The organism is Bradyrhizobium sp. SZCCHNGR1005 (assembly GCF_032489995.1).
GTDB lineage: Bacteria > Pseudomonadota > Alphaproteobacteria > Rhizobiales > Xanthobacteraceae > Bradyrhizobium.
This window is the reverse complement of sequence record NZ_JAUEZC010000015.1, coordinates 1-55,061: the sequence shown is the minus strand read 5'-3', so window position 1 is coordinate 55,061 and position 55,061 is coordinate 1. Positions and strand designations below refer to the sequence as shown.

General features: G+C 62.7%; 53 protein-coding genes and 2 pseudogenes (1 of these 55 running past the window's edge). 34 read left to right on the top strand and 21 right to left on the bottom strand.

Features of this window, described 5'->3' with window-relative positions; all coding sequences use genetic code 11:
• Positions 1 to 488, bottom strand: partial view of an MFS transporter gene (locus tag QXZ85_RS32690; protein ID WP_315766076.1) — the 5' portion only. The gene continues 664 nt to the left of window position 1, outside the view; only the first 488 of its 1,152 coding nucleotides appear in the window; the start codon lies at positions 486 to 488; its stop codon lies off the left edge, out of view.
• A gap of 195 nt (positions 489 to 683) precedes the next feature.
• On the opposite strand from QXZ85_RS32690, the gene QXZ85_RS32685 reads away from it, so the two are divergent.
• Positions 684 to 1,604, top strand: a complete 921-nt coding sequence (locus QXZ85_RS32685; protein WP_315769622.1) for a LysR family transcriptional regulator — start codon at positions 684 to 686, stop codon at positions 1,602 to 1,604.
• Between the two features lie 297 nt (positions 1,605 to 1,901).
• Here QXZ85_RS32685 and QXZ85_RS32680 read toward each other — a convergent pair whose 3' ends face one another.
• Together QXZ85_RS32680 and QXZ85_RS32675 are read right to left on the bottom strand one after the other, a co-directional pair.
• Entirely contained in the window at positions 1,902 to 2,111 is a 210-nt protein-coding gene (locus tag QXZ85_RS32680; protein ID WP_315769641.1) for a hypothetical protein, read from the bottom strand.
• Positions 2,112 to 2,155: 44 nt separating this feature from the next.
• Positions 2,156 to 2,440, bottom strand: a complete 285-nt coding sequence (locus tag QXZ85_RS32675) for a DUF3892 domain-containing protein (RefSeq protein WP_315769620.1) — start codon at positions 2,438 to 2,440, stop codon at positions 2,156 to 2,158.
• A gap of 158 nt (positions 2,441 to 2,598) precedes the next feature.
• Between QXZ85_RS32675 and QXZ85_RS32670 the strand changes: the two genes are divergently transcribed.
• From QXZ85_RS32670 to QXZ85_RS32660, 3 genes are read left to right on the top strand one after another with little or no spacing between them, the layout of a single operon-like run.
• Positions 2,599 to 3,159, top strand: a complete 561-nt coding sequence (locus tag QXZ85_RS32670) for a hypothetical protein (protein ID WP_315769618.1) — start codon at positions 2,599 to 2,601, stop codon at positions 3,157 to 3,159.
• Positions 3,156 to 3,593, top strand: coding sequence for a hypothetical protein (locus QXZ85_RS32665; RefSeq protein ID WP_315769616.1), 438 nt, complete (start codon positions 3,156 to 3,158; stop codon positions 3,591 to 3,593). Before QXZ85_RS32670 ends, QXZ85_RS32665 begins: the two co-directional genes overlap by 4 nt.
• The gene (locus QXZ85_RS32660) at positions 3,593 to 4,357 is read left to right on the top strand and encodes an ImmA/IrrE family metallo-endopeptidase (RefSeq protein WP_315769640.1); all 765 of its coding nucleotides are present in this window, start codon (positions 3,593 to 3,595) and stop codon (positions 4,355 to 4,357) included. Before QXZ85_RS32665 ends, QXZ85_RS32660 begins: the two co-directional genes overlap by 1 nt.
• Positions 4,358 to 4,515: 158 nt before the next feature.
• On the opposite strand, the gene QXZ85_RS32655 is transcribed toward QXZ85_RS32660, so the two are convergent.
• The 3 genes from QXZ85_RS32655 to QXZ85_RS32645 all read right to left on the bottom strand — a co-directional run bounded on the left by QXZ85_RS32655 (position 4,516) and on the right by QXZ85_RS32645 (position 7,053).
• Positions 4,516 to 4,731: a hypothetical protein gene (locus tag QXZ85_RS32655; protein WP_315769612.1), complete on the bottom strand. Its 216-nt coding sequence runs from the start codon at positions 4,729 to 4,731 to the stop codon at positions 4,516 to 4,518.
• Positions 4,732 to 4,815: 84 nt separating this feature from the next.
• Positions 4,816 to 5,853 (bottom strand): aldo/keto reductase, encoded by a 1,038-nt coding sequence (locus tag QXZ85_RS32650; RefSeq protein ID WP_315769610.1) that lies wholly within the window; start codon positions 5,851 to 5,853, stop codon positions 4,816 to 4,818.
• A gap of 36 nt (positions 5,854 to 5,889) precedes the next feature.
• Positions 5,890 to 7,053, bottom strand: a complete 1,164-nt coding sequence (locus QXZ85_RS32645; RefSeq protein ID WP_315769607.1) for an MFS transporter — start codon at positions 7,051 to 7,053, stop codon at positions 5,890 to 5,892.
• A 100-nt stretch (positions 7,054 to 7,153) separates the two neighbouring features.
• Here QXZ85_RS32645 and QXZ85_RS32640 point away from each other — a divergent pair, with 100 nt between their 5' ends.
• The 4 genes from QXZ85_RS32640 (at position 7,154) to QXZ85_RS32625 (ending at position 9,498) form a co-directional block, all read left to right on the top strand.
• Complete coding sequence (locus QXZ85_RS32640) at positions 7,154 to 8,059, top strand: LysR family transcriptional regulator (RefSeq protein WP_315705422.1); 906 nt, start codon at positions 7,154 to 7,156, stop codon at positions 8,057 to 8,059.
• 92 nt (positions 8,060 to 8,151) lie between these two features.
• Entirely contained in the window at positions 8,152 to 8,466 is a 315-nt protein-coding gene (locus QXZ85_RS32635) for a metalloregulator ArsR/SmtB family transcription factor (RefSeq protein ID WP_315747837.1), read from the top strand.
• Positions 8,463 to 8,822, top strand: a complete 360-nt coding sequence (locus QXZ85_RS32630) for a hypothetical protein (RefSeq protein WP_315769605.1) — start codon at positions 8,463 to 8,465, stop codon at positions 8,820 to 8,822. The genes QXZ85_RS32635 and QXZ85_RS32630 overlap by 4 nt, the downstream gene beginning before the upstream one ends.
• Before the next feature lie 43 nt (positions 8,823 to 8,865).
• Positions 8,866 to 9,498 carry an ATP-dependent Clp protease proteolytic subunit gene (locus tag QXZ85_RS32625; protein WP_315745264.1) on the top strand — a complete coding sequence of 211 codons (633 nt, stop codon included), beginning with the start codon at positions 8,866 to 8,868 and terminating at the stop codon, positions 9,496 to 9,498.
• A gap of 47 nt (positions 9,499 to 9,545) precedes the next feature.
• On the opposite strand, the gene QXZ85_RS32620 is transcribed toward QXZ85_RS32625, so the two are convergent.
• Positions 9,546 to 10,199, bottom strand: a complete 654-nt coding sequence (locus QXZ85_RS32620; protein WP_315769602.1) for a TetR/AcrR family transcriptional regulator — start codon at positions 10,197 to 10,199, stop codon at positions 9,546 to 9,548.
• On the opposite strand from QXZ85_RS32620, the gene QXZ85_RS32615 reads away from it, so the two are divergent.
• Entirely contained in the window at positions 10,170 to 11,450 is a 1,281-nt protein-coding gene (locus tag QXZ85_RS32615; protein WP_315705427.1) for an MFS transporter, read from the top strand. The two genes, QXZ85_RS32620 and QXZ85_RS32615, sit on opposite strands and share 30 nt — an antisense overlap.
• On the opposite strand, the gene QXZ85_RS32610 is transcribed toward QXZ85_RS32615, so the two are convergent.
• Positions 11,443 to 11,808, bottom strand: a complete 366-nt coding sequence (locus tag QXZ85_RS32610) for a MerR family transcriptional regulator (protein ID WP_315705428.1) — start codon at positions 11,806 to 11,808, stop codon at positions 11,443 to 11,445. The genes QXZ85_RS32615 and QXZ85_RS32610 overlap by 8 nt on opposite strands.
• Positions 11,809 to 11,876: 68 nt before the next feature.
• Here QXZ85_RS32610 and QXZ85_RS32605 point away from each other — a divergent pair.
• Together QXZ85_RS32605 and QXZ85_RS32600 are read left to right on the top strand one after the other, a co-directional pair.
• Positions 11,877 to 11,975 (top strand): annotated as a pseudogene (locus tag QXZ85_RS32605) (ethyl tert-butyl ether degradation protein EthD); the annotation flags it as partial.
• Positions 11,942 to 12,469, top strand: coding sequence for an NADH-quinone oxidoreductase subunit B family protein (locus tag QXZ85_RS32600; protein WP_315769638.1), 528 nt, complete (start codon positions 11,942 to 11,944; stop codon positions 12,467 to 12,469). The pseudogene QXZ85_RS32605 and the gene QXZ85_RS32600, both read left to right, overlap by 34 nt.
• Positions 12,470 to 12,519: 50 nt before the next feature.
• On the opposite strand, the gene QXZ85_RS32595 is transcribed toward QXZ85_RS32600, so the two are convergent.
• Positions 12,520 to 13,371, bottom strand: a complete 852-nt coding sequence (locus QXZ85_RS32595; protein WP_315769600.1) for a LysR family transcriptional regulator — start codon at positions 13,369 to 13,371, stop codon at positions 12,520 to 12,522.
• Positions 13,372 to 13,562: 191 nt separating this feature from the next.
• Here QXZ85_RS32595 and QXZ85_RS32590 point away from each other — a divergent pair, with 191 nt between their 5' ends.
• Positions 13,563 to 15,083, top strand: a complete 1,521-nt coding sequence (locus QXZ85_RS32590; protein WP_315769597.1) for an MFS transporter — start codon at positions 13,563 to 13,565, stop codon at positions 15,081 to 15,083.
• A 39-nt stretch (positions 15,084 to 15,122) separates the two neighbouring features.
• Here QXZ85_RS32590 and QXZ85_RS32585 read toward each other — a convergent pair whose 3' ends face one another.
• Entirely contained in the window at positions 15,123 to 16,001 is an 879-nt protein-coding gene (locus tag QXZ85_RS32585) for a LysR family transcriptional regulator (protein WP_315769594.1), read from the bottom strand.
• 100 nt (positions 16,002 to 16,101) lie between these two features.
• Between QXZ85_RS32585 and gstA the strand changes: the two genes are divergently transcribed.
• Positions 16,102 to 16,719, top strand: coding sequence for a glutathione transferase GstA (gene gstA / locus QXZ85_RS32580; RefSeq protein ID WP_315745255.1), 618 nt, complete (start codon positions 16,102 to 16,104; stop codon positions 16,717 to 16,719).
• Positions 16,720 to 17,012: 293 nt separating this feature from the next.
• The gene (locus QXZ85_RS32575; protein WP_315705433.1) at positions 17,013 to 17,399 is read left to right on the top strand and encodes an SgcJ/EcaC family oxidoreductase; all 387 of its coding nucleotides are present in this window, start codon (positions 17,013 to 17,015) and stop codon (positions 17,397 to 17,399) included.
• A gap of 108 nt (positions 17,400 to 17,507) precedes the next feature.
• Here the strand turns inward: QXZ85_RS32575 and QXZ85_RS32570 are convergent, their stop codons facing one another.
• The gene (locus QXZ85_RS32570) at positions 17,508 to 17,975 is read right to left on the bottom strand and encodes a carboxymuconolactone decarboxylase family protein (protein WP_315705484.1); all 468 of its coding nucleotides are present in this window, start codon (positions 17,973 to 17,975) and stop codon (positions 17,508 to 17,510) included.
• 94 nt (positions 17,976 to 18,069) lie between these two features.
• On the opposite strand from QXZ85_RS32570, the gene QXZ85_RS32565 reads away from it, so the two are divergent.
• Complete coding sequence (locus QXZ85_RS32565; protein ID WP_315705434.1) at positions 18,070 to 18,564, top strand: Rrf2 family transcriptional regulator; 495 nt, start codon at positions 18,070 to 18,072, stop codon at positions 18,562 to 18,564.
• A 971-nt stretch (positions 18,565 to 19,535) separates the two neighbouring features.
• Here QXZ85_RS32565 and QXZ85_RS32560 read toward each other — a convergent pair.
• A complete protein-coding gene (locus tag QXZ85_RS32560; RefSeq protein WP_315705435.1) occupies positions 19,536 to 20,258 on the bottom strand; it encodes a Crp/Fnr family transcriptional regulator in 723 nt (240 codons plus the stop codon).
• Positions 20,259 to 20,513: 255 nt separating this feature from the next.
• On the opposite strand from QXZ85_RS32560, the gene QXZ85_RS32555 reads away from it, so the two are divergent.
• From QXZ85_RS32555 to QXZ85_RS32535, 5 genes are read left to right on the top strand one after another with little or no spacing between them, the layout of a single operon-like run.
• Positions 20,514 to 21,854 carry a hypothetical protein gene (locus tag QXZ85_RS32555; protein ID WP_315745249.1) on the top strand — a complete coding sequence of 447 codons (1,341 nt, stop codon included), beginning with the start codon at positions 20,514 to 20,516 and terminating at the stop codon, positions 21,852 to 21,854.
• Between the two features lie 12 nt (positions 21,855 to 21,866).
• Complete coding sequence (locus tag QXZ85_RS32550) at positions 21,867 to 22,373, top strand: DUF2249 domain-containing protein (RefSeq protein ID WP_315705436.1); 507 nt, start codon at positions 21,867 to 21,869, stop codon at positions 22,371 to 22,373.
• On the top strand, positions 22,373 to 22,687 hold the full coding sequence (locus QXZ85_RS32545; protein ID WP_315705437.1) for a metal-sulfur cluster assembly factor: 315 nt from the start codon (positions 22,373 to 22,375) through the stop codon (positions 22,685 to 22,687). Before QXZ85_RS32550 ends, QXZ85_RS32545 begins: the two co-directional genes overlap by 1 nt.
• A gap of 9 nt (positions 22,688 to 22,696) precedes the next feature.
• On the top strand, positions 22,697 to 24,124 hold the full coding sequence (gene ccoG, locus QXZ85_RS32540; RefSeq protein WP_315745247.1) for a cytochrome c oxidase accessory protein CcoG: 1,428 nt from the start codon (positions 22,697 to 22,699) through the stop codon (positions 24,122 to 24,124).
• A 35-nt stretch (positions 24,125 to 24,159) separates the two neighbouring features.
• On the top strand, positions 24,160 to 24,594 hold the full coding sequence (locus QXZ85_RS32535) for a PAS domain S-box protein (RefSeq protein ID WP_315769592.1): 435 nt from the start codon (positions 24,160 to 24,162) through the stop codon (positions 24,592 to 24,594).
• A gap of 14 nt (positions 24,595 to 24,608) precedes the next feature.
• On the opposite strand, the gene QXZ85_RS32530 is transcribed toward QXZ85_RS32535, so the two are convergent.
• The gene (locus QXZ85_RS32530) at positions 24,609 to 25,502 is read right to left on the bottom strand and encodes a ferritin family protein (RefSeq protein ID WP_315705440.1); all 894 of its coding nucleotides are present in this window, start codon (positions 25,500 to 25,502) and stop codon (positions 24,609 to 24,611) included.
• Between the two features lie 206 nt (positions 25,503 to 25,708).
• Here QXZ85_RS32530 and QXZ85_RS32525 point away from each other — a divergent pair, with 206 nt between their 5' ends.
• The 7 genes from QXZ85_RS32525 to QXZ85_RS32495 are packed head-to-tail and all read left to right on the top strand — an operon-like array spanning position 25,709 to position 34,653.
• Positions 25,709 to 28,024 (top strand): 4Fe-4S binding protein, encoded by a 2,316-nt coding sequence (locus tag QXZ85_RS32525; protein ID WP_315705441.1) that lies wholly within the window; start codon positions 25,709 to 25,711, stop codon positions 28,022 to 28,024.
• Positions 28,025 to 28,041: 17 nt separating this feature from the next.
• Positions 28,042 to 29,973, top strand: a complete 1,932-nt coding sequence (gene nosZ, locus QXZ85_RS32520; RefSeq protein WP_315705442.1) for a TAT-dependent nitrous-oxide reductase — start codon at positions 28,042 to 28,044, stop codon at positions 29,971 to 29,973.
• 2 nt (positions 29,974 to 29,975) lie between these two features.
• Positions 29,976 to 31,358 (top strand): nitrous oxide reductase family maturation protein NosD, encoded by a 1,383-nt coding sequence (locus QXZ85_RS32515; protein ID WP_315766067.1) that lies wholly within the window; start codon positions 29,976 to 29,978, stop codon positions 31,356 to 31,358.
• The gene (locus QXZ85_RS32510; protein ID WP_315769590.1) at positions 31,355 to 32,275 is read left to right on the top strand and encodes an ABC transporter ATP-binding protein; all 921 of its coding nucleotides are present in this window, start codon (positions 31,355 to 31,357) and stop codon (positions 32,273 to 32,275) included. The genes QXZ85_RS32515 and QXZ85_RS32510 overlap by 4 nt, the downstream gene beginning before the upstream one ends.
• Complete coding sequence (locus tag QXZ85_RS32505; RefSeq protein ID WP_315769587.1) at positions 32,272 to 33,099, top strand: ABC transporter permease; 828 nt, start codon at positions 32,272 to 32,274, stop codon at positions 33,097 to 33,099. Before QXZ85_RS32510 ends, QXZ85_RS32505 begins: the two co-directional genes overlap by 4 nt.
• Positions 33,096 to 33,647 (top strand): nitrous oxide reductase accessory protein NosL, encoded by a 552-nt coding sequence (locus QXZ85_RS32500; protein WP_315769584.1) that lies wholly within the window; start codon positions 33,096 to 33,098, stop codon positions 33,645 to 33,647. Before QXZ85_RS32505 ends, QXZ85_RS32500 begins: the two co-directional genes overlap by 4 nt.
• A 10-nt stretch (positions 33,648 to 33,657) precedes the next feature.
• A complete protein-coding gene (locus tag QXZ85_RS32495; protein WP_315769581.1) occupies positions 33,658 to 34,653 on the top strand; it encodes an FAD:protein FMN transferase in 996 nt (331 codons plus the stop codon).
• 70 nt (positions 34,654 to 34,723) lie between these two features.
• On the opposite strand, the gene QXZ85_RS32490 is transcribed toward QXZ85_RS32495, so the two are convergent.
• The 4 genes from QXZ85_RS32490 to QXZ85_RS32475 all read right to left on the bottom strand — a co-directional run bounded on the left by QXZ85_RS32490 (position 34,724) and on the right by QXZ85_RS32475 (position 39,738).
• Positions 34,724 to 35,083: a carboxymuconolactone decarboxylase family protein gene (locus QXZ85_RS32490; RefSeq protein WP_315705448.1), complete on the bottom strand. Its 360-nt coding sequence runs from the start codon at positions 35,081 to 35,083 to the stop codon at positions 34,724 to 34,726.
• A 2-nt stretch (positions 35,084 to 35,085) separates the two neighbouring features.
• The gene (locus QXZ85_RS32485) at positions 35,086 to 38,328 is read right to left on the bottom strand and encodes an efflux RND transporter permease subunit (RefSeq protein ID WP_315705449.1); all 3,243 of its coding nucleotides are present in this window, start codon (positions 38,326 to 38,328) and stop codon (positions 35,086 to 35,088) included.
• The gene (locus QXZ85_RS32480; protein ID WP_315705450.1) at positions 38,325 to 39,314 is read right to left on the bottom strand and encodes an efflux RND transporter periplasmic adaptor subunit; all 990 of its coding nucleotides are present in this window, start codon (positions 39,312 to 39,314) and stop codon (positions 38,325 to 38,327) included. The genes QXZ85_RS32485 and QXZ85_RS32480 overlap by 4 nt, the downstream gene beginning before the upstream one ends.
• A gap of 76 nt (positions 39,315 to 39,390) precedes the next feature.
• Positions 39,391 to 39,738, bottom strand: coding sequence for a metalloregulator ArsR/SmtB family transcription factor (locus tag QXZ85_RS32475; RefSeq protein WP_315705451.1), 348 nt, complete (start codon positions 39,736 to 39,738; stop codon positions 39,391 to 39,393).
• A 131-nt stretch (positions 39,739 to 39,869) separates the two neighbouring features.
• On the opposite strand from QXZ85_RS32475, the gene QXZ85_RS32470 reads away from it, so the two are divergent.
• Genes QXZ85_RS32470 through ccoG (QXZ85_RS32455) form a run of 4 tightly spaced genes read left to right on the top strand, consistent with a single transcriptional unit; the run spans position 39,870 to position 43,344 of the window.
• On the top strand, positions 39,870 to 41,156 hold the full coding sequence (locus QXZ85_RS32470) for an FAD/NAD(P)-binding oxidoreductase (RefSeq protein WP_315705452.1): 1,287 nt from the start codon (positions 39,870 to 39,872) through the stop codon (positions 41,154 to 41,156).
• Positions 41,153 to 41,611, top strand: coding sequence for a thioredoxin TrxC (gene trxC, locus QXZ85_RS32465; RefSeq protein WP_315705453.1), 459 nt, complete (start codon positions 41,153 to 41,155; stop codon positions 41,609 to 41,611). The genes QXZ85_RS32470 and trxC overlap by 4 nt, the downstream gene beginning before the upstream one ends.
• 33 nt (positions 41,612 to 41,644) lie before the next feature.
• Entirely contained in the window at positions 41,645 to 41,848 is a 204-nt protein-coding gene (locus QXZ85_RS32460) for a DUF2892 domain-containing protein (RefSeq protein ID WP_315705454.1), read from the top strand.
• Positions 41,849 to 41,898: 50 nt separating this feature from the next.
• On the top strand, positions 41,899 to 43,344 hold the full coding sequence (gene ccoG / locus QXZ85_RS32455) for a cytochrome c oxidase accessory protein CcoG (protein WP_315705455.1): 1,446 nt from the start codon (positions 41,899 to 41,901) through the stop codon (positions 43,342 to 43,344).
• 21 nt (positions 43,345 to 43,365) lie between these two features.
• Here ccoG (QXZ85_RS32455) and QXZ85_RS32450 read toward each other — a convergent pair whose 3' ends face one another.
• The 4 genes and pseudogenes from QXZ85_RS32450 to QXZ85_RS32435 all read right to left on the bottom strand — a co-directional run bounded on the left by QXZ85_RS32450 (position 43,366) and on the right by QXZ85_RS32435 (position 45,606).
• Positions 43,366 to 43,629 (bottom strand): hypothetical protein, encoded by a 264-nt coding sequence (locus QXZ85_RS32450; RefSeq protein WP_410052724.1) that lies wholly within the window; start codon positions 43,627 to 43,629, stop codon positions 43,366 to 43,368.
• Between the two features lie 124 nt (positions 43,630 to 43,753).
• Positions 43,754 to 44,242 (bottom strand): annotated as a pseudogene (locus QXZ85_RS32445) (MFS transporter); the annotation flags it as partial.
• The gene (locus QXZ85_RS32440) at positions 44,212 to 44,508 is read right to left on the bottom strand and encodes a hypothetical protein (RefSeq protein WP_315705489.1); all 297 of its coding nucleotides are present in this window, start codon (positions 44,506 to 44,508) and stop codon (positions 44,212 to 44,214) included. The pseudogene QXZ85_RS32445 and the gene QXZ85_RS32440, both read right to left, overlap by 31 nt.
• A 345-nt stretch (positions 44,509 to 44,853) precedes the next feature.
• Positions 44,854 to 45,606 carry a thioesterase II family protein gene (locus QXZ85_RS32435; RefSeq protein WP_315705456.1) on the bottom strand — a complete coding sequence of 251 codons (753 nt, stop codon included), beginning with the start codon at positions 45,604 to 45,606 and terminating at the stop codon, positions 44,854 to 44,856.
• 328 nt (positions 45,607 to 45,934) lie between these two features.
• Here QXZ85_RS32435 and QXZ85_RS32430 point away from each other — a divergent pair, with 328 nt between their 5' ends.
• From QXZ85_RS32430 to QXZ85_RS32420, 3 genes are all read left to right on the top strand, one after another.
• Positions 45,935 to 46,150 carry an MbtH family protein gene (locus QXZ85_RS32430; RefSeq protein ID WP_315705457.1) on the top strand — a complete coding sequence of 72 codons (216 nt, stop codon included), beginning with the start codon at positions 45,935 to 45,937 and terminating at the stop codon, positions 46,148 to 46,150.
• Positions 46,151 to 46,637: 487 nt separating this feature from the next.
• A complete protein-coding gene (locus QXZ85_RS32425) occupies positions 46,638 to 48,803 on the top strand; it encodes an AMP-binding protein (protein ID WP_315769635.1) in 2,166 nt (721 codons plus the stop codon).
• Positions 48,804 to 49,002: 199 nt separating this feature from the next.
• Positions 49,003 to 55,061 (top strand): non-ribosomal peptide synthetase (locus QXZ85_RS32420; RefSeq protein ID WP_315769579.1); only part of this gene is annotated, 6,059 nt, incomplete at its 3' end.

Here is a 55,061-nt window from a genome sequence, read left to right as displayed (position 1 = left end):
CCGACCAGCGCGACCAGGACGGCTGCGATCTCGTAGATCGCCTGCCAACCGAGGAGATCGCCGATGGCACCGCCGACGGTGCGCGACAGCAGGATGCCGCAGAGCAGGCCAGTGGTCACGAGGCCGATCGTGCGTCCGCGTGTCTCCGCACTGGCAAGATGTGCTGACACGGGGATGAAGTCCTGGCCGACGCTGCCGAGCACGCCAAGCGCGACGCTCGCGGCAATGAGAACGGCAAGGTGCGAAGCCGCAGCGGTCGTCAACAGCGCCAGCACGAGCAGGACGGATTTGGCGAGGATGAGCCGCTTGCGATCGACCAGATCGCCGAGCGGGGCCAACAGCGCCATTCCCGCCGCATAGCCTGCCTGAGATATTGCCGGGATGAGACTTGCCTGTTCGGGCGCAAGGCCGAACGCAGCCTGAACCTCCGGGACGATCGGCTGGATGAAGTAGACATTGGCAACCCCGACGCCGGCGCCGATGGCCATCAGCCAGATGAGAGCGGGCGTGATTGTTTGCCCTGGCTCCTTGCGTCTTTCGCTTCGGGCCGGCTCTGGCATGGCAATAACGCTCTCTCTCCGGGCGGTCAGTCGCGTCCGGGACAGCTCTATTGACGATCCGGATGGAGAAAAACTGGGCGATATGGCAATCTCAGTTGACCAGATTTCGTCAATTGAGCTGCGATGATCTCGACCGAGCATTTCAAGGGCATCACGGCATTCGTGCAGGCCGCCGACGCCGGCGGCTTCACGCTGGCGGCCGAAAGGCTCGGCCTTTCCAAATCCGGGATTGCCAAGAGCGTGGCGCGGCTCGAGGAGCGGCTTGGTGTCCGGTTGTTCAACCGGACCACGCGACGTTTCGCCCTGACGGTCGAAGGCCAGGCCTTCTACGAGACCTGTGTACGCGTGCTGGCCGAGCTGGACGACGCGCAGGCGGCCATGACCGCCCATCGCCTGCGACCGCGCGGGCGCCTGCGTGTCGATCTGCCGGTCGTGTTCGGTGGGCGCTGGGTCGTGCCCGTTCTCATCGACATCGGGGCGCGCTATCCTGAACTTTCACTCGAAGTCTCACTCACCGATCGCAGGATCGATCCGTTTGAGGAGGGCATCGATCTGGTGATCCGGATCGGCGATCTCGAAGACAGCGCGACGCTCGTCGCGAGGCGGCTCGGCGTCCAGCAATCCGTGCTCTGCGCGAGCCCTGTCTATCTCGAGGCGCACGGATATCCGGCGTCGCTCGACGATCTCGATGCGCATTCCTGCATCGTCTTCGGCCGCGGCGGGCAGACCTTGCCGTGGTGGTTTCTGAACGGACGGGGCGAGCCCTTGGCGAAGACGGTCGCCGGACGGCTCTCCTTCAATCATAGCGATGCGATCTGCGATGCCGCTCTGGCGGGCCAGGGCATCGCGCTGCTTTCGACCTGGCTGATTGCCGACCATCTCCGGGATGGCCGACTGGTCCACGTGCTTCCGGAGATCGCGACACGCGGCTTTCCGATTCATGCGCTTTGGCCGCACACACGCCAGATGAGCCCGAAAGTCCGCGTCGTCGTCGATGAACTGGTAGAGCGCTTCCTGCCGGAGCCGCCCTGGGATCGCCGCTGAGTTCCCAGATGGCATCGCAGTTCGAAAAATGGCGGATTTTGCTTCCGCTGAAGGCGAACATTTATGTCGCTTCAATCGCAGCTGATCAATCCAAAAGACTCTGTATCTGTTGCATCTAGTACGATCCGCTGCGCCAATTTTGGCGTGATGCGATCTTCCAGAAATTCCCCTTCTTCAATGGCTACAAATCCGTCCCGGCGATTCCGCGCGACATGGAGGCGACATGAGAAGGGACACCTCACGCTGCAATCCGGCCGCAGCAACGACCAGTCTCGCAGTCTCTCACGAGCGGAAAAGCTAGCGGTTCTTCAGATACTGGCTCAAAGATTCAAAGCCCGTCCGATCAAGCAACGTGTCGAGCTTCATGTCGCTGCGCATGCCGGCGGCGAAGTTCTCGCCGTAGGTATCTCGTAATGTTCCGACCAGCGTTGAGCCGTTCTTGTGGCGGATCTCGCCGTTGTTGTCCCGGCATCGGTTATCAAGCCCCGACTGGCACTTCTTCGACATCATGATCTCCAATGGTTGGGCCGAGCCTTATGCTCGGCCCTCGGCTACAAGGGGCACTGATTGAGCGACAGCAGATTGTCGGTCCAGATCCCGTCGGCATAGGTGCGCAGATACGGCACGCGCCCGGTCGCTCGCACGACCCCGACATTCGCGCGCTTGCCAGTCCGCGGATCGATCACGAAGAAGGTATTGGTCTTCTCGTCAATGCTCTGGATGACCTTCTCGCGCGGCCACGTCCACCCTGCCTTTGGATTTCCGAGGTGGGTGATGTGCTCATGAGGGCTGTCGGGATGCGGTTTGGTGATGCAAGTTACCTGTACGTCGGCCATGATGGCTCCTTTCCAAGGCCGGCACGAAGGCGTGCCTGATATCCTATGCGGAAGACAGGTCCCGATGCGGACATTTCTGGGCACCAAAAAATTCTCGCGGAAATGTCCGAGACGGGCCGTCGCCGCCGCATTAGTCTTGGAGGAGGCGGGAGAGAGGATTGAAGGCAGACGTTTCCGTTCGCTCAAGGGCCGAAATCGAGGCGGCAATCCCATTGCTGTCCGATGCCGAATGGATTCGGCTGCGCAAAGCGTCACGATATTTTGGCTGGGCGTATGGGCTTGGGGCGGACGATCTGCTTCAGGAGGCCTTCTGCCGCTTGCTTGCCGGAAGCCGAAAATGCCCAAGCCATGTCGACATTGTAAAGTTCTTGGTTCAAGCGATGCGCAGTATTGCCAATGGAGAGGTCGAGAAGGTCGAGAACTCGGTCGACAGCGTCCCGATCGACGATCCAGAAACGCTTGATACGCTTCAGGATGGACTGCCGCTGCAAGATGATAGCATGATTGCGGCCGAGGGCGAGGAGGCCATACGGAAGTCGATTCTGGATCTTTTTCCAGATGATGGGCAGGCTCGAGACATCGCTGACGGGATTCTTGCCGGATATGAAGGGCAGGAGCTACGCCAGCTCACTGACCTCGATGAAACCGGTTACGCGAGCAAGAGGAGATATATGCGCCGGACAATCGACAGGCACATATCGGGCGGAAAGAAAAAATGAACAGCCCGGATAACAAGAAGCGCGAGACGCTTTCTCGTCTGGTGGACGAGCTTGTGGAAGACCTGTTCGCCACGCCGGATCAGGAATTGCTCTCAGAATTCACCGACGTACCAGGTGGCGCGGCCAAGAATGCTGAGGAAATGCGTGCGCTCTTCGGAGGGAGCGTTCTCAAGGCCAACAAGGAACGGCTCAAGGCAGCCAAGGCTGGCGCAGCCGCCAGTCGCACGAGCCGCAGTGCTGCGCCCCTTAGCGATCTGACAGATATCCGTCAGAGGTTCAGGCGGACCCTTGCCGCTTGTCCGCCGGAGGTGAAGCTCACGCTCGCGGCGCGCAATGAGAATGAATTGTCCGATGCTGATATGCTGGGCATGCTGCAGGACCTGGAAGAGCTTGGGATATTTGGTCCCGAGGACCGCGACGGTAAATCATCGTGATGCGTCTCACCGCGGCCGAACGTCTGCTCAAGGAGCTTGGCATTACCGAGCCGCGCGAGATCGATCTTGAAGCGATCGCCTTTCACGCCGGGGCTCGTGTTCGTTATCGCAAGCTTGATGGTTGTGAAGCACGCATTATCGGATGCTCCGACAGCGCCATCATCACGATCGGGAAGGATTGCTCTGACAGGCGCAAGAGGTTCTCCCTGGCCCATGAGCTCGGTCACTGGACCCATCATAGAGGACAGACCCTAGTCTGCCGCGTTGAGGACACAACACCACAGTCCAAGATGTCGCCGGAACGGGTCGCTAACAGTTTTGCGGCAGATCTTCTGATGCCGCGCTACCTCTTCGATCCTGCCGCACGGTCGTTCGGCAAACTCAATTTCAAGACAATCATCGATCTTGCCGATCTCTTTGAAACCAGTCGCCATGCGACCGCCATCCGGCTCGTGGAGGGCGGCCACTCGCCCGCTCTCCTCGTTTGTCACGGCCTGAAAGGGCGCAAATGGTTCGTTCGTGGGCCCGACGTCCCAAGCCGCTGGTTTCCGCGCGATGAGCTTGATGCTGAAAGTTTTGCTTTTGGTGTTCTGTTCGGCAGAGCCGCGGACGATTCCGTGCCCCACAAAATTGGCGCTGATGCCTGGTTCGATCGAAGCGAGGCCGATCGGTATGTAGTCCACGAGCAGACTATTCGCAGTGGCGACGGTGAAATACTCTCGTTGATCCTTATTTCCAATCCAAGCATGCTTGAAGAACGGTAGACAATAACGCTTTCCAAAAATCGCTTGTCCAGATTAGTGAATGCGACCTGTTTCAGCTAATCGAAGACAGGGCCGCTGAAAGCAAGACGATCGAATACAAGCGCGACCTCGTTGCCTCAAGCGAATCCGAAGAGAAGGAATTCCTCTATGACGCCTCTTCATTTGCCGATACGCAAGGAGGGCACATCGTGTTCGAAATGGCTGAAGCCGCTGGTGTCCCGACGAAGCTTGAGAGCCTCGCCGGAATCGATCCAGACAAAGAGATTCAGAGCCTTGAGCAAATCTTGAGATGAGAGGTGGCGTGCGGCCGAGTTTGGCGATCGAAACCAAGATAATTCGTCTAGCCAGCGGAAACGTGCGCTTGTGATGCGCATTCTTGAATCGACCTAGGCGGTGTTTTCTGCGATTCTTCCAATGCACCTTGAAGTCGTTGGATAATCAAACTGATTTTGCCTCCGTCAGCCGACGATGGGCGGATTGAGGCGGGCGAAGCCCTCCTGCGTCCGATAAGGGAAATAGGGATACGGCGGCATGACCGCGCTCGCCGCATCGAGCCGGGCGATTTGGTCGGGCGACAGCTTCCAGCCGACCGCGCCTAGATTCTGTCGGAGCTGGGCTTCGTTGCGTGCGCCGATGACGATCGACGAAACCGTCGGGCGCTGGATCAGCCAATTGAGTGCAATCTGCGGCACGGCTTTGCCGGTCTCTCCGGCCAGTTCATCGAGAACTTCAATGACGCGATAGAGGCGCTCGTCATCGACCGGCGGCCCGAAGCGAGCCGTTTCGTGCAACCGGCTTTCCGGCGGCAGTGGTGTGCCGCGCCTGATCTTGCCCGTAAGCCGACCCCAGCCGAGCGGACTCCAGACCAGCGCACCCAGTCCCTGATCGGCGCCGAGCGGCATCAGGTCCCATTCGTAATCGCGGCCGACCAGCGAGTAATAGACCTGATGGGCGACATAACGCGGCCAGCCTTGGGCCTCGGCGAGGGCCAGCGACTTCATGATTTGCCAGCCCGGGAAATTCGAGACGCCGACATAGCGGACCTTGCCCGCGCGAACGAGCGCGTCGAGCGTTGCCAGCACCTCCGCCGGCGGCGTGGCGGCGTCGAAGGCATGGAGTTGCAGCAGGTCGATATAGTCGGTGCCGAGCCGCTTCAGCGCATCGTCGACCGAACGAACCAGACGGAGCCGCGACGTACCGGCATCGTTGGGCCCGTCGCACATCGGCAACCCGGTCTTGGTGGAGATCAGGACCGCGTTGCGCCGTCCCTTGATCGCGGCCCCGAGCACTTCTTCGGACGCGCCATTGGAATAGACATCAGCCGTGTCGAACAGATTGACGCCGGCCTCGAGGCAGATATCGACGAGGCGGCGCGCTTCTGCGGCATCGCTCGTGCCCCAATTGCTGAACAATGGTCCGGTGCCCGCAAACGTGCCCGTGCCGAAGCTCAGAACCGGGACCTTGAGCCCGGAGTGACCGAGGACGCGATAGTCCATGGCGATTCCTTTCATGGATTGGGGATGTGCGCGATTTCAGCAGGTCACGCGCTTGGCGGAGCGTTCGCCGCTCACCGCGACCCAGGCGATGACGATTGCGACGAGCGGAAACAGCGACGCCCACAGCGGCACGGCAGAAAGATTGCCTTGGTCGATGACGACACCACCCGCCCAGGCGCCCACGGCATTGCCGAGATTGAAGGCGGCGATGTTGAACGAGGAGGCGAGGCTCTGGCCCGCGCCTTTGGCCTTCGACAACACCCACATCTGCAACGGCGCGACGGTTGCGAATGCAGCGGCGCCCAACAGGCCGGTGAGGGCAACGGCGGCCGCGGGCGAACGCAGGCCTGGCGCCATCAGCACCAGCACGGCAGCGAGTGCCGCGAGAGTCGCGAAGACAGTCGGAACGAGGCTGCGGTCCGCCAGCCGGCCGCCGGCAAGGTTGCCGATGACGAGCCCACCGCCGAACACCAGGAGGATCGGCGACACCGCGTTTTCGGAGAATCCGCTGATCCGCGTCAGCATCGGCGCGATATAGGTGAAGACCGCGAAGACGCCGGCGTAACCGAGAACGGTCGTCGCAAGCCCGAGGACCACGGGCAGGCGCAGGATCGCGGCGAGATCCGCGCGCCAGTCGCCCGCATCCGCAGGCCGCTCATCCTTGGGCACGAGCAGGGCGATGATCGCGAAGGCCACCAGCCCGACCAGGGCCACGGCCCAGAACGTCGCGCGCCAACCGAGATGCTGGCCGATCCAGGTGCCGAGCGGCACGCCGAGGATGGTGGCGATGGTCAGGCCGGTGAACATCACTGCTATGGCGGAGGCCTTGCGATCTTCTGACACGAGCCCGGTCGCCACGACCGATCCGACGCCGAAGAACGTGCCGTGCGCGAATGCGGTCAGGACGCGCGCCGCCATGAGGACACCGTAGCTCGGCGCGAGGGCGCAAGCCGCGTTGCCGACAACGAAGATCGCCATCAGGGCGAGCAGCACGGTCTTGCGCGGCCAGCGAGCCGTGACAACGGTCAGCACCGGGGCGCCGACGACGACACCGAGCGCATAGCCGGAGATGAGCAGGCCGGCCGCGGCGATCGTGACGCCGAAATCGGCGCTGACCTCCAACAGCAGTCCCATGATGACGAATTCGGTGACGCCGATGCCGAAGGCTCCGGCCGTGAGGGCATAAAGAGCCAACGGCATGATCTGTCCTGCGATGGTGAATGTCGAAGCAGGACATAGATGTTGGACGCGTCATGATATAGAATGCCGAAAGGCATATCATTTGTGAATTGAACGACCAGTGGCGCGCTCAGAAGTCAATCGCTCCGGTGAAATGGAGGTGTTCGTCCGGGTGGTCGAACAGGGCGGCTTCTCGGCCGCCGCGCGTGCCTGCCGCATGACGCCATCGGCGGTGAGCAAGCTTGTCGCCCGGTTGGAGACGCGGCTCGGCGCTCGCCTCGTCAACCGCTCCACGCGCGCCTTCCAGCTCACGCCGGAAGGCTGCGCCTTCTATGAGCGGGCGAGCCGTATTCTGGCTGATATTGAGGACGCCGAGCGGAGCGCGGGCGCGGGCGAGCAGCCGGTCGGCCGCATCCGTCTCAACACCAGTGCGTCCTATGCCGCCTACATCCTCGCGCCCATCCTGCCGGCATTCCTGGAGCGCTATCCGGACGTCACGCTCGATCTCGTCGAGACCGATCTGGTTGTCGACCTCCTGGCGGAGCGGACGGACGTGGCGGTCCGCGCCGGTCCGCTGAAGAGCTCGCGCCTGGTCGCCCGCAAGCTCGGCGACACCGCGATGATGATCGTCGGCACTCCCACCTATCTCGGGCGTTTCGGCGAGCCGAAGACGATCGAGGATCTCGACGCACACAACCGTCTTGGCTTCGGCTATGTCCGCAGCGTCGACGGCTGGCCGTTGCGGAAGAACGGCGAAACGATCGTCGTGCCCGTTGTGGGGCGCGTGCAGGCCAGCGATGGTGAAGCCTTGCATCGGTTGGTCCTCGGCGGCAGCGGGCTGGCCCGTCTTGCCGCTTTCACCGTGCGCGACGACATCGCGGCCGGCCGGCTCGTGCCCGTGCTGGAGCATCTCAACCCCGGCGACCGCGAAATCTTCCACGCCATCCATATCGGCCAGGGTGGGCCGCTGCCCTCGCGCGTCCGGGCGCTGCTCGATTTCCTCGCGGAGCGGGGCAGGGTCTCGTAGATCGGCTCTTGTCGGGTCACGCAATCGCGGACGCTCTTCGGGCCTGCAGATCATCACTTGCTAATTACATAAGTATATGCTTATGTATTGGCATGATCGAGAATGACATCTTCCGAGCTCTGGCCGATCCGACCCGCCGCGCGATCTTCGAGAAGCTGGCTGCCGGAAGTATGAACGCCAGCGCCTTGCGCGAAGGGATGGAGATCAGCCAACCGGCGATGTCTCAGCATCTCTCGGTCCTTCGCAATGCCAGGCTCGTCAGGGAACAGCGCCAGGGGCGTTTCGTGAACTATGAAGTCGATCCCGATGGACTGTCTCTCATCGCGCAATGGCTGGCGAAATATCGCGCCTACTGGCCCGCACGCATCGAAGCTCTCAAGGTCTTGCTGAAGGATATGGACCAATGACCGACGGAAAGGCTGACGAGCAGACGAATGGCTTCGAGTTCGAATATCAGCTCGACGCGCCAACGGAAAAGGTGTGGCGCGCGATCAGCCTCGCGGAATTTCGCGACAACTGGTTGCCCCGAGAGGCACTCGCCGATCCCGAGGCAACCTCGGTGACGCCAGGCGAGGAAGTCAGTTATCGGATGCGCGACGACGCGCCGCCGTTTCTGGAAAGCACGGTGACATTTCGGATCGCCCCGAACGGGAACGGCGGAACGTGCCTGCGCATCATCCATGAACTCGATCACGCCCGGCGCGAGCGGATGACAAGGGCGGCAGCAAACAACAACAGCCCGATGCTCATGCTCGCCGCCTGAACCGGCGAGATTCCCGACACATTCCAAAAAGCGGAGTTCGCCGATGCGCGAAGCGATGCAACTCGTCCCCATGGTCGTCGAGCAGTCCAGCAGAGGGGAGCGGTCGTTCGACATCTATTCGCGTCTGCTGCGCGAACGGATCATCTTCCTGAATGGGGAGGTGAATGACACCGTCTCCGCTCTGGTCTGCGCCCAGTTGTTGTTCCTGGAAGCCGAAAATCCCAAGAGGCCGATCAACCTCTATATCAATTCGCCGGGCGGCGTCGTGACCAGCGGCTTCGCGATGTATGACACCATGCGTTACATCCGCGCGCCCGTGCACACGCTCTGCATGGGGACGGCCCGTTCGATGGGATCATTTCTCCTGATGGCCGGCGAGCCCGGCGAGCGAGCGGCCCTGCCCAACGCCAGCATCCTGATCCACCAGCCGTCGGGCGGCTTCCAGGGACAGGCGTCGGACATCCTCATCCATGCCGAAGAAACCGAAAAGACGAAGCGCCGCATGACACGGCTCTATTCGGAGCACTGCAAGCGCTCCTACGAAGAGTTCGAGCGTGCGATGGATCGCGACTGCTTCATGACGGCCGAAGAAGCCCTGGCGTGGGGCCTCATCGATCGCATCCTGGAGTTTCGGGCCGACGAGCCGGGCGCATTCGGCTCTGTATGGACGCCGTAGCGGGATCACGATCATGCCTCGTCTTGCAGGCAAAGCGCCGGTTCAGGTCATTTCAAAACGGCGAGCGCCGGCTCGATCAGGGCTTGTAGCTCCGCCCGCGTCGCGCCATCCCGCGCCTGGAAGGAGATGGCCTGCAGAATGCCGTGATAGAATGCTGCGAGCTGCGCGACATCCGTATCCACCGGCAGCTCTCCTTCGCGCAGACCCCGTTCGAGGCGGGTCGCGATCAACTTGACCGTCTTGCGGCGAGCGCGGAACAGATGCTTGCGCGCCGCCCGGTTGTCCGGAAGGCAATTGACGACACCGAGGATCAGCAGACATCCTCCTGGCTTGGTGGATAGGGCGACGTCGATGCTGCGCGCCAGCATGGATCGAATACCGTTGCGGACGGTGGCTGCGTCTTCGAGCGCTCGCATGGGCACCGAACCCACTGTTGCGACGTAGAGATCAACGGCTTCTCGAAACGCCATCTCCTTGGTGCCGAAGGCTGCATAGAAGCTTGGCGGCGTTATGCCGATCGCGGCGGTCAGGTCCGTGAGTTGTGCCCCATCGTAGCCCTTGATCCAAAACACCTCCATCGCCCTTTCGAGGGCGAGATCGCGATCGAAGCTGCGGGGACGGCCACGCGGTGCCATCAAAATCCTTTCTGTAGTGACATTTATATAAATCAATTGACCCTCTCGGGCAAGCACGATAGCCATTTCCATAATTATGACTATAGAAATGGATGCCGAGCCGTGAACGGGGTGAGAGATCGTAATCCAGATTCGAGCCGGGATCGTTTGCCGGAACCTGCGGGAATGCCACTGGTCGTCTATCTCCTCGGGCTGACGATCTTCGCGCTCACTACCTCGGAGTTCATGGTTGCAGGTATGTCGCCGGCCCTGTCGGCGGCTTTTGCCGCTTCTGTGGCCGAGATCGGCTATCTGGTCTCGCTCTATGCGCTCAGTATGGCAATCGGCGGTCCGCTCGTGATAGCGTTGCTGCTCCGCCTCAAGGCGCCGAACAAGCCGGCACTTCTGCTTCTGCTCGGTCTCTATGTCGCGGGCGGGGTCGTCGCGGCGCTCGCACCGGATTACGGCGTCATGGCAATCGCGCGGATCGTGACCGGTGCGGCCAGTTCCGCCTGCTTCGGCGTGGCACTGGCGATTGCCGCGGAGTTGGTCGCCCCTCAGGCGCGAGGCCGCGCTGCATCCATCGTGCTGGGCGGGCTCATGCTCGCGCCCGTGCTCGGTCTGCCCGCGACTACGGCGATCGAGCAGGGGCTCGGATGGCGGGCGAGCTTTTGGAGCATCGCGGTCCTCGCCATGTTGTCGACCGTCCTTGTCGCCGCCTTCGTGCCGGACTTGAAGAGCCGCGCGGAAGTTGGTCTCAGCGTGGAGCTCGACGCGTTGAGGAAGACACGCCTATGGGCGGCCTATACGACGAGCGGCCTGATCATCGGCGCGACCTTCGCCGCTTTCAGCTACGCCGTACCGCTCTTCATCGACAAAGCGAGACTCTCACCGGCAACCATGCCGGTGCTGCTGGCAGCCTACGGCGGAGCGAACGTCTTCGGCAATCTTGTCGTTGGGCGTTTCGCTGACCGGTATACGATCCCGATCCTGTTCGGTGGATTGATTGCGCTCGCGCTGGCCCTTCTTGTCTTCGCCGTCTTTGCCACCAACAGCTACGTCGCTGTCCTGGCGTTTCTGGCTGTTGGCGTTGCCGGGGTGCCGATGAATCCTGCGATGGTCGCTCGTGTGATGCGGATCGCGCATCCGGGTCCACTGGTGAACACAGTCCATACTTCGGCCATCACCGCCGGCCTCGCCTTCGGCGCATGGGCGGGGGGCGTCGGGATCGATGCAGGCTATGGCCTCACCGCGCCGCTATGGGTCGGCCTTGCGCTCGCCCTGTTGGGTCTGTTGAGCCTTGCTCCCTCGCGCATGATCGACGGACGCATCAAGTGAGATCTGTGACGGAACGTTGACGTGGCGCAATCATCGATGCGAGCAGCTTCCGGCTCTCGCTCAATTCTACGATCTGGCGGTCCAGTTCGCCAATTTTCTCGGCGATTTTGTCCCTGAGAGTTTGGCAAGGTTCTCTGCCTTCTTCGGGCAAGGCGCAAGGCAATAGCTGGCCGATTGTCTTGAGCTTGAAACCTGCGCCATTCAGCACAACGATCCGCCTGACCTTCGAAACATCGTTCTCCGAATAGTCGCGATAGCCGGCTGCCGTCCGTCCTGGGCGCAGCAGACCTTCGCTCTCGTAGTAGCGCAGCATTCGCTCGCTCACGTCGGCTCTGGATGCGAGTTGCCCGATCTTCATGACTCCTCCTTGACTCTGACAGTACTGTCAAGGTGTAGCGTGCCGGTCACCAGAGAGGAAGGTGTCCGATGTTGAAACTGATCGGCTGTGTGAAGCGTCGCCCGGAACTGAGCCGCGAGGAGTTCGATCGCCACTGGCGCGTGAACCACGCGGCGCTCATCCGCCAATATCAGGGTGTGCTCGGCATCCGGCGCTATGTGCAAACCATCCCCTTGGACAATCCCGCGGCGCAATCGGCCATCCAAAGCGATCACGAACTGGTTCGATCTATTGGGTGACCTTCGGGCTTGCTTGCTGTGCAATCGAGATGATGCAGGTCATGATGCCGCGCTACGATCTTGAGCGGTTCGGTTGTTTCCCGCGCGCTTCGCCCCGGCAAAGCGATCTGATGATCGTCGCCGGCACGCTTACGAACAAGATGGCGCCAGCACTGCGCAAGGTCTACGACCAGATGCCCGAACCGCGCTATGTGATCTCGATGGGCTCATGCGCCAATGGCGGCGGCTACTATCATTATTCGTACTCCGTGGTGCGGGGCTGCGACCGTATTGTGCCCATCGACATCTACGTGCCCGGTTGTCCGCCGACGGCGGAAGCGCTGCTCTATGGGGTGATGCTGCTCCAGAAAAAGATTCGGCGTGCCGGCACGATCGAGCGTTGAGTGTTCGCCTGCCGAATTCACACCGCACCGGCGCTGCAATCCGGCTTCTGCTATGCGCGGCCTGCGTCGAACGCGGCGGCCAGCGTACGCAGTGCGGCGCGCGATTTGGGGTCGGTAAGCGTCGAGTGCAGCACGATCTCGGACGAAGGAAGGCGCGGCAGCTTCAAGCGCTCGCCGACTTCGACGGTACCGGGCGGGGCAAGGCGCCAGGAGAAGACAGCCATGGCGAGCCCGGCGGAGACGGCCGCCGTGACCGCCGAGGAGCCGCCGCCGAGAAACACTTCGGTCCAGGCGATGCCGGCTTCGTCCAGGGCGCGGGTCGCGACATCGCGCACGCCACACGACGGCGACAGCGCCGCAAGCCGCAGCGGCTCGCCCTGCCGATGCTCGAAATTCGGCGTGGCGAACCAGCCGAAATGCTCCGGCCCGAGCACCTTGCCGTCACGCCGGTCGTCTTCGCGCCGGATGATGCAGGCGTCCAGCTCTCCGCGGTCGAAGGCATCGAGAAGCGTGCGCGAATTTTCGAGACGGACCTCGATGCGCAGCCCTGGATCATGCGCGTTGAGGTGCGCCAGCAGCGTCGGAAGCTCGGGACCTGCGACATGCGCGGCAATGCCGAGCCCGAAACGGCGCGGAGACGTGGCCGACAGCGCCGACAGCGCGGCTTCATGCGCGGCAAGGAAGTCGCGAGCCCGAGCGAGGAATGCGGCGCCTTGTGCCGATAGGCGGACGTGGCGCGGGGTGCGCTCGATCAGCCGTTGGCCGATGCGCTCTTCCAGACGCCGCAATTTGACGCTGATCGCGCCCTGCGTGGTGCCCAGGGATTCCGCCGCTCGCGTGAAGCTCTGAAGGTCGGCAATCGCCACGAAGGCCTGGACGGAATCGACATCGAGGGAGGTCATCTCCATCATCCGATTTTGTTGTCTCTGAAATATCCAGCCATATCATTTTTATATCGTCAAGCTTCGCCTACGATCAGGCCCATCAACAACAGTTCACTCGCAGGACTGCCCCGACACTCCGGCCTCTGTCGCCGCGCGTGATCGGCAGTTCATGGCGCGCCGAATAGTCGCGGCGCTGAAAGGCCTGATCGATGACCTATGCCTCGTCTCGGCGAGATAACCTTGCCTTGGCCGCCGTTTGCCTCTCGTCCATGATGTTCGGGCTCGAGATATCGAGCGTTCCGGCCATCCTGCCGACGCTGGAGAAAGTCTTCCGCGCCGATTTTCCGCAGCTCCAATGGACGATGAACGCCTACACCATCGCCGTGGCGACGGTGCTGATGGCGGCCGGTACTCTGGCCGATCGATACGGCCGCAAGCGTCTGCTCGTCCTGACCATTGTTGTCTTCGGCGCGACCTCGCTGCTCTGTGGCGTTGCGCCCGACATGACGGTTCTCATCGTCGGCCGGGCGCTGCAGGGGGCGAGCGGCGGCGCAATGCTGATCTGCCAGGTCGCGGTGCTGTCGGAGCAGTTCAATGGGGCCAAGGAGCGCGCCTGGGCTTTTGGATGGTGGGGCATCGTGTTCGGCTCGGGTCTCGGCTTCGGACCGGTGATCGGAAGCGGGATTGCGGCGCTGATGGGCTGGGCCTGGGTGTTCCTGCTTCACGGCCTGCTCGCCGCGCTGACGGCCGCTCTGGCGCTGGCCGGAGTTCGGGAATCGAAGGATCCGGACGCCCAGCGCCTCGATCTCGCCGGCATCGTGACCCTGTCAGTCGCCGTCTTCTGCCTGGCTTACTTCATCACCGAGGGAGGAGAACTCGGTTTCACCAGCCCGATGGCACTCGCAATCATCGGCACCGCCGGCGTGAGCCTGATCGCATTCATCGTCGCCGAGCGCATCACGCCGCATCCGATGTTCGATTTCTCGGTATTCCGGGTCCGGCCCTTTTCCGGAGCCCTGTTCGGATCGATGGGCATGAACTTCAGCTTCTGGCCGTTCATGATCTATCTGCCGATCTGGTTTCAGGCGGGGCTCGGACTGGATGGCCTGACGGCCGGCCTTGCGCTGCTCGCCTACACCTTGCCGACGCTGGTGGTGCCGCCCTTTGCCGAACGCCTTTCGCTTCGTCACGGCCCGGGCATCGTCATCCCCGCAGGGCTGTTCGCGATCGGGCTCGGCTTTCTCATCATGCGGATCGGAACAGGTGGTGGTGTGGCGGCCTTGCCGATCACGCTGATCGGCGCGCTGGCGGCCGGAATCGGTCTCGGCGCGACCAACACGCCCGTCACCAACACGACCACCGGATCGGTGTCGAGCGACAGGGCCGGCATGGCCTCAGGGATCGATATGAGCGCGCGGATGATCTCGCTCGCCATCAACATCGCGCTGATGGGCTTCGTGCTGGTCGATGGTGTCCTTTACAGCCTGAAAGGCGCCGCATCGGGCTCGTTCGAGGCAGCACAGCTCCGGCACCTTGCCGAACAGATTGCCGCCGGGACTGCGGCCGGTTTTCACGATGCAGTCCCGGGTTTGCCGGATGCGATCAGCCGTACCGCGATGGCTGCGGGCTTCGGCGATGTGATGCTCTACGGCGCCATCGGCGTCTGGGTGCTGGCCGCACTCAGCTTCCTGACCTTCGGAAGGAGGAGGGAGGTCTATGATCCGGTATGAAGCTGGAGACCATACAAGGGCCCGGCAATCCGGCTTCTACTATGCGCGTGCCGTCTCACTCATGCGACGACAGACTTCGACGAACAAGCTGCTTGCCCGCGACAGCGGCCGGGCCGGCGATGCGACGAGATCGAAATCGCGGTGCAGGGCTGGAACGAGCTTGCCGATCCGCAGGCCTTGCCGTCGTTCCGGCAGGGTCGATTCCGGCACCAGGCTGACGCCGGCGCCCTCGCGCACCAGCGCAATCGCACTCGCCCAGTCGCGCACCTCGATCCGCACATCCTTGAGCGACAGGCCGGCCGCCGCGGCGAGCGAGCGGGCGTTGGTATGGCACCCGCCGGTGGCGAGGACGAACGGCGCGGCGGCCAGCTCGGCGAGCGACAACGACGATCGTCGCGCCAAGGGATGGGCCGCCGGCAGAATCGGGATCCATGCGTCCCGCCCGAGCGGAACGGCATTCCTGTCTGGAGACGGATTGAGAACGACGCCGAGATCGACCGCCCCCGTCGCCAACCAGCTTTCCACTTCGGTATCATCGGTTTCGAGCGATACCAATTCGATGCCGGGATGGAGCGCGCGGAAGCGCCGAAGCAGCGGCGGAAGCACAGTCGCGAAGACGCTGGGAAATCCGGCCAGGCGTATGGCGCCGCTGTCCTCATCGGTCAGGGCCATCGCCTCCTTTTCGATCGCTTCCAGATGGCTGAGCGCGGCGCGCGCGTGCTCGAGTGTGCGCTCTCCGAAGGCGGTCAATTCAACGCCCCGCGGCCGGCGGACGAGGAGTTTGACGCCGAGACTTTCTTCCAGCGCGGCAAGCGCCTGGCTCATCCCCGATTGGGTGACGCCCAGCCTGTCGGCGGCCGCTGTGAAGCTGCCGGCTTCGGCGACGGCGATCAGGCTCTGGAGCTGGGTCAGATTCATAGTAGCTCTGCTTATACCAGAAAAATATCCGAGTAATTTTCATTATTCCATAGTGGCTGCCAAAAGGGGGCCGATGCATCCGCTCAACGAGGCCCACACGATGAAGCTCTATTTCGCGCCCGACACCTGCTCGCTCTCGCCGCACATCGTGCTCCAGGAGCTCGGCTTGCCTTACGATCTCGTGCGCGTGAACAACCGGACAAAACGCACCTCGGAAGGAGGGGACTTCCTCGCCATCAATCCGAAGGGCTATGTCGCGGCGCTCGAACTCGATACCGGCGAGGTGCTGACCGAAGGACCGGCGATCGTCCAATATCTGGCGGATTTGAAGCCAAAGGCGGGACTTGCGCCGGCTGCCGGCACGCTGGCGCGGGTTCGGCTCCAGGAATGGCTCAACTTCATCACCAGCGAAATCCACGCCGGATCGAGCCCGTTGTTCAACCGGGTGTTGCCCGAGGAGGTGCAGGCGATCTTCCGGCAGCGGCTGTTCCGTCGCTTCGATTTGATCGAGGCGGACCTCGCGTCACGAGACTATCTGATGGGGGAGCGCTTCACGGTCGCCGATGCCTATCTCTTCACGGTGCTTGGCTGGATGCAGGGCTTTTCGATCGATCTCGCGTCTTGGCCGGCGATCGCAGGCTACATGCAGCGGATCGGCGCGCGGGCATCCGTCCGGGAAGCGATCGCGCGGGAAGCTCGTATTGCGCCGGTCGAATGACCAGCGCATCACCCGGTTTCGAAGTTGCATCATGTCGCGGCGCATTCGTTCGCGAATTTCGGAATCGAAGCGCCCGAATCCGTATCCGCCTTGGAATCTGACGCGGGCAGAGGATTGAGTTGCCGGCGTTGTCATGTTAGTGGGAGAAAATGGACAGCCGTTGTGCACCCTATCTGTCGATTATTCCCACCAATCACTGATTGGTGGGTGCGCGCTTCATTTGTCCTTTGCAAGCAACCCGCCCTAGAGGCGGGTTTTCTGTATTCCGTCTCCGGGCAATTAAGGAGACGACGATGTCAGATCATCCACTGAAGCAACTGATCAAGGCCGCCGACAAGGCTATCACGGCAAAGGACTTCGACAGCTTGATGGAGTTCTATGCCGATGATGCGACGCTGGTCGTGAAGCCCGGCCTGAATGCTTCAGGCAAGGATCAGATACGGAAAGCATTCGTGGCCATTGCTGCCCATTTCAAGAACCAATTGAAGGTCAGGCAGGGCCGGATGGAGGTCATCGAAGGCGCGGATACCGCCCTCGTCATCATGGAGACTCTCCTCGATACGGGAGACGGGAATGAGCCGATCGTTCGGCGCGCAACTTATATCTTCCGCAAGTCGGAGACTGGCGGGTGGCTGTGTGCCGTAGACAACTCATATGGCACATCGATACTTGACGCCTGAAGGCTCGGGCGCGGGCGTTGCGCCGAAGGTCGACGTCAATGGCGTCACGTCGGCGCGAGCATGAATTCTACCCTCTGACATCGATGTCAGGGGGGGAAGGCCGTCCGATCAATGTGAACCTGCTCGGGCCCCAGTGCCAACCGGATGCTGCGTCCGGGAGCTGACGGCAATGCGGTTCCAGACATTGATGGTTCCGATGGCGATCGTCAGCTTGGCAATGTCGGTTTCCGGGAAGACCGCGCGAACGGCTTCATAGGCGGCGTCGGGAATGCCCGACTGTGCGGCCAGGGTCACGCTCTCGGTCCATTCGAGAACCGCCCGGTCGCGCGTGTCGAAGAACGGCGACTCGCGCCAGACGGCGACCAGATGCAACAGTTGCGAATCCATCCCGTCGGCCAGGGCGTCCTTTACATGAAGATCGACGCAATAGGCGCAGCCGTTGATCTGGGAGGCGCGGAGCTTGAGAAGGTGCAAAGCGCGCTTGTCGAGCCCGGACTTGCTCACGGCGCCGTCGAGCGCGCGGACGGCCTGATAGAGATCGGGTGTCAATGCTGCGATGTTCATTCTGGGATGCATGGAAGCCTCCGGCGCGGGAAGGGGTTGGCGATGAATCATAGATAATATATATCCATGATTAGAGCGCGATCCAAGCGCGTTTTGGGAGGTGGCGATGCGGCGCATGAGCGACGGCGTGGAGGCGGCGCTGCACTGTGCCCTGGTGCTGGCCGGATTGCCGGAAGGGAAGGTGCTACCGGGCAAGAGCCTCGCCGAGTTGCACGGTGTTTCGGAAACCTATCTTCTCAAGCACTTGCGGGCGCTCACCGCCGCCGCGGTCATCGATGCCCTGCCGGGCCCGCGCGGCGGCTATCGGCTGGCGCGCGATCCCAAGCGCATCACCTTGCTCGACATCGTCGAAGCGATCGATGGGCGCGAGCCTGCCTTCGTCTGTCGGGAGATCCGGCGACGCGGTCCCGGCAAGGCGAAGGACCCCTGCGTCTACAAGGCGGACTGCTTCATCAAGACCCGGATGATCGCGGCCGAGGAGGCGTGGCGGGGTGCCTTGCACCGGCAAACCCTCGCCGATCTCGTCGCCGACGGAAGCCGATTGATCGACGCGCACAACAAGAAGGCGGTGGCGACCTATGTCGAAAAGGCGCAGCGCTGAGCGATGACGATGGCGCCAATGGTGGCGCCGTCAGGTCGATGACGATAGGGCAGGGACGCTGGAGACGGTTAGAAGAATGGGCCAGCGATTGCTGCGCCCTTGCCGGTCAGGGCCATGGGCGTGACATCAAAGCTAGCGGGGACGATTGAATCGGAATAGGGGGACATTTGTCCGAGCCTAGGCTCGCGCGCAATCGCGCGTGTCTGGCCCGTCGGCCTGCGGCCACCTCGATACGTGGCTGCCTGCGCGCAGTGACCTCGACCGAGAGCACGAGGGCGGACCTCCATCCCTTCGAGACGAAGGTTTGCGGCCTTGCCATTGACGTGAATAGCTCGCAGAGGACGAATACGAAGACCGGTCGTCTGCACGACGGGCAATCCGCGTATATGCTCCATACCCGAACGGCCCGTCGTGCCAGTTTGCCGCACGCCGCTCGGCTTGTGTCGTCGGGCAAATCAAGTTCACATTCTCCGGCGTCTCGGCCCGCAAGAGGGGCGCTTCGCGATCGTCACGAACGTTGGGCCTGAGATGCGATGGGCGCGTCGATTTGCAGCGTGATCTTTCTCATGCGGACGAACAAATCGATGCGACGGCGAAGTCGTGTGGTCCTGGCATCCCGGAGCTGATGCCCAGCGCAACGCGCGTAGCGCGTTGTCGCGACACGGGGACAATCAAGCCGGTCCCCGGGGAGATCACGTATAAGCCGCTCAAACTATCGCGCAGGGAAGGCCGGGATGTCTTGGCCGAACCTGTGGTTCCTACCCCGTGCATTCTTTACTGCACGGGGGCCATGGGGGCGGCAAGCTCCCGGCCTTCCCTGCGTCCTCTTCTTCGGCAGAAGAGGGGACAGCCGATCAAAGCTCGGGCGCAAGCCGCCGCGAGATCGCGAGCCCATGCCTGCCACGCTGTTTGACACGTCAAGCGAACAACACTTGTCGCAATCGCGACGATACGCCTCGGACGAACGCAGCCTAGGGCCCGCGCTTGCGGACCTGCATGGCTTCTTCGCCCTCGGCGAAGCCGCGAAGCCTTTGGATGTCGCACAGCACGATCCGCTGCCGGCCACCCTCGACCAGGCCTTCGCCTTCCCAGGCGCTGAGGATGCGGCTGACGGTGTGCAGCGTCGTCCCGGTCATCTCGGCGATGTCCTGACGGCTGATCGGAAAGTCGACCTCGATCCCGTTCTCGACCTTTCGTCCGGCCTGCTTGGCGAGACGGAGCAGGGCGTGCGCCACGCGTTGCTCGACCTGCTCGTTCGAGATCTCCATCACCCGCGCCTGGGTGTCCTGCAGGCGGTTGCCGACTGTCTGCAGCGCGCTCGAGGCAAGGCTCGGATATTTGGCGATCAGCCTTGCCCATGAGGCCGATGGCCAGGCGAGCGCGATGCTGTCCACGGCGGCGACCGCCGTCGCAGGATAGCGCAAGAGACTCATCGCCTGGGCGACGCCGAACAACTCGCCGGCGGAGACGTAACGCACCACGGATTGCTGTCCTTGCGAGGTCGTCTTCTCGACCCGAAGATGCCCGTGCAGCAGCAGGAAGAAGCGCGAGGCCTCCGTCCCCTGGTCGAAGACGGCCGTGCCCTTGGCGTAGCGGATCGAACGCGCTTCGCCCAGCAACTCATCCTGCTCGGCGGGCGAGAGCCCCGCGAACATCGGGAGGTTCGCGACCAGCGAACGGTCGACAGCAGCCATCGGTAGCCTCGTTTCAAATTGCGGTGGAGAGTAGCCGGACCGGGCGCAGGCCTCAATGCCCCCGCCGGCTCTTACCTCGCGGAACTTGCAGGAAGCTTGCGCTGGCGCAACGTTCGGCGTGCGCGACGCGCCTGGATTGGCGGAGTGGTCAACGGCTCGGTAATTTGTGCTCCGACAAAGAGATGCCGGTCGCCACGGCTTACGGTCGCTTATCTACGCTCTACATTCGTGCCGCGCACGAACTCCGAGGCCAACATGGTCGGCGCCAGCATATCACGATGGACAATGAGCTATTTCGCAATGGCGCTCGCGTGGCTGTTCGTCGCCTTGCTCCTGATGGTGCTCGGTATCGGCTATCCGGCCGTGGATCTCGCAGCCCCGGATACGCTGGTTCTGGTGCATGCGGTCGGCATCGGTTGGCTGAGCCTTGCGATGTGCGGCGCGCTGTTCCAGTTCGTGCCCGTGCTGGTCGCCAAGCCCCTGTTCGCGGACAACTGGGCCTTGCCGGCCCTGGGCTTGCTGACCGCCGGCCTCGTCTTGCTGCTCGCGGGGTTCCTGGCCTTGGGCGGCCGACTTCCACCCGCATTGTGGCTGCTTCCGCTCGGCGCGGTCCTGCTCGTGGCGGGCTTCGCTTTGGTCGTGGTCGATCTGGGCCTCACGGCGTGCTTGCGTCCGACGGGGCCGGCCCGCTTCGTTCTCGTCGGCCTCGCCTCGCTCAGCGCGACAGCAGCATTCGGCTCGGTCTTCGCATTCGCCCTTGCCGGCCGGGCAGGCTCGGTGGGCGATGTGCTTCTGGCGTCCGGCATTCCGCTGCATGCGATCGCCGGTCTCGGGGGCTGGCTGACCTTGACGGCCATGGGCGTGAGCTACCGGCTGCTGGCCATGTTCATGCTGGCGCCGGACATCGATGAACGGCAGAGCATGACCACGCTGACCGCCGGTGCCGTCGCCGTCGTCGTCGCCGTCGCCGGCGGGCTCCTCGCGATCGGATTCGGGTCTGGATTGCGCATCGTGCTTGCGACCGCCGCCATGCTTGCGCTCGCCTCCGGCGCCTTGTACGGGCGCGACATCGCCGGCATTTACCGTGCCCGCAAGCGGCGGCAGCTCGAGCTCAACATGCGGATGGCGACGTTGTCCTTCGCCAGCCTGGCTGGGACCGCGGTGCTCGGCATTGCACTTGCGATGGCTGGCGCCTTCACCGCGCACGTCGGCGCCTTCGCCTTCCTCGCCGTTTTCGGTTGGCTGTCGGGCCTGGTGCTCGCCAAGCTCTACAAGATCGTCGCCTTCCTGACCTGGCTCGAGACCTACGGCCCGGTGATGGGACGCGCTCCCACGCCGCGCGTCCAGGATCTCGTCGCGGAGGGCAGGGCGACGAAATGGTTCGTCATCTACTACGCCGCGGTCTGGGCCGGAACCCTGACGCTGCTGATGGGCGCGCCCGCCGCTTCGTTCCGGATCACTGTCGCGGTGATGGCCATTGGAGCAGCCGGCATTGCGCACGAAGTGATCCGGATCCGGCGGCTGGCGGATGTCGCAAGTCCGCTGCGGCTTCCGGGCGGCGCGATCGCGCCACACTTGTTATTCGCCAGGAATTGAGAGAGGAAACCCATGACCGATTATATCGATGTCGACGTCCGTCCGATCCTGCGCGCTGGAGGCGAACCCTTCTCGGTCATCATGGCCGCGCTGCAGCGGCTTGCGCCGGGGCAGGGCCTTCGCCTCTACGCGACCTTCAAGCCTGTTCCGCTGTTCGCCGTCATGGCGGACAAAGGCTATGCCTATGCGGATCGCCCGCTCGAGCACGGCGAGTGGGAAGTTCTGTTCACGCCGGTGGAGACGGAACTGGAGCAGGCGTCGAGTGCAACGGCCGGCGCCGGTTTCGACGATTGGCCTGAACCCGCCGTTAAGCTGGACAACCGCGACCTCGAGCCGCCGGAACCGATGGTCCGGATTCTTGCGGCGGCCGACCAACTCGGACCCGGCGAGACCTTGTCGGCGCTGCTGCGGCGCGAACCGGTGTTCCTGTTCCCGCAACTCGAAAAGCGCGGCTTCCGCTGGCTCGGCGGGTTCACACCTGACGGCGCGACGTATGAACTAACGGTGAGGGCTCCGTGATGACCGACGAACGCGAAGGTCTCATCCGCGATGCCATGCGTGTTGTGATCGATCCGGAGCTTGGCGAGAACGTGGTCGATCTCGGCTTCGTCTACGACATCTCAATCGCTGGCGACGCCGTTCATGTGACGATGACCGCGACCACGCCGGGATGTCCGGCGACCAGCTTCCTCAAAGAGGGGGTGACGAACAGTGTTGCCGGCCTGCCCGGTATCGGCTCGGTCGACGTGACGATGACCTTCGATCCCCCGTGGACGCCGGCCCGGATCGCCCCGGCCATCCGCGCATCGCTCGGCTTCGCGGCGGTCAGCTGAGGCGCCAAGATGACGATCACGATCGAGATCGATCACGCGAAGACGCGCGCGAGGGCCACGGCTGCAGCCGGCCAGCCAGTGGTGCCGCAGGCCGTCAAAGGCCCGATCCGCCGGATCAAATGGGGCATCCTGCTGCTGACGCTCGCGATCTACTACGTCACCCCATTCATCCGTTGGAACCGCGGTCCCAATGCGCCGGACCAAGCGGTGTTGCTCGATTTCGCGAACGGACGCCTCTACGCCTTCTTCCTCGAAATTTGGCCGCAGGATCTGTATTTGGTCACGGGACTTTTGGTGCTTGCCTCGACCGTCCTGATCCTGACCAATGCGGTGGCGGGGCGGCTCTGGTGCGGCTTCGCCTGTCCGCAGACGGTCTGGACTGATCTCTTCCTGCTGGTCGAAAGATGGATCGAGGGTGACCGCCGTCAGCGCCTGAAGAACATCGGTGCTCCGCTCTCCGCAAAGCGGATGGCGCAGATCGTTGCCAAGCATTCGGCCTGGCTGCTGATCGCGATGGCGACCGGTGGCACGCTGATCTTCTACTTTACCGACGCGCCGAGCCTGGTGCGGAATACAGCTTCCGGCGAGATGTCGGTCAACGCGCTCACCTGGATCCTGGTCTTCACCGGCACCACCTATGGCCTGGCCGGATTCGCGCGCGAGCAGGTCTGCACCTTCATGTGTCCGTGGCCGCGGCTGCAGGGCGCGATCTGGGATCCGGAGGCCTTTACGGTCAATTACCGTGACTATCGCGGCGAGCAGCGCACGTCGGCGAAAAAGGCGACCGAACTGCGCCTGCAGGGCAGGCCGGCCGGCGATTGCGTCGATTGCGGCCACTGCGTCGCGGTCTGTCCGATCGGAATAGACATCCGCCAAGGACCGAACTTCGCCTGCATCAATTGCGGGCTCTGCGTGGACGCCTGCGACGGGGTCATGTCCAAGCTCGGCCGCCCGCGCGGGCTGATCGATTATGAGAGCTGGAGGAACATCGAGCGGGGCCGACGAAGGGAGGCGCCCGTCAATCGCCTGGTGCGCCAGAAGACGATCGGCCTGACTGCGGCCTGCGCTGCACTCGCCGCCACGATCGGCGTTGCGTTCGCGACCAAGACGACCGCCACGCTTTCGGTCCAGCACGACCGCGACCCCGTTGCAGTCCGGCTGTCCGACGGATCGGTGCGCAACGCCTACACGGTCAAGCTGTTGAACAAATCCTCGGTCGCGCATGTCTATACCCTGTCGGTCAGCGGCATGGATGCCAGGATGACCATCATCGGTCACGAGACCCTTGCTCCGGTCGAGGTGCCGCCGGACGAGTCGGAAGCCCTGCGGATCACGCTGACGACGGAGCAGTCCGGGCAAACCGACGTGGTGTTCACGGCAAGGGACGAGACCGGTTCCAACGTTCTTTCCGCCAAGGACAAGTTCTTCGACCGCTGAGACATTGCCGCCCAACTCGCGTAGGATGGAGTTTGGTGACCGAAGCAAAGAGTAAATCGATGGAAGAACGGTCTCAACTTGCGGAGCGGATTCTCGATCAGACCGCCGATGCCGTGATCTACGCAGACCGCACCGGCACGATTCTCCGCTGGAATCCGGCCGCGAGCGCTTTGTTCGGCTGTTCGGCCGAAGAGGCTCTGGGTCGCAGCCTCGACCTGATCATTCCGGAGCATCTCAGGGACGCGCACTGGCGTGGGTTCGAGGCCGCCATGACCAGCGGCGCCATGAAGCTGCAGGGCCGGCCGACGTTGACCCGCGCCTTGCACAAGAGTGGGCGGAAACTTTACACGGAAATGACGTTCGCGATCGTCAAAACCGTCGGCAATGATGAAGTAATCGGCTCCGTCGCGGTGGTGCGAGATGTCACCGAACGGGTGGAAAAAGAGCGCGCGGCGAGCCGCTGGTCATGACCCCACTACAGCGGCTACTGGCTTGACGTCAGCGAATGCAGCCAAGCGAGGCGAGCGACAGCTTTCCCTGCAAGCCGCTGCAAGCGGTCAAGCTGTTCAGGGTCGGTGGCGCGTTCGGCGCCGTCGAGGTAAGCGTCCGCAAGCGCCTCGGCGAGAGCCGGTGCATCGGCCGTAGCGAGGGGGACGGTGACCAGAACAGCGCCTTCGGCCTCAACTGCCATAGCGGCGGTTTCCCGCTGGAGCTCACGGACGCGATCCGCCGCCGCTCCGGTCAGGCCGCTGTCGATCTGGCCAAGCAGGAGCGTCAACCGATGCTCGATCGCGCCGGCATCCACCTGTGCGTCGACGGCGTCACCAGGTGATATTGCCGCTCCGGACGCCTGCCTTGCGTCGCGCTCTGCGTGAAAAGCGTGACGTCGCTGCCTTCGCAGCGTGGCGACATGTCCGAGTTCCTCGCGCGCCATCGCCTCGGCTGCAGACTTGATATCGGGTGTCTTGGCGTACGCCGCGACATAGGACCAGAAGGCAAACGCCCGCTCCTCGTTGCGCACGGCTATCGCGAGCGCACGATAGGGAGTCATCAGGCGGGAAGATTGCATCTCGGCCGCAGTCTCGGAGTCGAACGTCTCGGGCGCCTGCCACCGGATCGTTGCCGGATCAGGCGCATGTCCCGTCCGGGATTGCGACCACCGCGCGACACTGTCGACATGTTCGCGCTCGGCAGCAGCGAGGCGCGTGAACACCGCGGCCAATTCATCTTTGTCTTGACAGCGCATATGCTCGGCAAGCTCGCCATATCTGTCTGCCGCCTCCTGCTCCATCGCATGGGCGAGCGCAAACAGCTCATCGAGGGAATGCAAAGTTCCTGCCGGCTCCGACTTCAAGAGCAGAGTTTGTGTGAGCAGCATGAGGCACCTTTGTAAGCAAGTTTGTCCTGCAACAAACTTCATCCTCGCTGGTGCGACTAGACATCCGTCGCAAACAGGAGTCAAATTGGGTTGGCGGGATCATCGATCCTCTCCGGGCCGTCAGCGCCGACGCCCACTCAAACCACATTCAAGAAGAATGGAACACGCGTCCACGTCGGACGCGTTATTCCGCGCTGAGGTGCTGCATGTCTCGGAGTCTGCTAGCCCCGTCGCGCTGTTGTCGCGTCGGTCTTGCTTTGACCATCGCGCTCGCGGCCTTCGCATGGCTTTCGATCGGGACCGCTTCGGCTGCGACCGAGCTCGGCACCTACCTGTCCAAGGTGCAGCCCGGTGATTTCTTCAAGGGTGCGGATCGATTTGGCCCTCCGCAGGGCGATCCACCGGTCGTGCCCGTGTATCGCGGCGATCAGCTGCAGGGCTTCGTCTACCTCAATTCAGATTTCGCGAACTCCGTCGGCTATTCCGGCAAGCCGATTCACATTCTCGTCGGTATCGATCCGAAGGGCATCATTACCGGACTGAAGCTGGTCGACCACAAGGAGCCGATCGTCCTGATTGGTATTCCCGAGGCCCGCATCGTCGGAGCCTTGAACTCGCTGATCGGCAAGGACATCAAGCCGGTCGCGCAAGGCGCCGAACGCCCCCCACAGGTGGACATCGTCAGTGGCGCGACGGTCACGGTGCTGGTCATGAGCGACAGCATCGTCCGCTCGGCCGTCAAGCTGATCCGCACCGGTCGGGTCGGCGGCGGGGACGCTTCTGCCGCGAAATCGGCTCTTCCACCGGTGACCAAGACGCTCGATCTCTCGCATAGCGAGGTGCGCGATTGGCAGAGCCTCATCGGTGACGGTTCAGTGCGGCGGCTGCATCTGACCATCAATGACGTCAACGATGCATTTGCCAAGTCGGGCAATGCGGTCGCGGCGCAAAACGCCGAGCCGGGTGCGCCGGATGACACCTTCATTGATCTCTACGTTGCGCTCGCTTCCGCACCTACGATCGGCCGAAGTCTGCTCGGCGACGACGGGTATCAACGGCTGAAGGAACGGCTGAAGCCGGGCCAGCAGGCCATCGTGATCGCCGCGAACGGAATCTATTCCTTCAAGGGCTCGGCCTATGTCCGCGGCGGCATCTTCGACCGCATCGAAGTGTTGCAGGAGGGCTCCAGCACGCGCTTCCGCGACCGCAATCATACGCGGCTCGGAGCGCTCGCCGCAGCCGGCTCTCCCGACTTCCAGGAGATCGGCCTGTTCGTCACTCCGCCGGAGTTCACGCTCGATCCGACGCAGCCCTGGCAGCTTCAGCTTCTCGTCCAGCGCAGTGTCGGCGCGCGGGACAAGGCGTTTCTCACCTTCGATCTCGATTACGTCTTGCCTGACCAATATGTCCGCCGCGAGCAGCAGGCGGTCACCGTTCTAGCCACCGCTCCGGCACCTGCGGCGCAGGCACAGGGGGGCGCTCCAGTTGAGCAACAGGCCGCATCGACCGCCGAGAACGAAGAACCGCTATGGATGCGTATCTGGCGCTCGCAGCCGGTCTCGATCGGCATCACCGCGTTGATGCTGTGCGCGCTCACCGTGATCTTCTTCTTCCAGAATGTGCTGGTGCGCCGGCCCGTGTTCTACACCTGGGTTCGGCGCGGCTTCCTCGCCTTCGTCCTGGTCTGGCTCGGTTGGTACGCCAACGCGCAGCTCTCGGTCGTCAATGTCGTGACGTTCAGCAACGCGCTGGTGACAGGTTTCAAGTGGGAATTTTTCCTCGCCGCGCCGCTGATTTTCATCCTGTGGTCGGCCACCGCGGCGGCGCTTCTGTTCTGGGGACGCGGGCCGTTCTGCGGCTGGCTCTGTCCGTTCGGCGCACTACAGGAACTGACCAACACGATCGCAAAATGGTTCAAAGTGCCGCAGATCACCGTGCCCTGGGGACTGCACGAGCGCCTGTGGCCGGTCAAATATATCATCTTCCTCGGCCTGTTCGGACTGTCGCTCTACTCGGTCGATCTCGCGGAGCGAATGGCCGAGGTCGAGCCGTTCAAGACCGCGATCATCCTGAAATTTGCGCGAAGCTGGCCGTTCGTCGCCTACGCGGTCGGTCTGCTGGTCATCGGCTTGTTCATCGAGCGCTTCTTCTGCCGCTATCTCTGCCCGCTGGGGGCCGCGCTCGCGATCCCCGGACGCATCCGGACTTTCGAGTGGCTTCGCCGCTGGCAGGAATGCGGTTCGCCCTGCCAGCGCTGCGCCAAGGAATGCCCGGTGCAGTCGATCCATCCGGAGGGGCACATCAACGTCAACGAGTGCATCTACTGCATGCACTGTCAGGAACTCTATTACGACGATCATCGCTGCCCGCACATGATCCAGGTGCGGCTCAAGCGAGAGAAGTTCGCCGCCATGTCCTCACCGTCCATGCGCACGGGCGGCAAGGGAGCAGGGACGGTGTTCACCCATGCCGGAAAGCCCGTGGTGACGGGCGCCGGTACCAATCCATCCCCTTCTCCATAGCCACACAGGAGACCATCATGGCGCGCGAGGAAGACGACGACAATAACATCAGCCGGCGGCAAGTCGTTGGCACCGCCGCGATCGGCGCGGCAGGCCTTGCGGGCGGGCTGGGCCTCGGCAAGTCGGTCGCTCCGAACTCGGCTGCCGCGCAACCTGCGGCGCGCCCTGGAGGCCAGAAGACCGAGGTCGCGCCCGGCGAACTCGACGAATATTATGTGTTCTTCTCGAGCGGCCAGACGGGTGAGGTGCGGATCGTCGGCATGCCGTCGATGCGCGAGCTGATGCGCATTCCGGTCTTCAATCGCGATAGCGCGACCGGCTGGGGCCTGACCAACGAGTCGCTGAAGATCCTGAACGAGGGCCTCACGCAGGAGACCCGCGATCGACTGAAGGGCCGCCTAAATGGAGTGTGGCAGAACGGCGATTGCCACCATCCGCACATGTCCTTCACCGATGGCACCTATGACGGGCGCTACATCTTCATCAATGACAAGGCCAACACCCGGCTTGCCCGTATCCGCACCGACATCATGAAGTGCGACAAGATGATCGAGCTGCCGAACCAGTACACGATCCACGGCATGCGGCCGCAAAAATATCCGCGCACCGGCTACGTGTTCTGCAATGGCGAGTACGAAGTGCCGCTGCCCAATGACGGCAAGATCCTCGACGACAAGACCAAGTACTGGTCGATGTTCTCAGCCGTCGATGGCGACACAATGAAGGTCGCTTGGCAGGTTATCGTCGACGGCAACCTCGACAACACCGACGCCGACTACCAGGGCAAGTACGTCTTCTCGACCTGCTACAATTCGGAAAAGGGCGTCACACTCGCGGAAATGACCGCGAGCGAGACGGATTGGATCGTCATCTTCAACCTCAAGCGCATCGAGGAGGGCGTCAAGAAGGGCGACTTCAAGGAAATGAACGGCGTTCCTGTGCTCGATGGTCGGCATGGCTCGCCGTACACCCGCTATGTTCCGATTCCCAACAGCCCGCATGGTATCAACACCGCGCCCGATGGCATTCACGTCGTCGCCAACGGGAAGTTATCGCCGACCGTCTCGGTGTTCGATGTGCGTCTGTTCGATCAGCTATTCGACGACAAAATCCAGCCGCGTGCCACGGTGGTCGCCGAGCCTGAACTGGGCCTCGGTCCGCTGCACACCGCCTTCGATGGCAAGGGCAATGGTTATACGACGCTGTTCCTCGACAGCCAGGTCTGCAAGTGGAGCATCGATCTCGCCAAGCGCGCCTTCAAGGGCGAGAAGGTCAATCCGATCATCCAGAAGATCGACGTCCATTATCAGCCCGGCCACAACCACTCCTCGATGGGCGAGACCAAGGAGGCCGATGGCAAGTGGCTGATCTCGCTGAACAAGTTCTCCAAGGATCGCTTCCTCAACGTCGGTCCGCTCAAGCCGGAGAACGACCAGTTGATCGACATCTCGGGCGACCAGATGAAGCTGGTGCATGACGGCCCGAGCTTCGCCGAGCCGCATGACGCCGTCATCGTGCATCGATCCAAGCTGGAGGGAAAGGTCACAAGCATCTACAAGCGCGACGATCCGTTCTTCGCGGATGCGGTCAAGCAGGCCAAGGCCGACGGCGTCACGCTCGAGAGCGACGCCAAGGTGATCCGGGATGGCAATAAGGTCCGGGTCTACTCGTTCTCCAGCGCGCCGGCCTACGGCCTTGAGAAGTTCGAGGTCAAACAGGGCGACGAGGTCACGGTCTACATCACCAACATCGACGATGTGGAGGATCTGACCCACGGCTTCTGCATCGTCAACTACGGCGTCAACATGGAGATCGGCCCGCAACAGACCTCATCGGTGACGTTCATTGCCGACAAGCCCGGCGTGTACTGGTACTTCTGTACCTGGTTCTGCCATGCCATGCACATGGAGATGAGGGGGCGAATGCTGGTCTCGCCGCAGAACGTCTGACGATGCGTTGGGTGCGCTACATCGCGATCTTGGCGCTGGCTGCGTTTGCCGCCGGCGCCGGCCCGCGCGCTAGCCTGGCAACAGAGCTTTCAGTAACGCCTGATGTCAGCGACCTCCAGGCGGTGCTCGAGTCCGCCTCAGAAGGTGACGAGGTGCGGCTTGCCGCCGGAACCTATCGCGGGCCACTGCATTTGACGCGCCGGATCACGCTGTCGGGTGCGCCCGGTGTCGTTGTGCGCGGCACGGGACAGGGCAGCGTCATTACGGTCTCGGCGCCAGGGGCTATCGTGCGCGGGCTCGAGGTGCGCGGCTCCGGGCGCTCGCTGGAGGGCATGGATTCGGGAATCTTCATCGAGCAGTCGGCACGCGGTGCTGTGGTGGAGGACAATCGGCTCGAGGACAATCTCTTCGGAATGTATCTTCACGGAGCGCCCGATGCGGTCGTGCGTCGCAACGTCGTCGTCGGCTTGCGTCAGGCGCGCACGAGCGAAGCCGGCAACGGGATCACGGTCTGGAACGCGCCCGGCGCCAAGGTCATCGACAACGACTTCCGCTACGGACGCGACGGCATCTTCGCAATCACCAGTCGCAACAACGTGTTCAGCGGCAACCGCTTCCGGGATTTGCGCTTCGGCGTGCACTACATGTATGCGAACGAGGGCGAGATCACGAACAACGTCTCGAAGGGAAACATCATCGGTTACGCCTTCATGTTTTCCAACCACCTGATCGTCAGGAACAATATCTCTGATCACGACCGGGATCGCGGCATCCTGTTCAATGCGGCAAACGACTCGGAGATTACAGACAACACGGTGATCGGCGGGCTGCAATCGGCGGAGCGCTGGGCGACCTCGGATAATCGCGCGGCAGAGGAGGGAGTCCCCCAATCGGTCGCGAGCGCTCCGGCGGCAAGCAAGGCTGAACGCATCGGACCCGAGAAGTGCGTGTTCATCTACAACACCAACAAGAACAGGATTGCGCGCAACTGGTTCGAGGGTTGCGAGATCGGCGTCCATTTCACCGCCGGCTCGGAGCGTAACGAGATCACGGGTAACGCCTTCGTCAACAATTCCAACCAGGTGAAATATGTCGGTACGCGCCATCTCGACTGGTCGGAGAACGGACGCGGCAATTACTGGAGCGACAACCCGGCTTTTGACCTGAACGGCGACGGCGTTGCTGATACGGCGTATCGTCCAAACGACATGATCGATCGCGTGCTCTGGACCGCGCCGGCCGCGAAGCTTCTGATCAACAGTCCCGCTGTGCAGGTGATCCGCTGGGCCCAGGCGCAGTTCCCGGCACTGTTGCCGGGCGGGGTCATCGACAGTCATCCCTTGATGTCGCCACCAGCGCATCGCCTGGCCGAGGGCGCGCGATGAGCAGCACGGTTCGATTGACCGATGTGACTAAGGCGTATGGGCGCATCAAAGCCGTGTGTGGGGTTTCGTTCGAACTCGAGCAGGGCGAACTCGTGGCGCTGATCGGCCATAACGGCGCGGGCAAGACAACGCTGATGAAGCTGATGCTCGGGCTGATCCGACCGACCAGCGGAGCGGTGGAGGTGCTCGGCGACAATCCCGCTCTAGGACAATTCGCTGGCCGGCGGCAACTCGGGTATCTGCCAGAAAACGTCTCCTTCGATTCCGCGCTGACCGGGCGGGAGACACAGGCCTTCTACGCGCGATTGAAGCGCGAGCCGGTCGCGGAGGCGCTGAAGCTGCTCGACACGGTGGGGCTCGGCGATGCAGCGAGGCGGCGGGTCGGCACCTACTCCAAGGGCATGCGCCAGCGCCTGGGCCTCGCGCAGGCGCTGATCGGGCATCCTCGCGTTTTGCTGCTGGACGAGCCGACGACCGGCCTCGATCCGGAGCTGCGCCAGACCTTCTACGAAGTGATCCAGCACCTGTCCGCAGGCGGCGCGACCGTGTTGTTGTCCTCGCATGCACTCACCGAGCTCGAGGAGCGGGCCGGCCGTGTCATCATCATGAACCGGGGCGTCAAGGTCGCCGACGGGTCAATCGACCATCTGCGGCGCCTTGCCCAGCTGCCGACCCGCATCAGGCTCAAGGTTTCGGACTCAGCGCCTGCAGGGCCGCTCTCCTGGTTGCCGGTCGATGCCGTCTGTCGTCGCCTCAACGGCCAAATCGTCGAGATCGACGCTGCGCCGGAGCAGAAACTCGGACTCTTGCATCGCGCGACCGCGGCGGGGACGCCGGTCGACGATCTCGATGTGGTCCCTCCGTCGCTCGATGAACTCTACGCGCACTTCCTGCGGCAAGCGGAGCAGGCCGGATGAACGCGCTGGTCATCGCACGGAAGGAGATCCATCAGGCGGTTCGGAACCGCTGGGTGCTGGCCGCGACCCTGCTGCTTGCCGGGCTCGCGCTTTCGCTCACGTTTCTCGGCAGTGCGCCGACCGGTACGGTCGGCGTGCGCGCGCTCGATGTCGTGATCGTCAGCCTGTCCAGCCTCACCATCTTCCTGATTCCGCTGATCGCATTGCTGATCTCGCATGACGCGATCGTTGGCGATATGGAGCGGGGGACGATGCTCCTGCTGCTGAGCTACCCGGTGGCACGCTGGCAAGTGTTGGTCGGCAAGTTCCTCGGCCATCTGGCTGTGCTCGCGTTTGCGACCTGTCTCGGATATGGAATTGCAGCTGCCGCGTTGATCGTTGCGGGAAACCAGATCGATCCCGACAGCCTCGCAGCCTTCGGCGCCATGATCGGATCGTCCGTGCTGCTCGGGGCCGTGTTTGTCGCGATGGGCTATCTGGTGAGTGCGCTGGTGCGAGATCGCGGCACCGCAGCCGGCTTATGCATCGGTCTATGGCTTCTCCTGGTGTTGATCTACGACATGGGCTTGCTCGGAATTCTCGCCCTGGACCAGGGGCGCAGCATCTCGGCCTCGGCAGTCGATGCAATGCTGCTGATCAACCCGACGGACGCCTATCGCCTGTTCAACCTGACCGGCTTCGCCAATGTCAGCACCTTCGCTGGTATGGCTGGTCTTGCCCAGAGCACGACCTTGTCGGCCGGCGTGCTTCTGATCGCGCTGCTGTTTTGGACGCTGGTTCCGCTCGGACTTGCCGCGTTTGCGTTTTCCCGGAGAGAGCTATGAAGGGTCTTTCCTTCGCCTTTGCCATCCTGCTTCCGATCGCGCTGCTTGGCTGCGGCGAGAAGCAAGCGGCGCGGATGCCGCCGCCCCATCGCATGACAGAAGAGGCGATCGGGCACTATTGCGGCATGAATGTCCTGGAGCATCCGGGTCCGAAAGGACAGATCCTGGTGGCGAGCCTGATCGAGCCGGTCTGGTTTTCGTCCGTGCGGGATACGATTGCTTTCACCGTGCTTCCGGACGAGCCGAAGGACATCCAGGCGATCTATGTCTCCGACATGGGCAAAGCAGGAAGTTGGGACAAGCCTGGCGCGGATAACTGGGTGGAGGCGCGTAAGGCGCTGTTCGTGATCGGCAGCAGGATCAAGGGTGGCATGGGGAGCGAAGAGGTTGTCCCATTCTCGGATCGCAGCGCGGCGGAGACATTCGTGAATGAAAACGGCGGCCGCATCGTGTCCTTTGCGGATGTCCCGAAGACCTATGTGCTCGGGCCGGACGAGGAGGGCGGCGGAGCGAGTCCGGGGCAGAAGGATCGTGCTTCGCTCGATTGAGGAGGATCACATGGCGCGTGCAATGTCGCGGCGGCGTTTCATCAGCATCAGCGGCGCTGTTGCAGGTCTTGGTGTTGCAGGTCTTGGACGGAAGGCGACTGCGAAGGCCGATCTTGCCGTCTGGCGCGGCACGATGCTGGGCGCCGTCGCAACGATGAAGATCTATCATCCCGATCGGAACGAGGCTGAGCGTTTGATCTCTGCGGCCTGTGCCGAGGCGCGACGGCTGGAGCGGCTGTTCAGCCTTTATGTCGAGGACTCCGCCTTGGTACGGTTGAACCGCACGGGGATACTCGTGGATCCTGCGGTCGAGTTCGTCGAACTGATGGAGACCTCGTTGCGACATTCGGAGCTGACCGGCGGTCTGTTCGACCCGACTGTGCAGCCGCTCTGGGATCTCTACGCAAGGCATTTCTCAAGACCGGACGCGGACCCGTCGGGGCCTGACAAGGCGTCCATGGACGCGGTGCTTGCCCACGTCGGCTATCGCCGCTTGTCGGTCAGCCGCGATCGGGTCGTCGCGCCGAAGGGGACGGCCGTGACGCTGAACGGAATCGCGCAAGGCTACGTCACGGACAAGGTGGTAGACCTGCTGCGTGCCCAGGGGATTGCGCACACGCTCGTCGATATGGGGGAAAGCCGGGCCGTCGGTGCGCGTCCGGATGGGCTGCCTTGGGAGGTCGGCATCGCCGATCCGGACACGCCCGGACGGACGCAAACGGTGCTGTCTATCGAGGACCGCGCCGTCTCCACGTCCGGAGGATACGGCTTCCGGTTCGGTCCGCAAGGACGCTTCAATCATCTGTTTGATCCGACGAACGGCGGCTGCGGACATCTCTACAGCAGCGTCACAACCATCGCCGCGACGGCGACTGCCGCGGACGCGATGTCGACCGCCTTCAGTCTGATGCCGGTGGTTCAGATCAGGTCGCTGATGCAGCCGGCCGGTATCGAACGGGTTCACCTGATCGACGCCGCCGGCGCGGTATCCGAACTCGTGGTATGAAGACCGCTCCCTAAACGGCAGCACGAAGGCGGATGAAAGCCGGGTCTTCCCGCGGCAGCCTTGGCCAATCTCAGGCGGCAGCCGTCGCCCGTTGCTGGAATTCCTCGAACGCGGCAATCGCATCAGCGGCATACATCAGCGACGGACCGCCGCCCATATAGATCGCCATGCCGAGCGTTTCCTCCACCTCCTGGCGCGTTGCGCCGAGCCGAACCAGCGCCTCGGTGTGAAAACCGATGCAACCGTCGCAGCGGGCCGCGACTCCGATCGCGAGTGCGATCAGCTCTTTGGTCTTCTTGTCCAGCGCGCCATCGCGGGTAGCGGCCTGCGCCATCGCGGAGAAGCCCTGCATCACGTCAGGAATGCCCTTGCGCAGCTTCTTCATATTGCCGGACAGCCCGCTGCAAAGCTCGGTATAGTTCTTGTCCATGATTATCCCCTTGAGGTCGGCTTGAGATCGGTTTTCGCCGGCGAGCGCAGCGCGATGTAGATCGCGGGGATCACGAGCACGGTCAAAAGCGTCGATGAGGCCAGGCCGAACAGCAGCGAAATCGCGAGCCCCTGGAAGATCGGGTCGAGCAGGATGGTGGCGGCGCCGATCATGGCGGCAAGCGCGGTCAGCAGGATCGGCTTGAAGCGCACCGCACCGGCTTCGAGGACGACGTCGCGCAAGCTCTTGCCTTCGCCGCCACTGTGGCGGATGAAATCGACCAGCAGGATTGAGTTGCGCACGATGATGCCGGCCAGCGCGATGAAGCCGATCATCGAGGTTGCGGTGAAGGGCGCCCCTAGCAACCAGTGGCCGAGCAGGATGCCGATCAGGGTGAGCGGGATCGGCGTCAGGATCACCAGCGGCAGGCGGAAGCTGCCGAATTGCGCAACGACCAGCACGTAGATGCCGAGGATCGCTGCGCCAAAGGCCGCGCCCATGTCGCGGAAGGTCACATAGGTGATCTCCCATTCGCCGTCCCACAGCAGCGTCGGATGCGACTCGTCCGCGGGCTGGCCGTGGAATGCGATGACCGGCTTCGGCAGTTTGCCCCAGTCATGCGCATCGATGCGGTCGGCAACCGCTAGCATGCCATAGAGCGGCGCCTCGAAACGGCCGGCCAGCTCGGCCGTCACCATGTCGGCGAAACGGCCGTCGCGTCGGAAGATCACAGGGGAGCCTTCTTCCTGCGTTGCCTTGACCACTTGGCCGAGCTCGACGACGGTCTTGCTGCCGGGCACGGTGTTGGCGGGCACCGGGGTGGATGCCAGTGCGGCGGTCCAATCCTTGTCGCGCTTCGGCAATTTGACCGCGATCTCGATCGGATTGCGCTCTTCGCCGCGATGCGAGTAGCCGACGGACACGCCTCCGAACAGGGTCTGGATCGTGTCGTAGACGTCGCGCTGTTCGACCCCGAAATATTCGAGACTGTCCTGATCGATCGAGAGCCGCAGGCGCGGCCGCTTCTCGCCGATGGAATCGTCGATGTCGACGATGAACGGCACCTCGGCAAAGATCTTCTTCACCTCGCGCGCAACCTCCCGCCGCGTTGCTGCATCGGGACCATAGATTTCGGCGAGCAACGTCGCCAGAACGGGTGGTCCCGGCGGCACCTCGACCACCTTGATGCTGGTGCCTGCCGGCATCTGCACCGCCTTGAGCCGTTGGCGCAGGTCGAGCGCGACGTCGTGGCTGGCTCGCTTGCGCTCGCCGCGCGCGGTGAGGTTGACCTGCAATTCGCCAAGTTCAGGACGCTCGCGCAGGTAATAATGCCGCACCAGTCCATTGAAGTTGAACGGCGCTGGCGTTCCGGCGTAGGCCTGGACCGACGTGATCTCCGGCAGCTGATGGGCGATGTCGGCCGCTGCGAACAGCACCCGTTCGGTTTCCTCCAGGCTCGCGCCCTCGGGTAGATCCGCGACAACGGCGATCTCTGATTTGTTGTCGAACGGCAGCAGCTTCACCGTGACCGACTTGGTCGCAAACAACGTCATCGAGAGCAAAGTTGCGATACCGACCCCGAGCAGGAAGATCCAGGCTGAGCGCTTGCTTGCAACGATCGGGCGGGCGACCTTGCGGTACAGCCGGCCGAGCCGGCCTTCGTCATGTGCAGCGTGTCCCGCGCTATTGCCATCGGTTTTGGCAGGGTCCTTTTTTGGCGCGAGCCGCAGCATCAGCCAAGGCGCGACCACCATGGCGACGAAGAACGAGAACAGCATCGCGGCGGACGCATTCGCCGGAATCGGTGCCATGTAGGGGCCCATCAGTCCCGACACGAACAGCATCGGCAACAAGGCTGCCACCACGGTAAGCGTCGCGACGACGGTCGGATTGCCGACCTCGGCGACCGCTTCGATCGTCGCCTGCAGGCGCGGACGGCCATCGTGCATGGACCAATGGCGGGCGATGTTCTCGACCACGACAATCGCGTCGTCGACCAGGATGCCGATCGAGAAGATCAGCGCGAACAGGCTGACGCGATTGATGGTGTAGCCCATCAGATTGGCGGCAAACAGCGTCAGCAGGATCGTGGTCGGGATCACGACGAAGGTGACCACCGCCTCACGCCAGCCGATCGCGATCGCAATCAGGACGACGATCGAGAGCGTTGCAAGCCCGAGGTGGAACAGGAGCTCGTTGGCCTTTTCGTTGGCGGTTTCGCCATAATCCCGCGTCACCGTGACGGTGACGTCATCGGGAATGAGGCGCGTCTTGAGGCCTTCCAGCCGCTGAGCGATGTCATGCGACACGACCACGGCGTTGGCGCCGGCGCGTTTGGCCAGCGCCAGACTGACCGCGGGCACGCGGTTCCACTGGCTCTCGCCGCTGCGGGCATCGTTCCAGACCCGATGCTCGGCGAGATTCGGTCCGATCACGACGGTCGCGACGTCGCGGACATAGACCGGGCGTCCGTCACGCGTGGTGATCAGAAGCAGGCCGATGTCGGGAATCCCGGCGAGCGTCTGGCCGGCCGCGACGTTGCGGACGATGCCGCCGTCTCTGATGTCGCCGGCCAGGAAGGAGCGGTTGGCATCCTTCACCTTGGCGACGAGCTGCTGCAGCGTGACACCGAACAGGGACAGCTTTTCCGGATCTGGCTCGACCCGGATCTGCTGTGCGCCGCCGCCGGAGATGTAGGTGAGGCCGACATTGTCGACCTTGGTCAACTCGGCGCGCAGCTTATCCGCGAGCTCATAGAGGTCCTTGTCGGTCCAGCGGTCGGCGGCTTCCGGCTTCGGCGACAGGGTCAGGACACTGACAGCTACGTCGTTGATGCCGCGCCCGACGATCAAGGGTTCCGGGATTCCGACCGGAATCCGATCGAGATTGGCGCGAATCTTCTCGTGGACGCGCAGGATGGCGTCTTCGAACTTGGTGCCGACCAGAAACCGCGCGGTGACCATCACCCGGTCGTCCTCGGTCTGGCTGTAGACGTGCTCGACGCCGTCGATCGCCTTGACGATGGTCTCGAGCGGCTTGGTAACGAGCTCGACGGCGTCAGGCCCGCGCAATCCATCCGCATTGACGCGGATGTCGACCATGGGAACGCTGATCTGCGGCTCCTCCTCGCGGGGGATCACGATGACCGCGATCAGGCCGACGACCAATGCCGCCAGCAGGAACAGCGGCGTCAGCGGCGAGCCGATCGTCGCCTGGGTAAGTTTGCCCGACAATCCGAGTTTCACGGCAGCACCAATTGGTCGCCCGCGCGCAGACCGGACAGGATTTCAAGGCCGTCGGGGAGGTCGGGGCTCGGCAGCTCGCGGCCGCGCTGCACCGGCACAGCGACGGTCTGATCCTGTTGCCGTAGCTGAACATAGTCGATCCCGAAACGGGTCGTCACATAGCGCGCCGGAATCACGAAGGCGTTGCGCGTGCCGCCGGAGATCCACACCCGCAGGCGGTCGCCGACGAAATATTGGCCGAGGCCCGAGACGATGGCGTCGGCAACGACGCGGCCTTCCTCGATCTGCGGATAAACCAGATCGATCACGCCCCATTTCGTGCCTTGCTCACCCAACTCGGCGGCATCGACGCGGACCTTGTCGCCGGCTTTCAGGAACAGCGCGTGCCGCTCCGGCACACGCAGCCGCAGCTTGAAATTCTGTTGCGCGATCGTCACGATGGGATCGCCGGGCAGCACCACCGATCCTACGGTCACGAGCTTCTTCAGCACGCGCCCGTCGTCAGGCGCCAGCACTTGTCCTTCGGTCTGCTGCTGCTGCACGACGGCGCGTTCGGCGGTCTTGGACCGCAAATTATTCTGCGCGACGTTGAGCGCGGTCCGGGCCTGATCCAGATTGGTGCGCGGCAGCGTCCCGCGCTCGACCAATCCCTGGATCCGGTCAAAGTCGATCTGGGCCTGATCCGTCTGCGCCTGCAGCCCTAGGATTTGTGCATCCAGCGATTTCATCTGCAGCACGAGCTTCTCGTCGCCGACCACGGCAATCGCCTGGCCGCGCGTCACGGCATCGCCTTCCCTGACGTGAAGCTGAGCCACGGTGCCGCCGATGCGCGCACGCGCCGGGACTACGCTGATGCTCTCGACGGTAGCGAATACAGCCTTTTCGTCCGTGACCTGACGCGTCGCCGCCGTCAGGGTTTCCGCTTGAGCCGGCACTGCGGACCATGTCGCAACGGCCATCAAGCTCAGGAGCGTCAATCTTCGCATTAGCTAATCCTGTTTTTCCAGTTCCGGAGGACGCCCGGGCAGCGAAGCTTGCGCACGCATGCCATGAGGCCCGTTCTCAACCCTTGATATGTCTCAAGGGGCCGATCCGCCGTTGCTCTACCTTCCGTGCCGGTTTGGCAGGAGCCGGCGCGCAGTAGACTTCGTAAAGCGTCTTCAGCACCTCACGCGCCGGATCGCTTGCAATCGAGTAATAGATCGTCTGCCCATCGCGCCGCGCGGACACGAGTCCATCCTTGCGCAACAAGGCAAGGTGTTGCGACACGGTGGAATCGCGCAAGGACAGCAGTTCGGCGAGGTCACCGACCGGGCGTTCCCCGTCGATCAATTGGCAGATGATCAGAAGCCGGTGCCGGTTCGAAAGCGCCTTGAGGAGGTTGCTCGCCTGGTCGGCCGCCGCTTCCATGATGTCGGTGTCAATTTTCATGATTGCGTATATACGAATATTCGAATATATAATCAAGCGCAGATCACCAGATCACACAAGCCGCGGCTCACGTGGCGCGAACGGGAAGAACGGAAACCGAGGAGAATACCATGGCGGAAGTTGTCGTGATTGGAGCCGGGCTGAGCGGAACGCTGATGGCCTACGAATTACTGGCGCATGTGAGGCGGGAAGACCGGCTGACGGTGATCTCCGAAGGGCCGGTCTATCACTTCGTGCCGTCCAATCCCTGGGTTGCGGTCGGCTGGCGCAAGCGCGACGAGATCGAGATCGATCTGGTCGACACTATGAAGCGCAAGGGCATTCGACTGCTGACGCAGGGCGCCAAGCGCGTGCATGCGGCCGACGATCGCGTCGAGCTGAACGACGGCACGATCGTGGACTACGACTATCTTGTGATTGCGACCGGTCCGGAACTCGCCTTCGACGAAATTCCGGGTCTGGGGCCGCAAGGCCATACCCAGTCGGTGTGCCACGTCGATCATGCGGCGCACGCAAAAGCCGCCTTCGACAAGCTGGCCGAAAACCCGGGCCCGGTGGTGATCGGGGCCGTACAGGGAGCATCCTGCTTCGGTCCGGCCTACGAATTCCTCTTCATCCTGGAGACTGAACTACGCCGCCGCAAGCTGCGCGATCGTGTGCCGATGACCTTCGTGACCTCCGAGCCCTATATAGGCCATCTCGGTCTCGACGGCGTTGGCGACACCAAGGGGCTGCTCGAGAGCGAGCTGCGCGAGAAGCACGTCAAGTGGATCACCAATGCGCGCGTGACCGGGGTCGAGGCGGGGCGGATGACCGTCGAGGAGCTGAACGACGACGGTGCCGTGCGTAAGACCCACGAACTGCCGTTCGCGTATTCGATGATGTTGCCGGCGTTCCGTGGCGTTGCCGCGGTGCGCGGGATCGAGAAGCTGACCAATCCGCGCGGCTTCATCGTCGTCGACAAGCACCAGCGCAATCCCGAATTCCGGAACGTGTTCGCGGTCGGCGTTTGCGTCGCGATCCCGCCGATCGGACCGACACCGGTCCCGGTCGGCGTGCCGAAGACCGGTTTCATGATCGAATCGATGGTGACTGCGACCGCGTTGAACATCGGCGCGTTGCTGCGCGGCCGGGAGCCGGCGGCGCAGCCGACCTGGAATGCGATCTGCCTCGCGGATTTCGGCGACTCCGGCGTAGCCTTTCTGGCGCAGCCCCAGATCCCGCCCCGCAACGTCAACTGGTCGTCGAAAGGTGAGTGGGTGCATTTCGCAAAGGTCGCGTTCGAGAAATACTTCTTGCGCAAGATGCGGCGCGGCACCCCGGAGCCGTTCTACGAGCGTTTCCTGCTCGATCGGCTCAACATCGCGAAGGTCAAGGAGGTCAAAACCGGCACATGAGTGAGACCTTCCAGGTCGTCTGCGGCCATTGTGGGCAGATCAACCGTCTGCCCTCAAGTGTCGGAAAGACCCCCAACACACCCGCGGCAGCGAAATGCGGAAAATGTCACACGGCGATCTTCAGCGGCCATCCGATCGAGGTCGACGAGGCCGCGTTCAAACGGCATCTCGCGCACAGCGACCTGCCGCTGCTCGTCGACGTTTGGGCGCCCTGGTGCGGTCCTTGCCGGGCGATGGCGCCGATGTTCGAACGGGCCGCGCAGGAACTCGAGCCGCGCGCCCGCTTGCTCAAGCTCAATTCCGACGCAGCGCCAGACGTCTCGGCGCGCTTCGGCATCTCGGGCATTCCAACGCTCCTGCTCCTGAGGGGAGGCCGGGAGCTGGCACGCGTTTCAGGTGCGATGGATTCGCAACGAATTGTCGCCTGGACTCTGTCCGGCCTCAGCCGGGCTTGATCACGCTCAATCCAAATCACACAGGAGCATGCCATGAACGTCGATAAAGCAGTTCTCAGCTTTGCAGGGTTGGTCGTCCTGCTCGGGCTCGCGCTCGGCTGGACCGTCAATCCGTACTGGTACCTACTGACGGCCTTTGCGGGGGTGAACATGATTCAGGCGTCCTTCACCGGCTTCTGTCCGGCGGCGATCGTGTTCAAGAAGCTCGGCCTGAAGAGCGGTAACGCATTCTCCTGAGCTCGCGAGCAGCAGGTGGATGCGCCGCAGAGACGATAACGAGGAGCAAGATGGTTGATTCAGGCGATACCTATATCGTCGGCCCGCTCTACAAGGCGCGCGAGAAGGTCTATCCGCAGGCCGTACACGGCCGCTTTCGCCGCATCAAATGGACGATCCTCTGCATTGCGCTCGGCATCTACTACCTCCTGCCTTTCGTACGTTGGGATCGCGGCCCAGGTTTGCCGAATCAGGCGGTGCTGATCGACTTTCCGCACCGCCGCTTCTACTTCTTCTTTATCGAGCTGTGGCCGCAGGAGGTCTACTACTTCACCGGTCTTCTCATCCTGGCTGCCGTGGCGCTGTTTCTGATGAATGCGGTGGCGGGCCGATTGTGGTGCGGCTATCTGTGTCCGCAGACGGTCTGGACCGATCTGTTTTACGCGGTCGAGCGCTGGGTCGAAGGTGACCGCCGTGAGCGAATCCTGAGCGATAAGCGGGGTTGGACCGTCACCCATGTGCGTCAGGTTGCGACCAAGCATTTCCTCTGGCTGATGATCGGCTGGTGGACCGGCGGAGCTTGGGTGCTCTATTTTGCCGATGCGCCGACTCTGGTGAAGGAACTCGCGACCTTCCAGGCGCCATTCCTGGCCTACCTCTGGATCGGCATTCTCACCGCCACGACGTATACCTTTGCCGGTCACGCCCGCGAGCAGGTCTGCATCTATATGTGCCCGTGGCCCCGGATCCAAGCCGCCCTGACGGACGAATGGGCGCTCAACGTCACCTACAAGCGCGACCGCGGCGAGCCGCGTATGTCGGTGAAGAAGGCGGAGGCGGCGCGCGAGCACGGCGAACCCGCCGGTGACTGCATCGACTGCCATCAATGTGTCAATGTGTGCCCGACCGGCGTCGATATCCGCAATGGCATTCAGCTCGGCTGCATCCAGTGCAGCCTGTGCATCGACGCCTGCGATACCGTGATGAAGCAGATCGAACGGCCGACAGGGTTGATCGGCTATGACACCGACATCAATGTGCAGCGGCGCATGGAGGGGAAGCCGGCGATCTATCGTCTGATTCGTCCGCGCACCGTCATCTACGCGAGCTTCATGGTCATTGTCGGCGGCATCATGCTTTATACGTTGGCCACGCGCGGTACGCTCGGCGTCAATGTCCTGCACGAGCGCAATCCATTGTTCGTCCAGCTTTCGGACGGCGGGGTGCGCAACGATTATACGGTGCGCTTGCTCAATAAGCGTGCAGCGCGCAACGTTGTGCTCGAGGTCAACGGTCTGCCCAATGCGAAGATCTCTGTCGCGGGCGTCGAACGTGCGGCGGATGGCCGCATGATCGTCGAGGTCGGTCAGGACCAGACCCGAGAGATCCGCATGTCGGTGCAAGCATCGAGCTCCGACATCCCCCCGGTGCCGCTCGACATCGAGATCAGGGCCACCGATCCCGCGACCGGAACTACGGCCATTGCGCATGATCACTTCGTTCCGCCGACGCGATAACGCCGGTGCGAGCAGCCTGGGCTAATACTGCTTGACCGCGGCGCCGAGCGCGACCAACACGAGCGTGGCGAGGAGGCCGAGGCCACCCAGGACAAGAAAGGTGGACGAATAGCCGATCCAATGCGCCACCCAGCCGCCTAGCGCGGGACTGAACGCGGCGCCGACGCCCTGAACAGTGATGACGGCGCCTTGGGCGAGATTGACGCGGCCCGTTCCGTAAAGTGAGCGGGTCGCCATGCCGGGCACCGCGACACTCTGCAGGCCGGTGCCGATGCCGTCGAGCACCTCGACCGGAACGACACCCCCCCCCAGCCATTGAGGAGCCAGGCAAGGATTCCCCGCAGCGCAGGACGAGAAACGAGACCAGCAGGATCAGCCAATAATTTCGCTTCTCCGCGATGCGCATCGCCACAATGGATGCAACCACCATCACACCCTGGGCGATCACGATCGTGGTTGCGACGAAGCTCGGGCCATTCGCCTTACCATTCGATACGGCTGAGATGCCGTAGAACGGAATGATGGCGGCGTTGCCGAGTTGAAACACCGCGAGTGCGAGCCCGAGGACCAGAAGCGGCTTATGCCGAAGCAGCACCGTAAGCCCGCTGGGCTGACTTTTCGGGTCATCTTCGTTGTTGCCGCGCGCGGCATGATCATTGATGGACCCAGGCCGGATCAGCAGCACGCAGGCGACGGTGATTGCGCCGAATAGCGCCGACAACGCGAACACCGAGAAGTAACCCAGCTTCCAGCCCAGGAGCCCGGACGCTGCTGCGCCGATCATGTTGCCGGAACGGTTGAAGGCCTGGTTGCGACCGTTCTGCCGGTTGAAGCCTTTCTGTCCGACCATGCCGAGCGTGATCCCGGTCACGGCAGGAACGATCGCGGCACCGGCGATCGAGGTCGCAATCTGCGAAGCGGCGACGGCCCAGAAATTCTGCGAAAGCAGGATGACGAGGAGCCCAGGACGACAGCTATTCCGGGGACGATCACCCAGGCGCGCTTGTGGTGCGAAGCATCGATAAATCCGCCGATGGGCGTGGTGATCAACATGCCCGCGACATTGCCGATACTCATGGCCGTTCCGATCACCCCACTGGTCCAGCCGCGCTCGACTAGAAACACGCCGAGGAAGGGACCGATTCCCGATTGCATGTCGGCCATGAAGAAGTTGCCGGCGAGCAGGGGCCACAGGCGAGCCGATAGGCTATCGCGTGGCGGTCGCCGGCTTTCAGACATCGATGTAAAGGTCCCGACTTCTGGTTAGAGCTGCGTGATCGATAACGATATACGCCCGGTCGGGTTCAACATTGATGCAGTGACGCTCTCGTTCGTTGGACAGCGTGGCGGGTCTCGGGCCAGCGCGGAAGTGTTCGGAGATCGGGCTGAGAGCAAATGTTCCGCTCAACTGTTCAGCCCGAATGCGCTGTTAAGTCGCAGGGCTGGAATTCGTTGTAGACTTGCGGCCTGCACTGGCCGGGGGAGGCGGGGCCGACCGGCTCGGGGGACTCAAACTTGCACCACGGTCGAGGCCTGGAGCAGATCGCGCTTCAAGTGCGCGACAACGCTGTCCGCGCAATCACTGACAAAGAAATGACCACCCGGAAACATGCGAACCATGCATCGACTGGTTGTCTCGGCTTGCCAGGCGAGAAGCGAGTCCTTGCTCGTGTCGCTGTCGGTTAGTCCGCCATAGGCTGCGATCGGAACCGATAAATACGGACGATGGGCCGGTCGGTAGGTCTCACAGGCGCGAAAATCGGCGCGCAGAATCGGAAGCATCAGATCGAGAAGATCGGGTACGTCAAAGATTTCCGGCGGCGTTGCGCCGAGCCCGTGAAGATGGGCGAGGAACTCTCTGTCGGGAGCATTGTGTAGCGGAGGAGTCACTGGTGGAACTCGCGGCGCGCGATGTCCACACACGATGAGAAGGGTAGGCATCTTGAGACCGTGCTTTGCAAGTGCGTGACATGTCTCGAAGGCAACAAGGCTGCCCATACTATGACCGATCAGCGCGTACGGACCGTCTTTTGAGCAACTGATTTCTTCGACTGCAGAGTCGGCGATCTGTTCGATCGTGTCGAGCAGTGGTTCGTTGATCCGGGTTCCGTGGCCGGAATATTCAAAAGTGCAAACATCGATGCCGGGCTGCAACAGCTTCTGCCAGGAGCGAAATAATTTTCCGGTTCCACCTGCATGAGCGAAACAAAAAAGTCGAATGGGCATTGATGGGGTTCGCCCAAGAGGCGCTGCGTTGAACATCGGTGTCAACTCTCCAGTGCTGCCGTTGATCGTATCATCAACTGTAATGTCACGTTGCGCCGATAGTCATCGATCTGTCGTACTGACGCGCCGGACTCGCGGGATCGCTATGGCATATTTCAATTCCGTATTGTCGATAATCACGCCGTAGCAACCATAGGTCGCATCATTAGAATCGTATTTAGTTCATCGAACACGACGATATGATCATGCGTGCCACTAATTCGTACATTTGTTGGGGCATGCATGACGAGACGGGTGCTAACTACACGCGTCGCTGTTCTTTGCGCACGATGATCTGGCGGGCAATAGAAGTGAGACGTTTCGAATGACTCTGACAAACGAATCAAATGAAGAGATCTTTCTCGTTGTGATGAATGACGAAGAGCAATACTCGATCTGGCTTGCCGAGAAGCCGGTTCCCGCCGGCTGGCGAGCGGTGGGCAAGCGTGGTTCCAAGGCGGAGTGTCTGGAGTACATCGAAGCCGTCTGGACTGATATGAGGCCGCTTAGTTTGCGAAAGCGGATGGCTGAGCGCGCATGACGAGCGACGAGATTTCGGTCAGCTTGGAATCGTGATGCGATCCAGGGTCGAATATCGGAATCCGTCCGCAGGGTCTGTGTTGTTTGCGACTCCCGGAAAGATACGCGTTCGCGGTGCGTAATAGTGCCGTCAAGATGGAGCGCTAATCATGGGTGCAGCTGGTTGGTCAAACGTCCGGACTAAAGGGGCGGTGACATATCCTGCCGGTCATGTTGCGGTCTCTCATGTTGCTCGGCGCGGGCGGCTGGCGCTTGTGGAGACTCGTCGCGCTCTTTCCGAATCGAGGATCTCGCCGATGGCGGATCCGCCAAGAGGCTCCATGTAGCCTCCACTCTGCGTCGGAAGTCTGTGGGAGCCACCAGTTCCGGCGCGATCCATTGATTATGCTCAGCGTCCGATCACCGGTTGCCGATGATCGAGGCGATGAGCCGCTGCGCGCGCCCTCAGGCCATGGTGCGCGTCGTTGATGAGTTCGGCCGGGGAGCAGATGTCGATGACGAGTTCGAGCAACGCAGTCGCGGACAATTCAGTCGCGGGCAATGCAGTCACGATGGTTGAAGCGTTGCGACGCAATGCCAAGCATATGCCTGAACGGCTCGCGTTGCGCTTCCTTCCAGCGTCATCGGCGCGAATCGATCTGAGCTTTGCGGAACTCGATCTCGCAGCGGCTCAACTGGCAGGGAGTCTGAGGACGAATGGTATAGGTCGTGGCGATCGCGTCCTTATGTTCTATCTCCCCGGGATCGATTTCGTGATCGCGTTCTTCGCAGTGCTCTACGCTGGCGCAGTTGCTGTGCCTTTGAGCCCACCTCGGCGATCGGGAAGTAGTCGGGTCATCGCAGGCTTGATCGACAATGCGGAGCCGACTGCGGTTCTGACGTCATCGCAACTGGCGCCGCGCATCAGCAGCATCCTGTCCGAATTGGGGTGCTCTGTCGGAACGCTCGTGACCGATCAGCTTCGTCCGGACGGAGCCGCGAACGACGATATCGTGATGCCCGACCCGGACGAGATCTGCGTACTTCAGTATACTTCCGGCTCGACCGGAAGTCCTCGCGGCGTCATGGTGACGCATGGGAATGCCGCGCGGAACGCCTGGTTGCTCGGCAAGCAGACCGCGCTGCACGGTCAGTCGGTGTGGGTCAGTTGGGTACCTCACTTTCACGATCTCGGCCTGTTCGGCGGCATCTGCACGCCAATCTATCATGGTATCACGTCGGTTCTGATGCCGCCGGCTGCGTTCGTGGCGCGTCCGGTACGATGGCTGGAGGCGATCTCGCAATATGGCGGCACGGTCAGCATCGCACCAAATTTCGCCTACGATCTTTGTCTGCGTCAGATTACGGAACAGGAATGCGCCGAGCTCGACTTGCGTCATTGGACTGTCGCCGGATGCGGCGCCGAGCCCATCAAGCTGCAGACCATGGAAGATTTTGCCGAGCGTTTCGGGCCTTATGGATTGAAGCGCCAGGCGATGTGCCCGTTCTACGGGCTCGCGGAGGCGACGCTGCTGGTGTCCGGCGGTCCGGTCGGATTGGGGCAGACGGCCACCGTCGTCTCGTCCGCAGCAATTCGCCGGAAGGGTCTGAAGTGCGCGCAAGGTCTGCATGACGAATACAGCGTTCCGTCTAGCGGCCGTCCATCTCCCGAACATCGTATTCTGATCGTCGATCCCGAGACGAAACAGAGATGTGCATCGGAGATGGTTGGTGAGATCTGGATCGACGGTTCGACTACGGGGGCGGGCTATTGGCGCAATCCAGAGGAGACTGCGCGTGTTTTTAACGCCCGTCTTGCGAGCGGAGAGGGGCCGTTCCTCCGAACGGGCGACCTCGGCTTCATGCAGGATGGTACACTTTACGTCAGCGGCCGGATCAAGGATGTCATGATCATCCGCGGCCAGAATCTCTATCCGCAGGATCTTGAAGCCGCGGCGCGGCAGACGGCGTCCGATATTGCGGATGCCGCCGCGTTCACTGTCGCCGATGAGGCGACCGAACGTGCGGTGCTGGTGATTGAGGAGGCCAGGCGCCCCATCGGCGACGCTGGGTCTCTTATCGAGCAGGTGCGTGCGGCAATTTCCGCCGCCAATGGCATTGAACTCGACCGCGTCGTGTTGACGCATCATCGCGCGCTCCCGAAGACCTCGAGCGGCAAGATCCAAAGGTCCAAAGCGCGCGAGATGCTGCTCGACGGAACCTTGCCCGTGCGAATGGAGTGGTGCGCAGAGGATGATCTCTCATCGGCGGGCAGTGATCGAATAGACCCGATCGAATTGATTCTCAGAATGAGGGATCAGGATGAGGCCGATCAGATTCGCTCGATCGAGAACTACCTTGGCCATATCTTTGGCGAACTGATCGGATTGAATGCCGATGATCTTGATCGTCGTGAATCCCTTATGGCCTTAGGCGTGACCTCGCTCGGGTTGGTGCGGGTGAAGAGCAAGCTCGAGACTGATTTCATGATGCAGATTGATTCAGCAATGCTGTGGCATGAGAGTAACTGCGCCAAGATGGCGGAGCAGCTGCACGCTCGGCTGCGTACGTCTCCGCTTTGGGCAAATGCGGATGTGCTGCAACGCCTGGCCGATGAGGTCGCCCAGATGGGCGACGAGGACGTCGCGCGCGAGTTGGGCTCGCAGGCGGTCTGACCAGCCGGCGCATTGTGCAGGTCCGCTATTCGTCGAAGAACCGCGCATCCAACTGGCGCGCAGAGCGTCGATAGCGCAAGCCCATACCGGTAATCACGATCTGAGATCGCGATTATCCAATCTAATGGCCGATGCTTGAATTGATGCCGCACGACGCGGCGCTTCAGGCGAAGTGTTCGAGCTTAGGAGCAGACGACCAATGGATTTGTCTACGCCGGAGACCTCGCCCCAAGCCTCGCCAATTAAAGCAACGTTAGGTAGCAGAAGAGAGTTGTTGCGACTGAAGCTCAAGCGCGGCCTTGAGCATCTATCCAGCGGAATTTCAAAGGCGCCGCGGGGCCATCTGCTACCTCTTTCGTTTGCACAGGAGCGGCTGTGGTTCCTTGACCGGCTGGGCCGGCTGGGGCCGGCCTATCACATCGGCCTCACGGTTCGCCTGAAGGGGCCGTTGAATTCCGCGGCGCTTTCGGCGGCGCTGACTGAGATCGTACGGCGGCACGATAGCATCCGGACTCGCATCGTGATGCGGGATGGCGTTGCCTGTCAGCTGATCGATCCGCCCTGGCGAATCGATCTTGTTGCCGATCAGGTCGCATTGGCCGATGCAATATCGCGGGCGCGCCGATTGATCGAGCAGCCGTTTGACCTCGCTCATGATCGATTGTTGCGCTGTGATCTTTTTGCGCTTGGTGATCAAGACTACGTCCTTGCGCTCTCGATGCACCACATCATTTCCGATGGCTGGTCGGTCGGTGTGTTGTTCCGTGAACTCGCGACCCTTTATGCGGCCTTTTCCGCGGGCCGACGCTCGCCCCTGCCGGATCTGCCGATTCACTACGTGGACTATGCGGTGTGGCACCGCGAATGGGTATTGAAGCGCGTGCTCCAGCCACAGCTGGCGTATTGGCGCGACCGGCTGGCGGACGCGCCGGCGGGGCTGGATTTGCCGATCGATCGCCCGCGTCCCGCCGCGCAGAGCTTCCACGGCGCAACGCATCGGTTCGTGCTCGATCGTGAGCTGTCCAGTGCGCTGGCGGCAATGGCGCGCGGCGAGAGCGCGACATTGTTCATGGTGCTATTGGCAGGCTTCAAAGCAGTGCTGGCGCGGTGGAGCGGTCAAACCGACATCGTCGTGGGAAGCCCGATTGCAGGCCGCGCAGGCGCTGAGACGGAGCAATTGATCGGATTCTTCGTGAACATGCTGGCGCTGCGCAGCGATGTCGCGGACGATCCATCGTTCCGAGCTCTGGTACGGCGCGTCAAGCAGACGGCGCTTGGCGCCTACGCACATCAGGACCTTCCGTTCGAGCAAGTGGTCGATGCGTTGCAGCCGGTCCGCGAACTCAGCCGACATCCGATCTTTCAGACCGTGTTTGTCCTGCAGGACGTCTCGCTGGAGCAGATGAAGCTTCCAGGCCTCAAGATCGAACGCTTCGATGATGAGCAGACGGCGGCCAGGTTCGATCTCGAGCTCGCGATGACGGAAGTCGGCGGGCAACTGGTCGGCTCGCTCGTCTACGCGACGGATCTGTTTGATGTCACGACAGCGGAGCGCTTCGCGTCTCATTTCGTGCAGCTGCTCAAGGGGGCGGTCGCCGCTCCCGACACGCGGCTCTCGCAATTGCCGCTGTTGTCGGAAACGGATCGCGGGAAAGTCCTGGGCGACTGGCATGCGACGCCGGCGGTGCAGTCCGCGTATCGCACGTTGCACGAGCTGTTTTCCACGCAGGCGGCGCTGGCACCGGACGCGCCGGCGTTGATCCGTCACAGCGAACAATTGAGCTATGCAGAGCTCGACGCCCGCGCCAATCAGCTTGCGCACTATCTGCGCAAGCGTGGCGTCGGTCCCAACATCGTCGTCGGTCTTTGCCTCGAACGCTCATTCGACATGGTGATCGGGGTGCTCGGCATCCTGAAAGCGGGTGGGGCCTATTTGCCGCTTGACCCCAACTATCCGACCGAGCGGCTTGCCTACATGATCGCAGAGTCGCGGACGCCGCTGGTGCTCACCCACGGCACGCTCGTCGATCGGATACCATTCAACGATGCCATGGTGATTCGCCTCGACGAGGCCTGGTCCGAGATCGCCTGCCTGCGGTCCGATGCGCCCGCCGTTCCCGTCGACTCTGCAGATCTGGCCTATGTGATCTACACGTCAGGTTCCACCGGGTGGCCGAAGGGTGTCATGGTCCCCCATGCCGGCGCGACAAATCTGGCGGAAGCTCAGCTCGCGCCGCTGCAGATCGCCACTGGAAGCCGCGTCCTGCAGTTTGCCTCCTTCAGTTTCGACGCCGCCGTGTGGGAATTGATGATGACCTGGCGCACCGGCAGCGCGCTGGTCATTGCCGACCGTCGTGAGATGCTGCCGGGCGAACCGCTGCGCATGCTCTTGCAGCAGCAAAGGATCGCCGTCGTTCTGCTGCCGCCCTCCGCGCTGGCGGCTCTGAAAGGTGAATCCCTGCCGGATCTGAAGACGCTCCTCGTGGGCGGCGAGGCGTGCACCAGTGAGATGATTGCTCCCTGGCTCGGCGAGCGTATCGTGCTCAATGCATATGGTCCGACGGAAGCCAGCGTCTGCACCACCGTTTTCCGCTGCCTCGCCGATCGGCGCACGCCACCGATCGGCCGCCCTTTGGCTAATACGCGGACCTATGTGCTCGACCAACATTTCGAGCCGGTTCCGATTGGCGTACCCGGCGAGCTCTATATCGGCGGGGCTGGATTGGCTCGCGGCTATCTGTTCCGGCCCGGCCTGACGGCCGAGCGGTTTGTGCCGAACCCGTTTGTGCCTGGCGAACGGATGTATCGCACCGGGGATCTCGTGCGCTGGCGCGCCGACGGCGAGCTCGAATATCTCGGCCGGCTCGATCATCAGGTCAAAATTCGCGGCTTCCGGATCGAACTTGGCGAGATTGAGGCCGCGCTGCGGTCGGAGCCTTGCGTGGAGCAGGCCACCGTGATCGCCCGCGAGGACGTGCCAGGCAGCAAGCGGCTGGTCGCCTATGTCGTGCCCGATCTTCGACGGCTCAAGGCCGAGCGGCGGCAGGTCACCGTCGACGGCGACGATAGCGTTGCGCAATGGCAGACCTTGTTCGACGAGACATACGGTCTCAGCCCGGAGGCGAAGGCGCCAAGTTTCATCGGCTGGAACAACAGCTACACCGGCGCGCCGATCCCCGAACCGGAGATGATCGAATGGCTCACGACGACGGTGCAGCGCATCGCGGCGTTTAGGCCTGACCGTGTTCTGGAGATCGGTTGCGGCGTCGGTCTTCTTCTTCAGCATCTCGCGCCGATCAGCCGCCTCTATCGTGGCACGGATATCTCGTCAGCAGCGATTGACGGCTTGCGGGCGTGGGCGAGGGAGCGGAGTGAGCTCGCCCATGTCGAACTCGCGCAGCGCGAGGCCACGGCCCTCTCAGACATGGCGCCGGTATCCGTCGATACTGTCGTCATCAATTCGGTCGTGCAATATTTTCCGGATACCGACTACCTGCGCGACGTGCTCGCGGGAGCCTCGGCGCTCGTTGCTGACGGCGGCCGGATCTTCGTCGGCGACGTCAGGCATTTTGGTCTGTTGCCTGTATTCCATGGTTCAATTCAGGTTGCGCGTGCGCGCGCAGGATCGCGCGCCGAAGAGATCAAGAGCCGGGCCGCCACTGCAGCCAAGCATGAGACGGAGCTCGCGATCGATCCGGCGTTCTTCTCGGCCCTCCAGGATGGGATTGCACGGATCTCAGCTGTCGAGATCCTGCTCAGGCGCGGCCATTTCGACAACGAGCTGACTCGCTATCGCTACGACGTGGTCCTGCATATCGGAGGCAAGAAGCCGCAGGCGGCCGCGCAATCGATGGACTGGACTGGATGTTCGCTGGTCGAGCTCGCCGCTATCCTCGCCGAGCAGAGACCCCCAAGTGTCGCGGTGCTGCACGTGCCAAATCGACGGCTGGCGCAGGATCTCACGGCGTCGCAGTGGCTGGAAGCCAGCGAATCCAACGCCAGGATTGGCGAACTGATGGCTGCCGATGGCGTGCCGACCGGCGAGGATCCTGAAACCTTCTGGGACATCGGCGAGCGGTACGGCTATGACGTGCGCGTGAGCTGGACCTCCGCTTCGGCCGATGGTTGCTTTGACGTCGTCTTTGTCGACCGCAGCCGTTGTGATGGGCCGGTCCAATTGCCGCAACCCTCGTGCCGCCCCGATCGTGCCTACGCCAACGATCCCGGCGCGGCCACGCTGACGCATCAACTCGGCCAGCGCCTGCGCCAGTCGTTACAGCGACGATTGCCGGATTACATGGTGCCGGCAGCGATCGTGATGCTCGATGCGCTGCCACTGACGCCGGCCGGCAAGATTGACCGCAATGCACTGCCGGCGCCGGAAGGGCGGCCTGAGATCGGCCGGTTCGTCGCACCGCGCACGCCGAGCGAGCAGATACTTGCGTCGATCTGGTGCGAGATCCTCAAGCTCGATCAGGTCGGGGTGGAGGATAATTTCTTCGAGCTCGGCGGCGACTCGATCCAATCGATTCAGGTGGTGGCTCGCGCCAACCGGGCGGGACTGAAGCTCACGTCGCGGCAAATTTTCGAGCACCAGACCATTGAGGCGCTTGCCGCTGCGGCAGGTGCCGGGGCGGTTGTGACGCGCGATGACGCTGTCGAGCGCGAGCCGAACTCGCTGCACGAAAGCCGGAACGCTGATGGGCTGCCGGATGGAGTCTCTCGGCTTGTGGAGGTCTCCCAAGGAGATCTCGATCGCGCGCTCGCGGCTGTAGGGGGCCCTGATCGTGTCGAAGATGTCTATCCCCTGACTCCGACCCAGCAGGGCATGCTGTTCCACAGCGTCTATGAGCCGCAATCCCGCGCCTATGTCACGACGTTGAGCTGTCGCTTGCTCGGGGACCTCGACATCGAGGCATTCCGAGCTGCCTGGGAGCTCTCGATCGGACGACACGCGGTGTTGCGCAGTGTCTTCGTCGGACAGGATCTTGCCGTGCCGCTTCAGGCCGTGTTGCGCGACACCGCGCTGCCATTCACGTTTCATGATTGGGAAGGTCTTTCGGCCGCCGAGCAGACGGCGCGACTGGCAGAATTGGAGCATGCCGAATGTGCACGCGGCTTCGATTTCGTGCGCGCGCCGCTCATGCGCCTGTGTCTTGTTAGGCTCGCCGGTCGCGACCATCGGTTCGTGTGGTGCTGCCATCATATCTTGTTTGACGGCTGGTCGATCCCGATTCTGCTGAACGAGGTATTCGCCGTCTATGGGGCGCTGCGCCGAGGTGAGCAGGCGCAACTGGCGCCTGCACCTCCATTCCGCGACTACATCTCCTGGCTGCAGCGCCAGGAGATACCGGCTGCAGAAGCCTATTGGCGCGAGCGCCTCGCCGGCTTCGACGCGCCGACCTCCCTTGGATTCGGGCATGCGGCAGGCGTGGCGTTCGACGGGGATCGTTATGCCGAGTACGACGAAGAGTTGCCGATCGCCCCGGAGGTGTTGGAGAGCTTCGCGCGCCGGCACCGGCTGACCCTCAACACGCTGGTGCAGGGGGCCTGGGCGCTGCTGCTCGGCCGCTACGGCGACAGCAATGACGTGGTGTTCGGCGTCACGGTGTCGGGCCGTCCGGCCGAGTTGCCTGAGGTGGAGCGTACGGTCGGGCTGTTCATCAACACCTTGCCGCTACGCGTGCCGTTGCCGAGCGAGGCGCGCGTGCTGGACGTTCTGGAGGAGGTACAGGCGCGGCAGAGCGAGCTGACCGACTATCAGTATAGTTCGCTTGCCGAGGTGCAGCGCTGGAGCGAGCTGCCGGCGGCAACGCCGCTGTTCGAGAGTATCGTGGTGTTCGAGAATTACCCGGACGAGATGTCTGCGGGAGGTGCGGATCATGCGGTCCGCGTTGATATGATCCGCGCGGTCAACCGCATCAACTATCCGCTCGCGCTGCAGGTCGCTGTCGGCGAGACGCTGGCGATGAAGATCATGTACGACGGCGGGCGATTTGACGGCGATGCGATCGCGCGTCTGGCCTGGCATTTGCAGCACTTGCTGAGCACGATCGTGGCCGATGCGGACCGGCCACTCTCGGCGCTGCCGCTATTGAGCGATGCCGAGCAGCAGCAGGTGGTGAGCGCATTCAACGCCACGGCGGCGGGTACTCCGCAAGGGCTATTGCATGAGCCGTTCGCGATCCAGGCGGCGCGCACGCCTGACAGAATCGCGCTGCGCTTTGCGGACGCCACCTTGAGCTACGGCGAGCTCGA

What these genes read in the sequence shown, in the direction of transcription:
- QXZ85_RS32685 (WP_315769622.1), top strand. Translation starts at nt 684, where the DNA reads ATGATCTCGACCGAGCATTTCAAGGGCATCACGGCATTCGTGCAGGCC.
- QXZ85_RS32680 (WP_315769641.1), bottom strand. Translation starts at nt 2,111, where the DNA reads ATGTCGAAGAAGTGCCAGTCGGGGCTTGATAACCGATGCCGGGACAAC.
- QXZ85_RS32675 (WP_315769620.1), bottom strand. Translation starts at nt 2,440, where the DNA reads ATGGCCGACGTACAGGTAACTTGCATCACCAAACCGCATCCCGACAGC.
- QXZ85_RS32665 (WP_315769616.1), top strand. Translation starts at nt 3,156, where the DNA reads ATGAACAGCCCGGATAACAAGAAGCGCGAGACGCTTTCTCGTCTGGTG.
- QXZ85_RS32660 (WP_315769640.1), top strand. Translation starts at nt 3,593, where the DNA reads ATGCGTCTCACCGCGGCCGAACGTCTGCTCAAGGAGCTTGGCATTACC.
- QXZ85_RS32655 (WP_315769612.1), bottom strand. Translation starts at nt 4,731, where the DNA reads ATGCGCATCACAAGCGCACGTTTCCGCTGGCTAGACGAATTATCTTGG.
- QXZ85_RS32650 (WP_315769610.1), bottom strand. Translation starts at nt 5,853, where the DNA reads ATGGACTATCGCGTCCTCGGTCACTCCGGGCTCAAGGTCCCGGTTCTG.
- QXZ85_RS32645 (WP_315769607.1), bottom strand. Translation starts at nt 7,053, where the DNA reads ATGCCGTTGGCTCTTTATGCCCTCACGGCCGGAGCCTTCGGCATCGGC.
- QXZ85_RS32635 (WP_315747837.1), top strand. Translation starts at nt 8,152, where the DNA reads ATGATCGAGAATGACATCTTCCGAGCTCTGGCCGATCCGACCCGCCGC.
- QXZ85_RS32630 (WP_315769605.1), top strand. Translation starts at nt 8,463, where the DNA reads ATGACCGACGGAAAGGCTGACGAGCAGACGAATGGCTTCGAGTTCGAA.
- QXZ85_RS32625 (WP_315745264.1), top strand. Translation starts at nt 8,866, where the DNA reads ATGCGCGAAGCGATGCAACTCGTCCCCATGGTCGTCGAGCAGTCCAGC.
- QXZ85_RS32620 (WP_315769602.1), bottom strand. Translation starts at nt 10,199, where the DNA reads ATGGCTATCGTGCTTGCCCGAGAGGGTCAATTGATTTATATAAATGTC.
- QXZ85_RS32610 (WP_315705428.1), bottom strand. Translation starts at nt 11,808, where the DNA reads ATGAAGATCGGGCAACTCGCATCCAGAGCCGACGTGAGCGAGCGAATG.
- QXZ85_RS32595 (WP_315769600.1), bottom strand. Translation starts at nt 13,371, where the DNA reads ATGACCTCCCTCGATGTCGATTCCGTCCAGGCCTTCGTGGCGATTGCC.
- QXZ85_RS32590 (WP_315769597.1), top strand. Translation starts at nt 13,563, where the DNA reads ATGACCTATGCCTCGTCTCGGCGAGATAACCTTGCCTTGGCCGCCGTT.
- QXZ85_RS32585 (WP_315769594.1), bottom strand. Translation starts at nt 16,001, where the DNA reads ATGAATCTGACCCAGCTCCAGAGCCTGATCGCCGTCGCCGAAGCCGGC.
- gstA (WP_315745255.1), top strand. Translation starts at nt 16,102, where the DNA reads ATGAAGCTCTATTTCGCGCCCGACACCTGCTCGCTCTCGCCGCACATC.
- QXZ85_RS32575 (WP_315705433.1), top strand. Translation starts at nt 17,013, where the DNA reads ATGTCAGATCATCCACTGAAGCAACTGATCAAGGCCGCCGACAAGGCT.
- QXZ85_RS32570 (WP_315705484.1), bottom strand. Translation starts at nt 17,975, where the DNA reads ATGCATCCCAGAATGAACATCGCAGCATTGACACCCGATCTCTATCAG.
- QXZ85_RS32565 (WP_315705434.1), top strand. Translation starts at nt 18,070, where the DNA reads ATGCGGCGCATGAGCGACGGCGTGGAGGCGGCGCTGCACTGTGCCCTG.
- QXZ85_RS32560 (WP_315705435.1), bottom strand. Translation starts at nt 20,258, where the DNA reads ATGGCTGCTGTCGACCGTTCGCTGGTCGCGAACCTCCCGATGTTCGCG.
- QXZ85_RS32555 (WP_315745249.1), top strand. Translation starts at nt 20,514, where the DNA reads ATGGTCGGCGCCAGCATATCACGATGGACAATGAGCTATTTCGCAATG.
- QXZ85_RS32550 (WP_315705436.1), top strand. Translation starts at nt 21,867, where the DNA reads ATGACCGATTATATCGATGTCGACGTCCGTCCGATCCTGCGCGCTGGA.
- QXZ85_RS32545 (WP_315705437.1), top strand. Translation starts at nt 22,373, where the DNA reads ATGACCGACGAACGCGAAGGTCTCATCCGCGATGCCATGCGTGTTGTG.
- ccoG (WP_315745247.1), top strand. Translation starts at nt 22,697, where the DNA reads ATGACGATCACGATCGAGATCGATCACGCGAAGACGCGCGCGAGGGCC.
- QXZ85_RS32530 (WP_315705440.1), bottom strand. Translation starts at nt 25,502, where the DNA reads ATGCTGCTCACACAAACTCTGCTCTTGAAGTCGGAGCCGGCAGGAACT.
- QXZ85_RS32525 (WP_315705441.1), top strand. Translation starts at nt 25,709, where the DNA reads ATGTCTCGGAGTCTGCTAGCCCCGTCGCGCTGTTGTCGCGTCGGTCTT.
- nosZ (WP_315705442.1), top strand. Translation starts at nt 28,042, where the DNA reads ATGGCGCGCGAGGAAGACGACGACAATAACATCAGCCGGCGGCAAGTC.
- QXZ85_RS32515 (WP_315766067.1), top strand. Translation starts at nt 29,976, where the DNA reads ATGCGTTGGGTGCGCTACATCGCGATCTTGGCGCTGGCTGCGTTTGCC.
- QXZ85_RS32510 (WP_315769590.1), top strand. Translation starts at nt 31,355, where the DNA reads ATGAGCAGCACGGTTCGATTGACCGATGTGACTAAGGCGTATGGGCGC.
- QXZ85_RS32505 (WP_315769587.1), top strand. Translation starts at nt 32,272, where the DNA reads ATGAACGCGCTGGTCATCGCACGGAAGGAGATCCATCAGGCGGTTCGG.
- QXZ85_RS32500 (WP_315769584.1), top strand. Translation starts at nt 33,096, where the DNA reads ATGAAGGGTCTTTCCTTCGCCTTTGCCATCCTGCTTCCGATCGCGCTG.
- QXZ85_RS32495 (WP_315769581.1), top strand. Translation starts at nt 33,658, where the DNA reads ATGGCGCGTGCAATGTCGCGGCGGCGTTTCATCAGCATCAGCGGCGCT.
- QXZ85_RS32490 (WP_315705448.1), bottom strand. Translation starts at nt 35,083, where the DNA reads ATGGACAAGAACTATACCGAGCTTTGCAGCGGGCTGTCCGGCAATATG.
- QXZ85_RS32480 (WP_315705450.1), bottom strand. Translation starts at nt 39,314, where the DNA reads ATGCGAAGATTGACGCTCCTGAGCTTGATGGCCGTTGCGACATGGTCC.
- QXZ85_RS32475 (WP_315705451.1), bottom strand. Translation starts at nt 39,738, where the DNA reads ATGGAAGCGGCGGCCGACCAGGCGAGCAACCTCCTCAAGGCGCTTTCG.
- QXZ85_RS32470 (WP_315705452.1), top strand. Translation starts at nt 39,870, where the DNA reads ATGGCGGAAGTTGTCGTGATTGGAGCCGGGCTGAGCGGAACGCTGATG.
- trxC (WP_315705453.1), top strand. Translation starts at nt 41,153, where the DNA reads ATGAGTGAGACCTTCCAGGTCGTCTGCGGCCATTGTGGGCAGATCAAC.
- QXZ85_RS32460 (WP_315705454.1), top strand. Translation starts at nt 41,645, where the DNA reads ATGAACGTCGATAAAGCAGTTCTCAGCTTTGCAGGGTTGGTCGTCCTG.
- ccoG (WP_315705455.1), top strand. Translation starts at nt 41,899, where the DNA reads ATGGTTGATTCAGGCGATACCTATATCGTCGGCCCGCTCTACAAGGCG.
- QXZ85_RS32440 (WP_315705489.1), bottom strand. Translation starts at nt 44,508, where the DNA reads ATGGCCGACATGCAATCGGGAATCGGTCCCTTCCTCGGCGTGTTTCTA.
- QXZ85_RS32435 (WP_315705456.1), bottom strand. Translation starts at nt 45,606, where the DNA reads ATGTTCAACGCAGCGCCTCTTGGGCGAACCCCATCAATGCCCATTCGA.
- QXZ85_RS32430 (WP_315705457.1), top strand. Translation starts at nt 45,935, where the DNA reads ATGACTCTGACAAACGAATCAAATGAAGAGATCTTTCTCGTTGTGATG.
- QXZ85_RS32425 (WP_315769635.1), top strand. Translation starts at nt 46,638, where the DNA reads ATGTCGATGACGAGTTCGAGCAACGCAGTCGCGGACAATTCAGTCGCG.